40 protein-coding genes, 3 tRNA genes and 1 other annotated feature are annotated in these 42132 nt (G+C 38.3%); of the genes, 37 read left to right on the forward strand and 6 right to left on the reverse strand.

From position 1 onward, the window contains the following. The coding region (locus tag HMPREF3177_RS07530) for an LPXTG cell wall anchor domain-containing protein (RefSeq protein ID WP_168161326.1) at nucleotides 1-1208 on the forward strand (1208 nt) is incomplete at its 5' end. Between the two features lie 61 nt (nucleotides 1209-1269). On the opposite strand, the gene HMPREF3177_RS07535 is transcribed toward HMPREF3177_RS07530, so the two are convergent. Both HMPREF3177_RS07535 and HMPREF3177_RS07540 read right to left on the reverse strand, forming a co-directional pair. After that, complete coding sequence (locus tag HMPREF3177_RS07535) at nucleotides 1270-1962, reverse strand: YsnF/AvaK domain-containing protein (protein ID WP_070458356.1); 693 nt, start codon at nucleotides 1960-1962, stop codon at nucleotides 1270-1272. A gap of 45 nt (nucleotides 1963-2007) precedes the next feature. Beyond that, complete coding sequence (locus tag HMPREF3177_RS07540; protein WP_070458359.1) at nucleotides 2008-3021, reverse strand: zinc-binding alcohol dehydrogenase family protein; 1014 nt, start codon at nucleotides 3019-3021, stop codon at nucleotides 2008-2010. A 138-nt stretch (nucleotides 3022-3159) separates the two neighbouring features. Between HMPREF3177_RS07540 and folP the strand changes: the two genes are divergently transcribed. The 8 genes from folP (at nucleotide 3160) to HMPREF3177_RS07580 (ending at nucleotide 7658) form a co-directional block, all read left to right on the forward strand. Beyond that, on the forward strand, nucleotides 3160-3948 hold the full coding sequence (gene folP, locus HMPREF3177_RS07545) for a dihydropteroate synthase (RefSeq protein ID WP_070458362.1): 789 nt from the start codon (nucleotides 3160-3162) through the stop codon (nucleotides 3946-3948). Beyond that, on the forward strand, nucleotides 3949-4311 hold the full coding sequence (gene folB / locus HMPREF3177_RS07550) for a dihydroneopterin aldolase (RefSeq protein WP_070458365.1): 363 nt from the start codon (nucleotides 3949-3951) through the stop codon (nucleotides 4309-4311). After that, nucleotides 4311-4787: a 2-amino-4-hydroxy-6-hydroxymethyldihydropteridine diphosphokinase gene (gene folK, locus HMPREF3177_RS07555; RefSeq protein ID WP_070458368.1), complete on the forward strand. Its 477-nt coding sequence runs from the start codon at nucleotides 4311-4313 to the stop codon at nucleotides 4785-4787. The genes folB and folK overlap by 1 nt, the downstream gene beginning before the upstream one ends. Then, nucleotides 4780-5784 carry a tRNA dihydrouridine synthase DusB gene (gene dusB / locus HMPREF3177_RS07560; protein ID WP_040928203.1) on the forward strand — a complete coding sequence of 335 codons (1005 nt, stop codon included), beginning with the start codon at nucleotides 4780-4782 and terminating at the stop codon, nucleotides 5782-5784. Before folK ends, dusB begins: the two co-directional genes overlap by 8 nt. A 12-nt stretch (nucleotides 5785-5796) precedes the next feature. Continuing rightward, a complete protein-coding gene (gene lysS / locus HMPREF3177_RS07565; RefSeq protein ID WP_068128607.1) occupies nucleotides 5797-7290 on the forward strand; it encodes a lysine--tRNA ligase in 1494 nt (497 codons plus the stop codon). Between the two features lie 109 nt (nucleotides 7291-7399). Beyond that, nucleotides 7400-7472, forward strand: a tRNA-Val gene (locus tag HMPREF3177_RS07570). Between the two features lie 28 nt (nucleotides 7473-7500). Beyond that, nucleotides 7501-7572, forward strand: a tRNA-Gly gene (locus HMPREF3177_RS07575). A gap of 12 nt (nucleotides 7573-7584) precedes the next feature. Then, nucleotides 7585-7658 (forward strand) — tRNA-Ile (locus tag HMPREF3177_RS07580). A 68-nt stretch (nucleotides 7659-7726) separates the two neighbouring features. Here HMPREF3177_RS07580 and HMPREF3177_RS07585 read toward each other — a convergent pair. Beyond that, nucleotides 7727-9040 (reverse strand): MurT ligase domain-containing protein, encoded by a 1314-nt coding sequence (locus tag HMPREF3177_RS07585; RefSeq protein ID WP_070458371.1) that lies wholly within the window; start codon nucleotides 9038-9040, stop codon nucleotides 7727-7729. A 128-nt stretch (nucleotides 9041-9168) separates the two neighbouring features. Between HMPREF3177_RS07585 and rpsN the strand changes: the two genes are divergently transcribed. Continuing rightward, nucleotides 9169-9438, forward strand: a complete 270-nt coding sequence (rpsN, locus tag HMPREF3177_RS07590) for a 30S ribosomal protein S14 (protein ID WP_070458374.1) — start codon at nucleotides 9169-9171, stop codon at nucleotides 9436-9438. 39 nt (nucleotides 9439-9477) lie between these two features. Here the strand turns inward: rpsN and HMPREF3177_RS07595 are convergent, their stop codons facing one another. Further along, nucleotides 9478-9933: a hypothetical protein gene (locus HMPREF3177_RS07595; RefSeq protein ID WP_083286915.1), complete on the reverse strand. Its 456-nt coding sequence runs from the start codon at nucleotides 9931-9933 to the stop codon at nucleotides 9478-9480. Nucleotides 9934-9996: 63 nt separating this feature from the next. Beyond that, a complete protein-coding gene (locus HMPREF3177_RS07600) occupies nucleotides 9997-11211 on the reverse strand; it encodes a NupC/NupG family nucleoside CNT transporter (RefSeq protein WP_070458377.1) in 1215 nt (404 codons plus the stop codon). A 180-nt stretch (nucleotides 11212-11391) separates the two neighbouring features. Here HMPREF3177_RS07600 and HMPREF3177_RS07605 point away from each other — a divergent pair, with 180 nt between their 5' ends. The 26 genes from HMPREF3177_RS07605 (at nucleotide 11392) to rpoC (ending at nucleotide 38059) form a co-directional block, all read left to right on the forward strand. Continuing rightward, nucleotides 11392-11856, forward strand: a complete 465-nt coding sequence (locus tag HMPREF3177_RS07605; protein WP_068128600.1) for a CtsR family transcriptional regulator — start codon at nucleotides 11392-11394, stop codon at nucleotides 11854-11856. 4 nt (nucleotides 11857-11860) lie between these two features. Then, nucleotides 11861-12361, forward strand: coding sequence for a UvrB/UvrC motif-containing protein (locus HMPREF3177_RS07610; RefSeq protein WP_070458380.1), 501 nt, complete (start codon nucleotides 11861-11863; stop codon nucleotides 12359-12361). Beyond that, a complete protein-coding gene (locus HMPREF3177_RS07615) occupies nucleotides 12333-13349 on the forward strand; it encodes a hypothetical protein (RefSeq protein ID WP_070458383.1) in 1017 nt (338 codons plus the stop codon). The genes HMPREF3177_RS07610 and HMPREF3177_RS07615 overlap by 29 nt, the downstream gene beginning before the upstream one ends. Nucleotides 13350-13352: 3 nt before the next feature. Continuing rightward, nucleotides 13353-15797: an ATP-dependent Clp protease ATP-binding subunit gene (locus HMPREF3177_RS07620; protein WP_068128592.1), complete on the forward strand. Its 2445-nt coding sequence runs from the start codon at nucleotides 13353-13355 to the stop codon at nucleotides 15795-15797. A 130-nt stretch (nucleotides 15798-15927) separates the two neighbouring features. Then, the gene (gene radA, locus HMPREF3177_RS07625) at nucleotides 15928-17298 is read left to right on the forward strand and encodes a DNA repair protein RadA (RefSeq protein WP_070458386.1); all 1371 of its coding nucleotides are present in this window, start codon (nucleotides 15928-15930) and stop codon (nucleotides 17296-17298) included. Nucleotides 17299-17314: 16 nt separating this feature from the next. Continuing rightward, nucleotides 17315-18334, forward strand: coding sequence for a PIN/TRAM domain-containing protein (locus HMPREF3177_RS07630; RefSeq protein ID WP_070458390.1), 1020 nt, complete (start codon nucleotides 17315-17317; stop codon nucleotides 18332-18334). After that, nucleotides 18334-19008, forward strand: a complete 675-nt coding sequence (gene ispD, locus HMPREF3177_RS07635) for a 2-C-methyl-D-erythritol 4-phosphate cytidylyltransferase (RefSeq protein ID WP_070458393.1) — start codon at nucleotides 18334-18336, stop codon at nucleotides 19006-19008. The genes HMPREF3177_RS07630 and ispD overlap by 1 nt, the downstream gene beginning before the upstream one ends. After that, a complete protein-coding gene (ispF, locus tag HMPREF3177_RS07640) occupies nucleotides 19005-19490 on the forward strand; it encodes a 2-C-methyl-D-erythritol 2,4-cyclodiphosphate synthase (RefSeq protein WP_070458396.1) in 486 nt (161 codons plus the stop codon). Before ispD ends, ispF begins: the two co-directional genes overlap by 4 nt. Beyond that, entirely contained in the window at nucleotides 19487-20947 is a 1461-nt protein-coding gene (gene gltX, locus HMPREF3177_RS07645; RefSeq protein ID WP_070458399.1) for a glutamate--tRNA ligase, read from the forward strand. Before ispF ends, gltX begins: the two co-directional genes overlap by 4 nt. Before the next feature lie 839 nt (nucleotides 20948-21786). Continuing rightward, entirely contained in the window at nucleotides 21787-22440 is a 654-nt protein-coding gene (cysE, locus tag HMPREF3177_RS07650; RefSeq protein ID WP_070458402.1) for a serine O-acetyltransferase, read from the forward strand. Further along, a complete protein-coding gene (gene cysS / locus HMPREF3177_RS07655) occupies nucleotides 22424-23818 on the forward strand; it encodes a cysteine--tRNA ligase (protein WP_070458405.1) in 1395 nt (464 codons plus the stop codon). The genes cysE and cysS overlap by 17 nt, the downstream gene beginning before the upstream one ends. Continuing rightward, entirely contained in the window at nucleotides 23811-24194 is a 384-nt protein-coding gene (locus HMPREF3177_RS07660; RefSeq protein WP_068129494.1) for a Mini-ribonuclease 3, read from the forward strand. The genes cysS and HMPREF3177_RS07660 overlap by 8 nt, the downstream gene beginning before the upstream one ends. Then, on the forward strand, nucleotides 24191-24928 hold the full coding sequence (gene rlmB, locus HMPREF3177_RS07665) for a 23S rRNA (guanosine(2251)-2'-O)-methyltransferase RlmB (RefSeq protein WP_070458409.1): 738 nt from the start codon (nucleotides 24191-24193) through the stop codon (nucleotides 24926-24928). The genes HMPREF3177_RS07660 and rlmB overlap by 4 nt, the downstream gene beginning before the upstream one ends. 4 nt (nucleotides 24929-24932) lie before the next feature. Then, nucleotides 24933-25457, forward strand: a complete 525-nt coding sequence (locus HMPREF3177_RS07670) for an NYN domain-containing protein (protein WP_068129497.1) — start codon at nucleotides 24933-24935, stop codon at nucleotides 25455-25457. A gap of 58 nt (nucleotides 25458-25515) precedes the next feature. Then, on the forward strand, nucleotides 25516-26106 hold the full coding sequence (locus HMPREF3177_RS07675) for a sigma-70 RNA polymerase sigma factor region 4 domain-containing protein (RefSeq protein WP_068129498.1): 591 nt from the start codon (nucleotides 25516-25518) through the stop codon (nucleotides 26104-26106). Between the two features lie 53 nt (nucleotides 26107-26159). Continuing rightward, the gene (rpmG, locus tag HMPREF3177_RS08415; RefSeq protein ID WP_083286916.1) at nucleotides 26160-26303 is read left to right on the forward strand and encodes a 50S ribosomal protein L33; all 144 of its coding nucleotides are present in this window, start codon (nucleotides 26160-26162) and stop codon (nucleotides 26301-26303) included. Between the two features lie 16 nt (nucleotides 26304-26319). Next, nucleotides 26320-26496: a preprotein translocase subunit SecE gene (gene secE, locus HMPREF3177_RS07680; protein ID WP_040928223.1), complete on the forward strand. Its 177-nt coding sequence runs from the start codon at nucleotides 26320-26322 to the stop codon at nucleotides 26494-26496. A 14-nt stretch (nucleotides 26497-26510) separates the two neighbouring features. Beyond that, a complete protein-coding gene (nusG, locus tag HMPREF3177_RS07685; protein ID WP_040928224.1) occupies nucleotides 26511-27053 on the forward strand; it encodes a transcription termination/antitermination protein NusG in 543 nt (180 codons plus the stop codon). A gap of 144 nt (nucleotides 27054-27197) precedes the next feature. Further along, nucleotides 27198-27623 carry a 50S ribosomal protein L11 gene (gene rplK, locus HMPREF3177_RS07690; protein WP_040928225.1) on the forward strand — a complete coding sequence of 142 codons (426 nt, stop codon included), beginning with the start codon at nucleotides 27198-27200 and terminating at the stop codon, nucleotides 27621-27623. A gap of 71 nt (nucleotides 27624-27694) precedes the next feature. Continuing rightward, on the forward strand, nucleotides 27695-28396 hold the full coding sequence (gene rplA / locus HMPREF3177_RS07695) for a 50S ribosomal protein L1 (RefSeq protein ID WP_068129500.1): 702 nt from the start codon (nucleotides 27695-27697) through the stop codon (nucleotides 28394-28396). A gap of 53 nt (nucleotides 28397-28449) precedes the next feature. Continuing rightward, nucleotides 28450-28594: a sequence feature (ribosomal protein L10 leader region), on the forward strand. A 27-nt stretch (nucleotides 28595-28621) separates the two neighbouring features. Next, entirely contained in the window at nucleotides 28622-29146 is a 525-nt protein-coding gene (rplJ, locus tag HMPREF3177_RS07700; protein WP_070458413.1) for a 50S ribosomal protein L10, read from the forward strand. 39 nt (nucleotides 29147-29185) lie between these two features. Next, entirely contained in the window at nucleotides 29186-29551 is a 366-nt protein-coding gene (rplL, locus tag HMPREF3177_RS07705; protein ID WP_040928228.1) for a 50S ribosomal protein L7/L12, read from the forward strand. Between the two features lie 73 nt (nucleotides 29552-29624). After that, nucleotides 29625-30221 (forward strand): class I SAM-dependent methyltransferase, encoded by a 597-nt coding sequence (locus HMPREF3177_RS07710; protein ID WP_070458415.1) that lies wholly within the window; start codon nucleotides 29625-29627, stop codon nucleotides 30219-30221. A 77-nt stretch (nucleotides 30222-30298) separates the two neighbouring features. Further along, nucleotides 30299-30538, forward strand: coding sequence for an indolepyruvate ferredoxin oxidoreductase subunit alpha (locus HMPREF3177_RS07715; RefSeq protein ID WP_040928230.1), 240 nt, complete (start codon nucleotides 30299-30301; stop codon nucleotides 30536-30538). A 297-nt stretch (nucleotides 30539-30835) separates the two neighbouring features. Continuing rightward, complete coding sequence (gene rpoB, locus HMPREF3177_RS07720; protein ID WP_068129506.1) at nucleotides 30836-34378, forward strand: DNA-directed RNA polymerase subunit beta; 3543 nt, start codon at nucleotides 30836-30838, stop codon at nucleotides 34376-34378. Between the two features lie 39 nt (nucleotides 34379-34417). Further along, the gene (rpoC, locus tag HMPREF3177_RS07725) at nucleotides 34418-38059 is read left to right on the forward strand and encodes a DNA-directed RNA polymerase subunit beta' (protein ID WP_070458418.1); all 3642 of its coding nucleotides are present in this window, start codon (nucleotides 34418-34420) and stop codon (nucleotides 38057-38059) included. Nucleotides 38060-38150: 91 nt separating this feature from the next. Here the strand turns inward: rpoC and HMPREF3177_RS07730 are convergent, their stop codons facing one another. Next, a complete protein-coding gene (locus HMPREF3177_RS07730; protein WP_070458421.1) occupies nucleotides 38151-39647 on the reverse strand; it encodes an AcpB/EbpR/MafR family transcriptional regulator in 1497 nt (498 codons plus the stop codon). A 450-nt stretch (nucleotides 39648-40097) separates the two neighbouring features. Here HMPREF3177_RS07730 and HMPREF3177_RS07735 point away from each other — a divergent pair. After that, on the forward strand, nucleotides 40098-42132 hold a 2035-nt coding region (locus HMPREF3177_RS07735; RefSeq protein ID WP_148128616.1), incomplete at its 3' end, for a YSIRK-type signal peptide-containing protein.

Genomic DNA, 42132 nt, shown 5'->3' on the forward strand with positions numbered 1-42132 from the left:
CTGACGGTAAAGATGGAAAAGATGGTCAATCTGTTGATGTGGAAGTACGTCCGGTCTTAGATTCCAATGGTAAAGAAATTGGAAAAGAATTTATCTTCCGTGACAAAGAAACAAATGTAGAGTTAGATCGCGGAATTATTTATAACGGACAAGACGGCAAAGACGGTAAAGATAATGGAGTTACAAACTCAAATGTAAATGATATCTTTATTGATCAAAACAATAATATTATTATAGAACGTGAAGATGGTAGTAAAGAAAAATTAGGACAACTACCTTCAGAGTCAGTGATTAAAAATGTTATTGTTAATGTTAATAATGAAGTCGTACTAGTGTATAACGATGGTAAGACTATCAACATTGGAAAACTTCCAACAACTAATGGAAAAGACGGTAAATCTGCTTATGAATTATGGCTAGAACAAGGTCATACAGGAACAATTGATGATTTCTTTGATTGGTTAAAAGGAAAAGATGGTAAGACACCATCTATTGATTCAAATGAAATCAAAGATGAAAATGGCGATGTGATTGGTGTTCACATCATTATTAGAGATGGCGAAGGAAATATTGTAAATGAATACGATATATACAACGGTAAAGATGGAAAAGATGCTAGTAATCTGATCGTTGAAACTGAGTCAATCTACGACGAAAATAAAAATGAACTTGGTCATATCGTTATTATTAAAGATAGTGATGGTAATAAGTTGAGTGAATTTGAACTTCGTCATGGTAAAGATGGCAAGGATGGAAAAGATGGTCAGTCAATTACAATTGTAAGCCAAAGAACAGACAAGGACGGTAATATTACATTAGTATTCAGCGATGGATCAACTGTAGTTATACCAAAAGGTAAAGATGGCAAATCAATTTATATCACAAGTAACTATAGAGATGAAAATAACAATATAGTTCTTGAATTTAGTGATGGCACATCAGTTATTATTCCATGTAAATGTAGTACTGTGGAGACGCCAAAAGTACCAGGTGAAACAGAAGAGACGCCAAAAGTACCAGGTGAAACAGAAGAGACACCAAAAGTACCAGGTGAAACATCAAATAAAACTAATGATTCAAGCAATGTAAATCAATTTGTTTTACCTAACACTGGTGAGGCTAATGATAGTAATGCATTAAGTGCTACTGCACTTCTGTTAATTGGTACTTCAATGCTTGCAGGAACTAGAAGACGTAAAGAGGACTAAAGGTTAATCTTTAGATATAAAAATAACCCAGTAGCTCAAATTGCTACTGGGTTTTTTGTGCTTATTTTTCTCTCTCTGTTACATTTAAATTATCACCAGTCTTATCGACTTCAATGTCATCGTATTGGACGGTGTCTTTAATATGTTTTACTTCTTCTGTCACTTCTTTTCGAATAACAATTTCTTCAGAAACGACTTGCTCTTTAATAATACGAATACGCTCTCGAGTCACTGGTATACGCGTAACGTTGATGTCGTCAGTGTCTTCAGCGTTATTGTATTCTGATAATAACGGCTCTTCTTCAAACTTATGACGTTCGATAGTGACGGAATCTTTTTGAATCGGTACATCGACTTCTTCTTCACGTGTTTTTACACGTTTTCTAACATTTACTTCGCCTGCGTCAACAGTATGTTTATTCGCGACGAGTTGTTCTTCATGTAGTTCAAATTTTCCAGGTACTTCTTGTTTATTTTTATCATCTTCATTAAAGATGAATAACAAATACTCGCCTTGATCGAGTGAATTAGAAACCTCGATGAGTTCTTCATCGGTAAAATCTTTAAAAACAGAAGCATCTGTCGTCTCATCGGTGATAATCGCTTCGTTTAGTCCACTATATTTGTGTAAAAGTTCGGGAACTGGGTGAGCGGTAAATACAGTTAATTCATTCGGTTCATATCCACGCGTGACATAAGCGTTAATTTTTTTATCTAATTCAGTTATATTTTGTGCTTGAGTAAATTGTGACATAGTAATCACTCCAAATTTATAATTTTTTTAAACATACTTATACTCTTACTCTTCAACTTCTATAACGAGTTTTCCATGAACTTCGTGATTTTCTAATTTTTCGTGTGCTTTAAAGATATTGTCTATTGATAATCCCTTCATGACCTCTGTGACTGTTGGTTTATAAACACCTTCATTAATAAGATGACTAATTTCACTTAAGTATCTGTGGTACTGATATTGATCGTCTAAATCTTGTAGTGCTCTTGTAAACATAAATTCATGTGTAAATGTAATGCTCTTTGCTTTTAATAGATTTAAATCTTGTTTTTCAGTAAATGCGACAATTGTTGCGATGTGACCGCGTGGTTTTACGAGGTCAATCATCACTTCGTAATATAAATCCGTGTCGAATGTACAAAATACGTAGTCGACGTTTTCGAGATGATGTGCTTTAAATTCATCGCGTAAATCATTTTTATGGTTTAATACGACATCTGCTCCGAGTGATTTGGACCACTCTTTTGTTTCATCTTTTGAAGCAGTCGTAATGACAGTAAGGCCATAGTGTTTCGCAATTTGTGTCGCCATACTTCCAACGCCGCCTGCACCGTTAATAATAAGGATGGATTTACCTTTATTGTCTTCTTTTTTTGTACTGATGTTGAACACTTCAAAGAGAGTTTCTGACGCAGTAAGACTAGTGAGTGGAAAGCCTGCCGCTTCATTAAGCGATACGTTTTTAGGTGCATGCGAGATATACGCTTCATGCATCACTTGATGTGTTGCGTTCGAGCCGTCGACATCTGCGCGACCAGAGTAAAAAACGACGTCTCCTACTTTATAGGCTGTGACGTCACTCCCAGTGTCTTCTACGATACCGACTGCGTCGTATCCGAGTATTCTCGGTGGGTGTTTAATTTCAGTTTGACGTGTTTTTGTGTCGACCGGATTCATACCAATCGATTTTACTTTTATGAACACTTCTTTATCATTTAGCATTGGCTTTTCAAACTCTTTTCTATAAAACTTATTTCCTTCACTTAGTTTAAATGGTTCATCTGCAGCAATCCCATACATGTTTAACGCCTCCAATTTAATAGTTAATATATGAATACCCTTACTTCTAACATAAGAAACCGTCAAAGAATTTATAAGTTAAAAAGCCGATAAAAAATGGTATAATACTTATATTCTATGTAATTGAGGATGATTAGAGTGAAGCGACTACAAATTATGGGCATATTAAATGTCACACCGGACTCTTTCAGTGATGGTGGAGAATTTCATCAGCTTGACAATGCGGTCGAGCATGCAAAACAAATGGTAAAAGATGGTGCTGATATTATCGACGTCGGTGGCTATTCAACACGTCCTGGAGGATATACGCCGATTTCTATAGAAGAAGAAATACGTCGCGTCGTCCCAGTCGTTGAAGCGATTCACGAATTAAATTTAGGTGTCGATATTTCAGTCGACACGTTTCGTAGTGAAGTCGCAAAAGCGAGTATTGAAGCAGGGGCTACAATTATTAACGACCAGTGGCGTGGAACGTACGATGAAAAGATCTTAGAAGTCGTCAGCGAATATAACGTGCCGATTATTTTAATGCACAATAACGAGCATGCTAAATACGACGACGTCGTCGAAGCTATGGTTGCCGAGCTAAAAGAAAGTGTCGAACTTTGTAAGAAGTATAACATCAAAGATGAAAACATATGGTTAGATCCAGGCGTTGGATTTGCAAAATCACGAGACGAAGATATTAAAGTGATGAAAAACTTACACAAACTCGTCGATTTAGGCTATAAAGTTCTACTCGCAACGAGTCGTAAACGAATGATTAAAGAACTTATCGAAGACGATAGAGGACCAAAAGACCGCGATGCGGGTACTGCAGCAACAACTGTTATCGGTATAAATCACGGTGTAGACGCGGTACGCGTTCACAATGTAAAAATGAACCGCGATATTAGTGACGTTTATATGAAGTTAAGAGGGAATTAAATGGATATTATAAGAGTAAATGGCATTCGACTTTATGCTTATCACGGAGTGTTACAAGCTGAAAGAGATATCGGGCAGTACTTTATCGTCGATGTGTTGCTATATACAGACTTAACAGAAGCTTGCGTTTCTGATGACGTGAACGACACGATTAACTACGCAGAAGTGTACGAAACTGTTGAAGCAATCATTCAGGGCCCACCAGTGAACTTACTCGAGCATCTAGGACATAAAATAATAGAGAAACTAACAAATGACTATCCAGTTGTGAAGAAAATCGAGGTTACAATCACAAAACCGAGTCCACCAATCGATGGCAACTACAAAGATGTGAGTGTGACGTTAAATAGAGAGGTTAAATAATGAAAGCTAAAGCGTATCTCGGACTAGGCGCAAACATTGGAGAGCGCCTTGAAAACTTAAATCGAGCGATTCAATTACTAGATAGTGGAAAAGATTGTGAAGTAACGAAACAATCATCTATTTATGAAACTGCACCATACGGTAAAACAGATCAACCAGACTTTTTAAATATGGTTGTTGAAGTTAAAACAGACCTTGAACCGATCGAGCTACTAGAGTTTTGTTTATATGTAGAGAGTCAACTCGGTCGCGTACGTGAAGAAGTATGGGGACCTCGAGTGATTGATATCGATGTACTCATGTATGAAGATTTAGAAATCGACATCGATAATTTAATCGTCCCACACGAAGAAATGCATCTACGCAAGTTCGTGTTAGAACCGTTCAACGAAATCGCACCGAATGCAGTACATCCGACATTTAATAAAACTGTCAAAGAGCTGTTAGAAGAACTAAACGGTGACACGGATGTTTAAAATTGGGAATGTAGAAATCCCAAACCGCGTTGTACTTGCGCCAATGGCAGGGATTTCCAACGTCGCGTTTAGAAAGACAGTCAAAGAGTTTGGTGCTGGAATGGTATGTGCTGAAATGATCAGCGACAAAGCACTGATCACTAACAATAAACGCACGTTAAAAATGCTCGAGGTGGACGAGACCGAGCACCCAATGTCACTTCAAATATTCGGTGGTGAAAAAGACACTTTAGTTGAAGCGGCAAAATATGTCGACAAACATACGAACGCTGATATTATAGATATTAATATGGGATGCCCAGTGAATAAGGTCATCCGCTGTGAAGCAGGTGCGAGGTGGTTACTCGATCCAGATAAGATATACGAAATGGTAAGTGCTGTTGTAGAAGCGGTTGAAAAGCCTGTCACTTGTAAAATGCGTATCGGTTGGGATGAAGAACACATCTACGCAGTTGAAAATGCGAAAGCCGCTGAACGAGCGGGCGCTGCTGCAATCGCAATTCACGGACGTACACGCGTACAAATGTACGAAGGAAAAGCGAACTGGGACGTCATTCGACAAGTAAAAGAAGCGGTGAACATACCAGTAATTGGTAATGGAGACGTTACAACTCCAGAACTCGCTAAAAAGATGCTCGACGAAACAGGTGTTGATGCTGTGATGATTGGCCGTGCCGCACAAGGGAATCCTTGGATTATATACAGAACCGTTCATTATTTAGAAACTGGTGAATTACTCGATGAACCGAGTTTAGATGAGAAAATCGACGTACTCACACTACATATGGATCGTTTAATCGACTTAAAAGGTGAGAAAACTGCTATTATGGAAATGAGGAAACATGCGTCGTGGTATTTGCGAAACGTTAAAGGTGGCGGACAAGTTCGCAGGCAAATTAATACAGTGGAAACACGAAGAGATCTCATTCAACTTTTAACACAATTTAAACGAGACATGGAATTACGTGACAATAAACAAACAGAAATACTTGTATAAGGAGACATATCAATGAGTGAAGAAATTAACGACCAAATTGAAGTTCGTCTAAATAAAATGAACGAACTTCGTGAAAAAGGACTCGACCCATTTGGACAAAAATTTATTGTAGATGCTACGTCTAAAGAATTAGTCGAAAATTGGGACGAGTTTTCTAAAGAAGAATTAGCAGAAAAAGAAACAGAGTCTAAAGTGCGTATCGCAGGGCGAGTGATGACAAAACGTGGTAAAGGTAAAGCAGGATTTGCGCACATTCAAGATATCGATGGACAAATTCAAATTTACGTGCGTAAAGACCAAATTGGTGAAGACGCGTTCGACGTTTGGAATCAAACAGACTTAGGTGATATCGTCGGTGTTGAAGGTGTTATGTTTAAGACAAACACGGGTGAATTATCTGTAAAAGCGACGGAGTATGTACATTTATCTAAAGCATTACGTCCATTACCAGACAAACACCACGGACTGAAAGACGTTGAAGAGCGTTATAGAAAACGTTACTTAGATTTACTGACAAACGAAGAGTCTAAAGTGCGTTTCATTTTACGTAGTAAAATCATTACCGAGATCAGAAAATATTTAGACGGTGAAGGCTTCTTAGAAGTTGAAACACCGATGATGCATGCGATCGCTGGTGGTGCGCAGGCACGTCCGTTTATTACGCACCATAATGCATTAGACGTTGATTTATATATGCGTATTGCGTTAGAGCTTCACTTAAAACGTCTCGTCGTTGGAGGGCTCGACAAAGTGTACGAAATCGGTCGTGTATTCCGTAACGAAGGGGTATCAACGCGTCATAACCCTGAGTTTACGATGCTTGAATTATACGAAGCATACGCAGACTACGAAGATATTATGGACTTAACTGAAAACTTAGTCGCACACGTAGCGAAAGAAGTACTCGGTTCTTCAGTCGTAGAATACGAAGGAGAAGAAATCGATCTTTCACCAGGTTGGCGCAGAGTCCACATGGCTGAAATTGTTAAAGAGTATACAGGTGTAGACTTCTTTGAACAAATGTCAGACGAAGAAGCACTCGCGCTTGCAAAAGAACACGGTGTTGAAGTCGATAAATTCCATAGTACGTTTGGTCACGTATTAAACGAATTCTTTGAACAAAAAGTAGAAGAACACCTACATCAACCAACATTTGTTTACGGTCACCCAGTAGAAGTGTCACCGTTATCTAAGAAAAACCCAGAAGATGAAAGATTCACTGACCGCTTCGAGTTATTTATCGTCGGACGTGAACACGCGAACGCGTTCACAGAGTTAAACGATCCAATCGATCAAAGAGAAAGATTCCAAATGCAAGTCGACGAAGCGAAAAGCGGGAACGATGAAGCACATGAAATGGATGAAGACTTCATCGAAGCATTAGAATATGGACTCCCACCAACAGGTGGTTTAGGAATAGGAATCGATCGTCTCGTAATGCTGTTAACGAACGCATCATCGATTCGCGACGTTCTATTATTCCCTTATATGAGACAGAGTAAGTAATTAGGAAACATCCGCCGATAATTATCGGTGGATGTTCTCTTTATAGCTATTTATAAAAAACACTTGACGGTTATTAAAATTCATTGTAATATGTATAGTGTTGTGTCATGGAGGATTAGCTCAGTTGGGAGAGCACTTGCTCGACAAGCAAGGGGTCGGTGGTTCGAGCCCGCCATTCTCCATTTTTTTTATTTTAAAAGTAAATCATCTGCGGAAGTAGTTCAGTGGTAGAACACCACCTTGCCAAGGTGGGGGTCGCGGGTTCGAATCCCGTCTTCCGCTTTTTACTTTCTAGGGCCTATAGCTCAGTTGGTTAGAGCGCACGCCTGATAAGCGTGAGGTCGGTAGTTCGAATCTACCTAGGCCCATCGTTCTACAGTCGGTAACGGCTGTCTTTTTTTATGCAAAAAAACCGTTCGTAATGAACGGTTTTGTGCTAGATGATTTTTTTATCTTTTAATACTTTTCTAAACTCAAGCATTGCAGTATAACTCGCGATAATTTGAATGTTATCTGTACTCGCGTGCTTTAAATCTTCGACGATTTTTTCTAGATCGTCATATTCTTTAATTATGTGAGGGTTAAAACCTGCTTCAACTAAACGTTCCGTCATAACCTCTTTACTTATACCACCAGTTTTAATTGTCGTAATGTTTTGACTAAGTAATGATTCGAAGTTACCATCACGTAACCAACTCACATCTATCCCGTCTGCGGGGCGATTGTTTAAGAGCGCAACGAGTGTCATTGGCTCTTCAACTGCTTCGATTAGAGTTAGAACTTGGTTTAAACCGACAGGGTTTTTAACAACGTTTAAAGTTGCTGTATGACCGTATATATTAATGCGTTCTTGTCGGCCAAATACACGTTCTGTCTCAAGTAGTGCGGCTTTAATATCATCGTTATTAATATCATACTCTTTAGCGACACTATAGGCAGCAAGTGCGTTATAGACGTTGTATAAACCAGCGACAGGGATTTTAAACGTCGCATCGTCCATACGAAAAGTAGACGACTCTTCTGACAGTTTGATAATATCTGTGACTTTGTAGTCGAGTACTGGTCGCTTAAAATTACCTGATTTACAGTAATAGTTTCCTTGTCCAGAGTACGTATATGTTTTGTAAGATAGTGTGCCACCACATTTCGGGCAATAATGCTGAGATTTTGGTGGGTGAACAGGTGTGTCTACACCGAAAAATTTTCGTTCGTTCGGTAACTCTACCGTATTAAATAACGGTAAATCTCCGTTTTGTAACAGTATCGCATCCGGTACTTTTTTAGCAGCGTTTACGAGTAACTCATATGTTTTCGTAACGTCACCATAGCGATCTGCTTGGTCTAAAAATAGATTTGTATGGATTATGTACTTTGGGTTTAAGTCTTCAACGACTTTATTTAGAGTTCCTTCATCGACTTCTAAAATAGCAAATTTCTTTTCATCTGTACGATTTTTATGTTCGATGAAAGCACCAGCTATCCCTTGAACCATATTACTGCCTTGTATGTTAGACACGATCGTATTATATTTTTTCTTAAAAATGTTTGTGATTAAACGTGTCGTCAATGTCTTTCCATTCGTTCCAGTAATGATGATAACGTCATAATGTTGTGAGATATCTTTAATTATATTTGGAGAGATTTTAAGTGCTATTTTACCTGGGAGGCTAGAACCACCACCAGTAAATGTTGTAAGGAGTCGCTTCGTTATGCGACCTGTTAATAAAGCGAATGTTGTTCTAATAGACATTGAGATTTCCCCTTAAAATTAGTATGTATTATTATATCATTTTCAAATAAAATAAATAAATAAATTTGAATTTTTTAAAAGACGTGCTATAATTATAAAACGTAACAATTACGATATAGGAGGATTGTATGGCTAAAAAATCTAAAATAGCTAGAAACAAACAGCGCGAAGCAACTGTAGAAAAGTATCGCGCAATTCGAGAAGAAATGAAGAAAAATAAAGACTACGAAGGTCTTAAAAAATTACCGAGAGACGCATCACCAACACGACTCGTTAATCGTTGTGAAGTGACAGGGCGTCCGCGCGGTGTACTTAGAAAATTTGGAGTATCACGTATTAAATTCCGTGAACTTGCACATAAAGGCCAAATCCCTGGCGTTAAAAAATCAAGCTGGTAATCAAAAAGTCCTCTTCTTAAAGAAGAGGACTTTTTTGATTTAAAATGAGATCTCAACCGTTTTTAATCCATCGATGTTTTTAATTTTAGCAACTTCTTCATCAGAAGTTGGATATAAGTAAATTTCTTCTAGTTCAGAAGAGACACTTAAATATGCCTCATCGTCTTTAAAGAAACATAAGTCTTCAGGAGAGTCCGGTAAACTCCAGTCATATAAACTATTCGAGCGTTCGAGTAGCTTATCTTTTGCTTCAGATGTCGTCTTAAAGTAATACACTTTTGCGGTGTCATCGAAAAGGTTTGTCGATGGCCATTCATGTTGTTCCAGCACTTCTATAAATGAGTCCCCAAACCATTCGTTTAAATCTTGAAATGCATGTTCGTACTTTAAAATATCTGTACGCACGACGAGTTGAAACGTATCGCACGTCTCAAATAAAAAGTCGAGCAATGCTTCATACGTTTTTCCCACTGGGTTTTCTGTTACTGAAATCATTTTTTCACCTCGATTAAATTTTTATATAAGAAAAAGGTATGTCTAAAGACATACCTTATCGATTTATCTTACAAAGAATCCAACGATAACTGCACTTAATACAGATACGAGAGACGCACCGTATACAAGTTTTAAACCGAATTTCGCAATAAGGTCACCAGATTTTGCGTGGATACCTTTAACAGTACCTACGATAATTCCGATCGAACCGAAGTTAGCGAACGAAACTAAGAATACTGAAACCATTGCTTGAGTACGAGGTCCAAAAGTATCTTTAATTGCTTGTAAGTTTTCCATCGCAACGAATTCGTTTGTAACGAGTTTTGTTGCCATTAAAATACCAACTTCATGCGCTTCAGCAACTGGCACACCAATTAATACAGCAAGTGGCATTAAGATGTAACCGAGTATATCTTGGAACGTAAATACCGATCCAGGAATCGCTAAGAATAAGTTATTTAAGATTGCGATAAGCGCGTTAAATGCGATCAGCATCGCTGCTACGATAACCGCGATTAAAGCACCTTGTAAAATGTAGTCACTTAAAATTTGGAAGAATGACTTCCCTTGGTCAGGGTTAGACTCTGATGCAGTATAGTTTTCTTCCTCAGGTACATCATACGGGTTAATAATATGTATGATGATGTAAACGCTGAATAAGTTCAGCACAATTGCCGTGATGACGTACTCTGGTTGTAATAGTGTCATGTATGCTGCAACCATCGATAGAGAAATAGAACTCATCGCTTGCGCTGCGAGTGTATACAGACGTTGTTCGCCAAGTAAAGGTACTTGGTTTTTTAATGAAACGAATACTTCTGATTGTCCAAGGAACATCGAAGCTGCACCGTTATAAGACTCAATAAATGGCATACCAGTAATTTTTGATAAAATCCATCCTAAGCCGTGGATGATTGCTGGTAAGATTTTAAAGTATTGTAAAATACCGATTAATGCCGAAACTACGATGATAGGAATTAATACGTTAAAGAAGAATACAAATTGTCCTTCACCATTTGCGTCAACGAGTAACGGTCCGAATACGAAGCTCGTACCGACGCCTGCATATTCAAGTAATTTACCGAATCCAAACGCGAGCCCATCGACCACTTTACGTCCGCCACCTGTAGATAGAATTAAAAAGGCAAATGCGAATTGTAATGCGAGTAGTAACAGTATTTGTTTCCACTTTTTAAATGCGAGTTTTTTATCAGAACTTGCAATCCATGCTAAGAAGAATGTGACTGCGATACCGATAATACCCCATATAATATTCATAAACACACCTCAATAAAATTTTAAAGTTATTCCATTATTATAACTGTTGTGTATATTGTATGTAAAGAATGTTCAATGATTTGAAAGATGAATTAAAACATATGGATAAGCATCCAAATTGATTAAAATAGGTCAAATAGGTTATACTATAGTCAAAGAAGGTCAAAAAGAGGTGGTTCTATGCGAAATATGTCGGATATTATCGAGGCTTATCTGAAACAAAAAATTGAGGAGTCTCATAATGAGCGCGTTGAAATTAAACGTGCGCAAATCGCTGAGAAATTCGATTGTGTTCCGTCGCAACTAAACTATGTCATTAAAACACGTTTTACAAACGAACTTGGTTATATCGTTGAAAGTAAACGTGGTGGCGGTGGGTACATTAGAATTACTAAAATTGAAACTCACGCTAAAGCAGACTATTTAGAACATATACTTGGGTTAATTGGGGATAGACTCTCTCAAATCAATGCGCAACATTTAATACAGTCTATGTATGACCGAGAAGTGATTACATATAACGAAGCACGTATTATGGATCGCATTATTTTAAGAGAGACGCTATTAATCGATTTACCTGAACGAGATATATTACGCGCACATATTATGCGCAACATTATTGAAGCAATATTATACGAGGAGTGATTGAATGCGGTGTGAAAGATGTCTTAAACGTGAGGCGATGATTCATGTGGCGGTCAGTCAAAACGAACATAAAAACGAACTATTTTTATGCCAAGAGTGCGCGCATGAATTATTTAATCAAAGCGTTGAAGACCAAGACCACAATCACTTAAATAATTTTATGTTACACGCACAATCTGAAATGAGAACGTGTCATCATTGTGGATCTACATTAAAAACAATCGTCGACATGGGTCGATTCGGATGTGAACACTGTTATGAAACATTTGGAAGTGATATTCACCAGATGATTAACCGTGTACAACATTTAAAAGATCGTCACGTCGGTAAAGTGCCGAAATCGTACGAATTATATTTAAAACAAGAAGAAAAAATCGAAAGACTCGAAGAAAAGTTAAACGTATTGATTAAAACGCAAGCGTTTGAAGAAGCTGCAGTTGTGAGAGATGAAATCAAAGCGTTAAAGGAGGGTGGTAATGGTGAAGACGAGCCCCTGGCTGAATAACAGCACACATCCACCGATTGAAATGTCGTCTCGCATTCGCCTTGCGCGTAATGTCGAAGGCTTAAATTATCCGCATCTTATTAAGGATGACAAAGAGTACGCACCGATTATAGAGACGATTACAACAGACTATCCGGAGTTTAACGTCATACACATGAATGAGTTAACGGATATCGAAAAAGAACTAATGAACGAAAAGTTTTTAATCAGTAAACTGTTTAAAAATCGTGGTGTGACACTGATTGTCAGTGAAGATGAAACGACGTCGATTATGATCGGAGAAGAGGATCATATTCGTATTCAAGTTGTAAATGTCGGACGTTCGCTTGAAGAACTGTATGAGGTGGCATCTGACATTGATGATGCGCTAGAAAAAGATTTAACGTATCAATTCGATCGTCAGTACGGATATAAGACGGCGTGTCCGACGAATGTTGGAACGGGACTTCGTGCGTCTGTGATGCTTCACTTACCAGCCTTAACGAGAAATAAACGAATTAAACGTCTACGTGACGTCCTCACGCGTATGGGATACACGCTTCGTGGTATATACGGAGAAGGGACACATCCAGTTGGAGATGTTTATCAACTTTCGAACCAAGTGACGTTAGGTTTAATTGAGTTAGAGATTATCCATCATCTCGAGGAAATTAAAGAACAAATTATATTTGAAGAAACTCGAATGAGAGATTGGTTTTATCAAAATCGTGCGTTGACAGTGAGAGATACTGTATTTCGATCATATGGATTATTAAAGTATGCAGAGCAAATGTCATTAGAAGAAGCAGCAATGCACTTAAGTCATTTAAAATATGGCGTCGATATGGGAATTTTAGAAATCGAAAACTTTGAATTTCAAACGATATTAAATCAAATACAACGTGCATTTGTGCGTCAAAGTATAGAGTCGGTAGAACCCGCATATATCGATGCAGCAGAAAATAAAGCGCGTGCCACAATTTTAAAACGGCGCTTAGGAGGTATTTAATCTATGTTATTTGGTAAATTAACTGAACGTGCACAACGCGTATTAGCGTATGCACAAGAAGAAGCGATTCGCTTAAAACATTCAAATATAGGAACAGAGCACTTACTACTTGGTCTCGTGCGAGAACAAGAAGGTATCGCAGCAAAAGTTTTACAAGCTTTTGATATTACAGAACCATTAATAGAAAAAGAAATTAGTAAATTCGTGACAGAGGGTACAGAAACGCCAGTCAGCCTTCAATACACACCGCGTGCAAAACGCGTCATCGAATTATCTATGGATGAAGCACGAAAATTACACCATAATTTCGTTGGAACAGAGCATTTATTACTCGGGTTAATACGTGAAAGTGAAGGTATCGCAGCACGCGTTTTATCTTCTCTCGGTTTAAACATCACGCGCGCACGAGCGATGGTCATTCGAATGCTCGGGAACCCGCAGATGTATAAGTCACAAGAAGCAAAACCTGAAACAGATACGCCAACACTTGACGGTCTTGCGACAAACTTAACAAAAAAAGCAGAAGATGGGCGTTTAGATCCAGTCATCGGTCGATCAGATGAAATTACACGAGTCATCGAAGTGTTATCACGCCGTACAAAAAACAATCCGGTATTAATCGGTGAGCCAGGGGTCGGTAAAACGGCTGTCGCGGAAGGGCTTGCGCAAAAAATCGTTAAAAACGAAGTACCGTCAACGTTAAAAGATAAACGCGTCATGATGCTCGATATGGGTACAGTCGTTGCAGGTACTAAGTACCGCGGTGAATTCGAAGAACGCATGAAAAAAGTCGTCGATGAAATTAAAAAATCAGGAAACGTAATTTTATTTATCGATGAAATGCATACGTTAATCGGAGCAGGTGGTGCGGAAGGTTCAGTAGATGCATCTAACATTTTAAAACCGTCTCTATCTAGAGGAGAAGTTCAAGTTATCGGTGCGACAACGTTAGAAGAATATCGTAAATATATCGAAAAAGACGCAGCACTCGAACGTCGTTTCCAACCTGTAATGGTTGACGAACCGTCAGTTGAGGACACGATTTTAATTTTAAAAGGACTACGTGACCGTTACGAAGCACATCACAGTGTGACAATTACTGATGAAGCACTCGAAGCAGCAGCGGTTATGTCAAACCGCTACGTTCAAGATCGTTTCTTACCAGATAAAGCAATTGACTTAATCGATGAAGCATCTTCAAAAGTGCGTTTAAAATCACATATGTCACCACCAGATTTAAAAGATTTAGAAGATCAGCTAGAAAAAGTAAAACAAGAGAAAAACGCAGCTGTACAATCTCAAGAATTTGAAGTAGCAGCGAAATACCGCGATGACCAAACGAAAATCGAAGAGAAGCTTCAACAGTTAGAAAACGACTGGAAGAACGCGCAATCGTCAGACAAACAAAAAGTAACGCGCGAAGACATTGAACTTGTCATTTCAAAAATGACGGGCATTCCACTGCAAAAAATTGCAGAAGAAGAGTCAGAGCGACTGTTAAACTTAGAGAAAATTCTACACGACAGAGTCATCGGTCAAAATGAAGCGGTAGAATCAATTTCTAAAGCAGTACGCCGTGCACGTGCAGGGCTTAAAAATCCTGAACGCCCAATCGGTAGTTTCATCTTTTTAGGACCGACAGGTGTCGGTAAAACAGAGCTTGCAAAAGCACTGTCTGAAGCACTTTTCGGTGAAGATGACGCGATGATTCGTATCGATATGTCTGAATATATGGAAAAACATAGCGTTTCTAGACTCGTCGGTTCACCTCCAGGATATGTTGGATATGACGACGGTGGTCAATTAACAGAACGCGTGCGTAGAAAACCATATTCACTCATCTTATTCGATGAAATTGAAAAAGCACACCCAGACGTATTTAATATGTTACTTCAAGTGTTAGATGACGGACGTCTTACAGATTCAACAGGTCGTACAGTCGACTTTAGAAATACAGTCATCGTCATGACATCTAACGTCGGAGCGACTGAGTTACGAGACAACAAATTCGTAGGATTCGGCTCTCAAGAAGCTTCAGAAGACTACGAAACAATTCGCAATACGATGATGAAAGAACTTAAAAACACGTTTAGACCAGAATTCATAAACCGTGTCGACGATATCATCGTATTCCACAGCTTAGAAAAAGAACATCTAGAAGAAATCGTTTCTCTTATGATTAAAGACTTAAATGCGCGTCTAAAAGACCGTGACATTCAAGTTGAATTAACAGACAGCGCAGTAAAAGCACTCGTCGATGACGGGTACGACAAAGAATTTGGTGCGCGACCATTAAATAGAAGTATTCAAAAGAATATTGAAGACACGTTAAGTGAAGCGATATTAAGTGGACAAGACTTAGTAGGTAAAACGGTGTCTGTCGATTATAAAGACGACGCATTTAAAGTCGACACAGGATCGCTTGAAAAGACAACTGAAAATGCATAAATAGATGTCGAGGGTTTAGAGCTTGTTATAATGCTCTAAACCCTTTTATATCATATGTACGGTACTTTCATAATTGTTTAGAAAATTATATAATAGTGAGTAATTAAACCGAGGAGGTTAACGTTTACAAATGGCAAAAACAAAAACAGTATTTGAATGTTTAGCATGCGGATTCGAATCTCCAAAATGGTACGGTCGATGTCCAAACTGTGGGGCATGGAACCAAATGGAAGAGTCGCTTGTACATAAAGAAACGAAAGCATCTGGACGCGGCACACTCGGTAAAGTGACCGATGAAAAAACACGTGCGACCCAGTTATCACGTGTGACGAAAAAAGAGTCACCGCGTACAAAAACGAAAAGTGGCGAGTTTGACAGAGTACTTGGTGGTGGGATTGTTGATGGTTCTCTTATTTTAATCGGGGGAGATCCAGGGATTGGAAAATCGACGATTTTACTTCAAACGGCACTCACACTTGCGGAAGATTACGACGTATTATACGTCTCAGGTGAGGAATCTCTGGAACAAATTAAAATGCGTGCAGACCGAATTACGACAGATGCGTCGAATTTAAACGTCTACGCAGAGACGAATTTATTTTATATCCACGACGAGATCAATAAATTAAATCCAGACTTTTTAATTATTGACTCCATTCAAACAGTATTTCATCCAGATATTACAAGTGCACCAGGAAGTGTGTCTCAAGTACGTGAATGTACACAGTCAATTATGAATATCGCAAAAGGGCAAAACATCGCGACGTTTATCGTCGGACACGTTACTAAAGACGGGCAGATCGCAGGACCGCGTTTACTCGAACATATGGTAGATACCGTCTTATACTTTGAAGGTGACCAACATCACACGTTTAGAATTTTACGCGCAGTAAAAAACAGATTTGGATCGACAAACGAAATGGGTATTTTTGAGATGAAGTACGATGGTCTAAAAGAAGTCTTAAATCCATCTGAAATCTTCTTAGAAGAACGCTCTAAAAATACGCCAGGATCTGCGATTGTTGCGACGATGGAAGGGACACGCGCGATGCTCGTTGAAATACAAGCACTCGTCACGCCAACGCATTTCCATAATCCAAGACGTATGGCTACAGGAATCGACCATAATAGATTATCACTACTCATGGCAGTATTAGAAAAATCTGAAGGGCTACTCATGCAGCAACACGACGCGTATATAAAAGTCGCGGGTGGCGTTAAACTCGATGAGCCAGCGGTTGACCTTGCTGTGATTATGGCAATCGCTTCGAGCTTTAAAAATATAAGTGTACGAGGCGATACGTGTTTCATCGGAGAAGTCGGTTTAACAGGTGAAATTAGACGCGTTACTAAAATCGAACAACGCTTACAAGAAGCGGCGAAGCTAGGGTTTAACCGAGCGATTATCCCAGCGTCAAATTTAGCAGGACTAGCTCCTGTAGATATTGAAGTTGTCGGAGCAAGAACATTAAAAGATGCAATGAAAGAAATTTACAAATAGAAAGGAAGGAAGACGAATGTTAAGAGGATTATTAACACTCGTCTACTTTCTTACCGGAGTCACACTCGGAATATGGTGTTTCCATTCGACGGACTTTCCAGTACCAAGTGCAATCCACAACGTATTTTTCTATGGTGCGATTGGCGGGGTACTATTTTTAGCTTTAACATTTTGGACGATGCCATATTTTGTGCGCGGATTAAAGAAAGTAGAGCGAAAACTATTATCTAGAAACATTACGGAAATATTCTTTGCAACAATTGGTATGCTACTTGGATTATTGTTTACTGTTTTTATTACTTTATTAACGAACATGTTAGACATACCTGTTGTCCGTGAAGTCATTCCACTCATTTCAGCAGTTGTCCTCGGTTATTTAGGGTATCAACTCGGTTTAAAAAAGACGACAGAGATTCTCGAGTTATTTAACCGAGCACCTAAAAATTTAACAAAAAAACTACTCGATACGAGTGCAATTATCGATGGACGTGTGTTAGACGTTTTAAAAAGCGGATTTTTAGAAGGCGAAATTATTATTCCGCAATTCGTGCTAGACGAACTACAATTAATTGCAGATTCTACCGATCATTTAAAGCGAGATAAAGGACAACACGGTCTCGACATTTTAAACGCGCTTCAAAAACAATCGGACGCCGTTAAAGTAAAAACGGTCAAATACGATAAGTTAGATGTGGACCAGCAGCTCATTGAACTCGCTAAAGAAGAAAATGCCGCAATTATTACGACAGACTATAATTTAAATCGTGTAGCACAAGTCCATAAAGTGACAGTATTAAACGTGAACGAATTAACTGAGGCGGTGCAGTTAAACATCCATCAAGGTGACACGTTCGAGATTTTAATTACAAAATCAGGTAAAGAAGACAACCAAGGTGTTGGATACTTAACCGACGGCACGATGGTTGTTTTAGATTCAGGAGAATCTTTTATTAACGAAACGGTACTCGTTGAAGTAACATCGATACTTCAAACTCATTCTGGGAGAATAATATTTACAAAACTTGGAGAGAAATAATGCAGTATTCAGCAGTGATTCCAGCAGCAGGGATCGGAAAACGTATGGGACTTGGCTTTAATAAGATAAAATACGAAATTGACGGAGAGTCGATAATTCGTAGAACTGTCGACATATTCAACCAAGATCCAGACTGTAAAGAAATTATTATCGCAACTGGAAAAGAAGACATCGAAGAATTGAACGAAGAGTTAAAAGACGTCAAAAAAGTAAAACGCATCGTACTCGGGGGTAAAGAGCGTCAACACTCGATATATAACGCGCTTTTACACGTCGATGCGGATTACGTATTTGTACATGACGCTGCACGCCCATTTTTAGACATGGGTACTTTATCACGCTTAAAGACGGCGGTCGTGGAAAAGAACGCAGTCATTTGTGGTGTCAAAGCAAAAAACACGATGAAGACAGTCATCGACGGAAAGGTTAAGGCAACAATTAACCGAGAGACGACGTTCGAGGTGCACACGCCACAAGCTTTTTGTTATAATTTATTAATGGATGCACATGAGTACGCGATTAAAAACGACTTAGCAGTTACGGATGACGCGATGATGGTCGAGGCGTACGGACATGATGTTTTTATGGTAGATTCGTCGTATAATAACATTAAAATTACGACGGTAGAAGATTTAGTACTCGGAGAATCGATATTAAGGAGTCGAGAAAGATGAGAATCGGTCACGGTTATGATGTTCATCAGTTAAAAAAGGGGCGACCGTTAATTATCGGTGGTCTTGAAATCGAGCATGAAGAAGGATTAGATGGTCATAGTGACGCAGACGTACTTCTTCATACGATTGCAGACTCGATTTTAGGTGCACTCGCACTTGGTGATATTGGAAAATTTTTCCCGGACAATGATCCAAAATATAAAGACATAGATTCACAAGTATTATTAAGTGAAATCGTGTCAAAAATGACAGAAAAAGGTTACGAGGTCGGTAATGTTGACGCAGTGATTATCGCTGAGGCACCGAAGTTTCGTCCGTATATCGATGACATTCGACAAAACGTCGCGCGACTACTCGACACAACGATCGACAACGTAAACGTAAAAGCAACAACACATGAAAAACTCGGCGCATTAGGTCGAAAAGAAGGCATCGCGAGTGAAGCGGTGATTTTATTAAAAAAGAAAGAAGGCAAACAATGAGTAAAGTAAGAGTAAGATATGCCCCAAGTCCAACAGGTTACCTACATATCGGTAACGCAAGAAGTGCACTATTTAACTATCTATTCGCACGTCACTACGGTGGGGAGTTCATCATCCGTATTGAAGATACAGATAAAGCACGTCACGTCGACGAAGGTGAATCTTCACAGTTAAATTATTTAAAATGGCTCGGACTCGACTGGGATGAGTCAGTCGACGTCGGGGGTCAGTATGGGCCATACCGTCAATCTGAACGTAACCATATTTATAAACCTTATATCGAAAAGCTACTCGCTGAAGACAAAGCGTATCGTTGCTATATGACAGCAGAAGAGTTAGAAGAAGAACGCGAAACACAACTTAAAAACGGTCAGCAGCCGATGTATAGCGGTAAGCACGCGAACTTAACAAAAGAAGAAGAAGAAGCATTCATCGCTGAAGGTAGAGAACCGTCGATTCGTATTCGTGTGCCAAAAGATAAAACATACACGTTCAACGACATGGTAAAAGGTGAATTATCCTTTGACTCAAACGGTATTGGAGACTGGGTCATCGTTAAAAAAGACGGTACACCAACATACAACTTTGCCGTCGCAATTGATGACCATGAAATGGCAATCACACACGTATTACGTGGAGATGATCACATTTCAAACACACCACGCCAATTAATGGTTTACGAAGCGCTTGGATTAGAGCCACCACAATTTGGTCATATGACGTTAATCGTAAACGAAGAACGTAAAAAGTTATCAAAACGCGACAGCGGTATTTTACAATTCATCGAAGACTATGAAGCACTTGGCTATTTACCAGAAGCATTATTTAACTTCATCGCTTTACTCGGATGGACACCAGGTGGAGAAGAAGAGCTATTCACAAAAGAAGAGTTCATTGAATTATTTACAGAAGAACGTTTATCAAAATCACCAGCATTCTTTGACAAAGTAAAATTAGAATGGGTAAACAACCAGTACATGAAACAAAAAGATATCGACAAAGTATTTGAGCTTGCATTACCATTCTTAGTTGAAGCAGGTCGCGTAAAAGAAGACGCTTCAGAAGAAGAATTAGAATGGGCAAAATCACTCGTTCAGTTATATCAACCACAAATGAGTTACGCAGCTGAAATCGTCGAGTTATCTGAGCAATTCTTTAAAGAAGACGTTTCGTATGATGAAGCGGCAAAAGAAGTGTTAGCTGGTGAACAAGTCCCTGAATTAATGGATGCGTTAAAAGCAACATTCGCAAACTTAGAAGATTTCACAGCAGACAACATTAAAAAAGCGATCAAATCAGTGCAAAAAGAAACAGGCATCAAAGGTAAAAACTTATTCATGCCAATTCGCGTAGCGACAACAGGCGAAACGAGAGGACCAGAATTACCAAACGCATTAGAACTCCTCGGTAAAGAGACAGTACTCGCACGCATTGAAAACGTCATTCAAAGTCTTTAAGATTGAAAACAACTAAAAATCGTTATATAATTCACTTGTTGTTATCAGTATTTAAATAACGTGAAAACAGAGATTGCCTGGTCGGTGCGAAGGCAACACTATTATTTAAAGAAATGCATAAATTTTAAAGTGAATAAAAGATAAAAATCAGAGTGGAACCGTGCAACGCACCTCTGTCCGTATTAGGGCAGAGGTGTTTTTAATTGCGACAGGCGGTAAAGTTTAATGGGATTGTCAATCGCGAGGTAAAGCGCAGGTTTTTGTTCAGCAATTGGATTGTTGGCGGGGCGCTGGTGCGTAGCAGTGCCGTTTATTTAACAGATTTTTGCTGAATCTGTTAGATATCTCCGGATAATTAACAAAAACAAGATGAAATACCCGAAATATGTTAGATAAAAAATTATAATTAACAAAAATCGGGTCACGCGAACGAAATTTGTTAAATAAATCCAGATATCTAACAAAATCACGATATTTTTGTTAAATAAAATCGTGAGAAAGAGTTTTGTTACACCTTAAGCGCGAAAAGTGCCTTTCATCTCACTGGCTACGTAGTTATTTAACAGATTTTTGCTGAATCTGTTAGATATCTCCGGATAATTAACAAAAACAAGATGAAATACCCGAAATATGTTAGATAAAAAATTATAATTAACAAAAATCGGGTCACGCGAACGAAATTTGTTAAATAAATCCAGATATCTAACAAAATCACGATATTTTTGTTAAATAAAATCGTGAGAACGGGTATAACTATCTTATAAGAGTAAAAACTCAAAAAGACGCCAACTCTTACCTGATCGCACCCACGCCAAACCCCACTCACAAAAGGAGAGACAATGTTTAAAAGAATAAAAGAAGATATTGATATGGTGCTCGAACTTGATCCAGCAGCGACGAGTCGGACGATGGTTTTTCTGACGTACTCTGGAATGCACGCTGTCTGGGGTCACTTGATTGCTCATTGGTTTTATAAGCACCGGATGTTTTTAATCGCGCGTATCATTTCGCAAACGATTCGATTTTTCACAGGCATTGAGATTCACCCTGGCGCGACGATTGGTAGGAGGCTTTTCATCGACCATGGAATGGGGATTGTCATCGGTGAAACGACAACGATTGGAAACGATGTTACGTTATACCAAGGTGTCACGCTCGGTGGTACCGGTAAAGAAAAGGGTAAACGTCACCCGACTATTGAAGATAAAGTACTCGTCGCAACCGGCGCGCAGGTGCTTGGTAATATAACCATCGGCGAAGGCACGAATATTGGTGCGAACTCAGTCGTCTTAAAAAATGTGCCGTCGTACTCAACAGTCGTCGGGATTCCAGGACATATCGTTAGACGTCACGGCAAACGTGTACCAACAGACACGCTTAACCATAACAACTTACCAGATCCGATATTAAATAAAATTTTAGAATTAGAAAAAGAAATCACTCAATTTAAAGAAAAAGAGAGGAATGAGGTTAAAGATGGTTCACATATATAACACACTCACACGTCAAAAAGAAAAGTTTGTTCCAATTGAAGAAGGTAAAGTAAAAATGTACGTCTGCGGACCGACGGTGTATAACTATATCCACATCGGTAACGCACGTCCAGCAATCGTATTTGACACAGTACGTCGCTACTTAGAATACCGTGGGTACGATGTCACGTTCGTATCGAACTTCACTGACGTTGATGACAAACTCATTAATGCGTCAAAAGAAACAGGTCAAACAGTTCCAGAAATCGCAGACAAATTTATCGCAGCATACTTTGAAGATACAGGTGCATTAAACGTCAAAAAAGCAGACGTCCACCCGAGAGTTATGGATCATATGGACGACATCATCGCATTCATTGAAACGTTAATCGCTAAAGGACATGCCTACGAGCGAGACGGAGACGTATACTTTAAAACACGTTCATACGACGGTTACGGGCAGTTATCTAAACAGTCAATCGACGATTTAAAAGTCGGTGCGCGTATCCAGCAAGGTGAAAGTAAAGACGATCCACTTGATTTCGCGTTATGGAAACACGAAAAAGAAGATGAAATTAGCTGGGATAGTCCGTGGGGTAAAGGACGTCCAGGTTGGCATATCGAATGCTCGGTAATGGCGACAAAACATTTAGGCAAGACGATGGATATTCATGCGGGTGGACAAGACTTAACGTTCCCGCACCACGAAAACGAAATCGCTCAATCTGAATCTTGCACAGACGAAACGTTCGCAAATTACTGGATGCATAACGGCTACATCAATATCGACAACGAAAAGATGTCAAAATCACTCGGGAACTTTATCACTGTGCACGATATTTTAAAAGAACTCGATCCGAACATTTTACGATTTTTTATGCTAAGCGTGCATTACCGAGGGCCAATCAACTTTAACCGTGAACTCGTCGACTCAGCAGCTGCTGGCTTAGACAGAATTTTAACAGCATACAATACTGCAGTAGAACGTAGAGAACACGCAATTAGTACAGAATTAGACAATAAAGAACTAGACTTCGTCAAAGAAAATATAAATATGTTTGAAGAAACGATGGACGACGACTTCAACACAGCAAACGCAATTACAGCGTGGCACGAACTTGCGACGCGCCTAAATAAATATATGCGCCGTGACGCAACGAACAAAGACATCCTTGACGCGTATATCAACGCATACGACGCTTATAGTAACGTTCTTGGTATTACACTTGAACAAGAAGAATTACTATTAGACGAACGAATCGAAGCATTAATCGAAGAACGTGAAGCAGCACGTAAAGAGAAAGATTTTGCCCGTGCAGATGAAATTCGTGACACACTTCATGAAAAAGGCATTATTTTAGAAGATACAAAAGACGGAGTGAAATTCCGCCGTGGATAATTTATATGAAATTCACGACTTAACAAAAGCATACGTCGGTGACGCAGTTTACAGTATGTATGTCCGTAAACATATTGTGAAATCGTCACCTCGTATTCGAGCAAATGACGCGCATCAACTCGGCACGACGTTTGAAAAGGCGACGAGTCAGTCAAAAGCGTTACAGGCACTCGAAGATATATTAACGGATGAAGAAAAAGAAATCGTCAGACGTGCAAAAAATAAAAAGAGTAATACGAAAGCAAAGAGCGCAACGAGCAAAGAGTATCAAGAAGCAACAGGATTAGAAGCCCTCGTCGGGGTGTTATATTTAAACGAAAAGTACGATAGGCTCGATGCGCTTTTTGAAATTATAGTGCGAGGTGAGTATTTATGAGTGAATCCGTTCTTGCAGGACGTCATGCAGTTAAAGAGGCGTTACAAGGTAATCGTGATTTAAACAAGATTTTAATTCAAGATAGTATTGAAAAGCATCAAATTAACGATATTTTAAAGCTTGCAAAGAAAAACAAAGTCGTCGTTCAAACAGTTCCTAAAAGTAAATTAGAATCGTTTACGAATGAACGCCATCAAGGTATTATCGCGTTTATCAGTGCATATAAATATATGCCGTTAGACACTCTCATTCAAAACGTCGAAGGAAAGAAAGCCAATCTACTCTTACTCGACGGCTTAGAAGATCCACATAATTTAGGAAGTGTATTACGTACAGCGGACGCTACAGGATTTGATGCGGTAATTATTCCGAATAGACGTAGTGTACAAATTACAGATACAGTCGCACGCGTGTCAGTTGGTGCGGTCGAACACGTCCCAGTCGTACGCGTAACAAACGTCAACCAAGCGATCGACAAACTAAAAGACGCAGGTTTTTGGACGGTCGGTACAACGATGGATGCGCCGATGGACTATAGAGAATACCCGGCAGACATTAATACGGTACTTATTATCGGAAATGAAGGGGACGGTATTAGTAAAAAGACGTTAGAAAAATGTGATTTTACTGTGACGATTCCAATGGTCGGTAAAATATCAAGCTTAAACGCTTCGGTATCCGCAGGAATTTTAATGTACGAAGTGTACCGTAAACAATACCCGTTAAAAGAGTAGCGTCATGAAAAGAAGACAAAAGATTATGTTAGTCGACGGGTACAATTTGATTGGAGCAAACAAACGACTGACCGAAGAGGGCCGATTAAGTTTAGAATACGCACGCGAAGAATTACTCACGATATTAAGTGAATATCAAGCCGTATCCAAGTACGACGTCATTTGTGTATTCGATGCGTACGAGGTGAAATCAAAAGAGACGGTGTACGACTATCACGGTGTCCAAGTCGTTTTTACGAAAGAAAAAGAAACCGCCGATGAATATATCGAACGTTTCGTTTATAAGTATTTCCATCCACACTTAACGGAAATTACGGTCGTAACGAGTGATTTACCAGAGCAAAACGCGATATTTTCTTACGGAGCGTACAGAATTCCATCGAGAGAAATGTGGGAAGACTTAAAACATGCAGAAAAAAATATTAGTGTCGAAATTGAAGCAATAAATCAAAAAGTGCCTAAGACAAAATTAAATATTAGTGACGATATTTTAGCAGAACTTGAAAAACTGCGACGTGGCAAGCGTTAGGGCGACTTGTGAGTAGCGACTTTCGTATGTATGATATATACAAAAACGGGAGGTATTCATGTACAACATTCGTTCGTTTTTGATACTTATTTACGAAGATTCGAAACTCAATGAATATGTCGAACACGTAAAAAATGGGAAGCTCGATTACTTTGATAAGATCGACGAGGCTATTCGTTTAAAAGTACGTAAAATGACATATAAACATACGCGAGACCCTTATGAAAGAGAAGACTTAGAACAGATGATTATGGAGTATTTACTCCACGCGTGCTTTAGATACGACAAAAGACTTGGAGACTTTCATAATTACGCAATAAGATCTGCATATTTAGAACTAAAAAAGCGTAGTGTGTATTTTTATCGATTAAATAGTAAAGAAACGACAAGCAACGAGCTGTCAAACTACGTGTGTGACAAAGTAGAAACATACGACCGCATCGATCAAATCATAAACCGAGATCAGTACTCTTATATGCTCCAAGATAAAAAGACGTTTTCAGAATACGAGCGTGCTGTGTTAAAATATTTAGGAGAGCATTATACATTTGATGAAATTAGCGAAAAGTTAAAAACGAATCGTAAATCGATTCAAAATACATTGTACCGTGTCCTTCGTAAAAAAGAGAAACAGCACGGCGTTTATTGACAAACGTAGACTTTAATCGGTATAGTATATAAGAATTGAAATGAGGTAATGAGATGAAAGTTGCATTACTATGTAGCGAGTGTGGCAGTCGTAATTATCACGTTAAACAAGCTGCCGATAAGGATGGAACAAGACTCACGATGAAAAAGTTCTGTAAACAATGCAACCGACATACGATTCATAAAAGTTCCATATAAGATGAGGAGGCGTCGCATGAATAACGATAGAAATTTCCTTGCAAACGTCGTCAGTGAAATGAAAAAAGTAAGTTGGCCAACTGGTAAAGAAGTAGTGAATTATACGTCAATCGTTGTTTTCACTGTTATCTTCTTCTTATTCTTTTTCTACGCGATTGATATAGGTATTACGTATTTAATTGATGCAATGTAATGAGGGAGGATATTATGTCCGAAGAAAAACAATGGTATGCCATTCATACTTACTCAGGCTATGAAAACAAAGTACATCAAAACTTACTTGCACGTTTAGAGTCGATGAACATGCAAGACCAAATTTTCCGTGTCGTTGTACCAGAAGAAGAGGAAACGACTATTAAAGATGGTAAAAAGAAAACACAAATGAAAAAGACATTCCCAGGTTACGTCTTAGTTGAGATGATCATGACAGATGAGTCTTGGTACGTCGTACGTAACACACCTGGAGTAACTGGATTTGTCGGTTCTCAAGGTGCTGGAATTAAACCGAACCCATTATTAAAAGAAGAAGCACGCTTCATCTTAAGACAAATGGGTATGTCAGAGCGCATCGTAGATTTCGACGTAGAAATCGGAGAATCAGTTAAAATTATTGACGGTCCGTTTAATAATCAATTCGGTACGATCGAGGAAATCGACGAGCAACACTTTAAACTGACTGTATTAGTTGAATTATTTGGACGTGAAACGCCAGTTGAAGTCGAATACGACCAAATCGAAAAAATCGACTAAATAAAGATTGAAAATACAAGTGAAGTATGTTAATATGAGATGGTTGCAAAAATGCGACCATCTTTTTTATGTAAAAAGATATGAGTGGGAGGATGAAATCTTAGCATCCTGTGACCACATCACGAGAATGAGGAGGTTGACATCGTGGCTAAAAAAGTTATCAACGTTGTTAAATTACAAATCCCTGCAGGTAAAGCAACTCCTGCACCACCAGTTGGACCAGCATTAGGTCAAGCAGGTATTAACATTATGGGATTCACAAAAGAGTTTAACGCACAAACTCAAGACCAAGCAGGTCTTTTAATTCCAGTGGAGATTTCAGTATATGAAGACCGTTCATTTACTTTCATTACAAAAACTCCACCAGCAGCAGTTCTTCTTAAAAAAGCAGCTAAAGTTGAAAAAGGTTCTGGTGAACCTAACAAAAACAAAGTTGCTGAAGTAACTGAAGCACAAGTTCGCGAAATCGCTGAACTTAAAATGGAAGACTTAAACGCAGCAGACGTTGAAGCAGCAATGCGCATGGTAGAAGGTACTGCACGCAGCATGGGCTTCACTGTTAAAAAGTAATAATTATTTATAAGAAAAAGTATTGGTACATGTGGGAGGTTCACCCGCTATAACCACAAGGAGGAATATAAATGGCTAAGAGAAGTAAAAAGTATCTTGAAGCTTCAAAGAAAGTAGACTCTGAAGCAGTATACTCAATCGAAGATGCTATTAAGCTTGCACAAGAAACAAGCACAACAAACTTTGATGCGTCAGTAGACGTAGCTTTCCGCCTAGGTATTGATACACGTAAAAACGACCAACAAATCCGTGGTGCGATCGTATTACCAAACGGAACTGGTAAATCACAACGTGTATTAGTGTTCGCAAAAGGTGAAAAAGCGAAAGAGGCAGAAGCAGCTGGAGCTGACTACGTAGGAGAAGCAGATCTTGCTGAAAAAATCAACGGTGGTTGGTTTGACTTTGACGTAATCGTTGCAACACCAGACATGATGGGGGAAGTTGGTAAACTTGGTCGTGTATTAGGACCTAAAGGTTTAATGCCAAACCCTAAAACTGGTACAGTAACGATGGACGTTACAAAAGCAGTTGAAGAAATCAAAGCTGGTAAAGTAGAATACCGTGCTGAAAAATCTGGTATCGTTCACTCTACAATTGGTAAAGTATCATTCGGTACTGATAAATTAGTTGAAAACTTCAACGCTTTACACGAAGCTTTAGTAAAAGCTAAACCAGCAACTGCAAAAGGTGTTTACTTCCGTTCAGTTGCAGTTTCTAGCACGATGGGTCCTGGTATCAAATTAGATCCATCACAAGTTAGAACAGACGTTTAAAAAATAAATTGACAAGAGTAAATGTACGTGGTATATTTACTCTTGTATTAAATTTAAATTTAGATGTTTTACCTAAGACAGTAGGAGTCTAAGACTTAAAACACAATCCTACCGAGGCAAACAAAAATGACTTGTATATTATTTATAAATATATGAGCACTTTTTGCCCTGGGTAAAAGGTGCTTTTTTTATTGCACCGATAATTTTCAAAACGGAGGTGTAACTATGACAAATGTTATCGAAAGAAAGAAACAACACGTTTCTGAAATCGCGGAACAATTCAAAAACTCAGTTTCAACAATCGTAGTTGATTACCAAGGTCTTTCAGTTGCTGAAGCAACAGCACTTCGTAAACAACTTAGAGAAGCTGGTGTTGAGTTCCACGTTTACAAAAACACGATGGTACGTCGTGCGTTACAAGAAGCTGGAATCGAAGGATTAGAAGAACACTTAACTGGTCCAAACGCGATTGCGTTCTCAAACGAAGACGTAATTGCTCCAGCAAAAGTACTTCACAGCTTCTCAAAAGAGCATGAAGCACTTGAAATTAAAGCGGGTGTCATCGAAGGTGAAATTGCAGACGTAGAAAGCGTTAAAGCAATCGCAACTTTACCATCAAAAGACGGACTTGTATCTATGTTACTTTCTGTTCTCCAAGCGCCAATGCGCAACTTCGCTTATGCGGTTAAAGCAGTGGGAGAGCAAAAAGAAGAAGGTACAGACGCAGTAGAAGAAACTGAAGAAGCATAATTAAAAATTAAAAAAAGTTAAAAATTGGAGGATTTAATAATGGCTAATAAAGATCAAATCATTGAAGCAATTAAAGAAATGTCAGTATTAGAATTAAACGAATTAGTTGAAGCTATTGAAGAAGAGTTTGGTGTAACAGCAGCAGCTCCAGTAGCAGTAGCAGGTGGCGCAGCTGAAGGTGGCGCTGAAGAAAAATCTGAGTTCGACGTTGAACTTACAGATGCAGGTTCATCTAAAATTAAAGTTATCAAAGCAGTTCGTGAAGCAACTGGTCTTGGACTTAAAGATGCAAAAGAGCTTGTTGACAACGCTCCTAAAGTTATCAAAGAAGCATTACCTAAAGAAGAAGCAGAAGCACTTAAAGCACAACTTGAAGAAGTTGGAGCTAGCGTAGAGCTTAAATAATTAAAATGTGATATTTTAGACTTATAAACATTATGTTTATAAGTCTTTTTTTCTACATAAAAGGAGGGTGTTTATGTCACATTACTATACGACAGATGATACACCGCATGATTTTAAAGAAATTAAATATAATATAAAAGGTAAAACATATACGTTCACAACAGATCGTGGTGTGTTTTCAAAAGATCGTGTTGATTTTGGTACAGACGTATTATTAAATGCAGTGTTAGAAGATTATGATGGTCCGGGGTACTTTATCGATATGGGGGCTGGGTACGGACCAGTGAGTATCGTACTTGCCGACCATTATGGTGGAGACGGTGTTGCGGTCGAAGTAAATGAAGATGCAATCAGTGTTTTAGATACGAACATGCATAACAATAACGTAAGTTTTGATATCGTTAAGAGAGAATTGTATGACGATATGGAGTTAAAAGCTGATCTATATGTAACGAATCCGCCGTTTAGAGCAGGAAAAGATACAGTGCTTGAAATTATTAATGATAGTTATGAACGATTAGTCGATCACGGTGCGTTTTACATGGTCGTTCAAAAGAAGCAAGGTATGCCGTCATATTTAAAACATTTAGAAACGTTATATGGAAATGTAGAAAAACTCAAAAAGAGTAAAGGTTACTACATCTTAAAGAGTATTAAACACGTAAGTTAGAATTATTGTTTAATATTAAAGAAAATAGGTGTACAATGAAAAATATAGAAAAGAGAAGTCAGTGAGGAGGCCGAACTATGGCATATGTAATTTTACAACCGTGTGCAGCAGAAAAGTCTGGTGACTGCGTAGACGTATGTCCTGTAGATTGTATCGAGGAAGGCGAAGATCAGTTCTACATCGATCCGGATATTTGTATCGACTGTGGTGCGTGCGTAGCAGTTTGTCCAGTAGATGCGATTGTCGAAGAATCAGAAATGCTACCAGAAGAAGAAATTTACCTCAAAAAAGCAGAAGAGTTTTATGCGAATAGATAAGTACATATACTCCATTAACATTTTGTTAGTGGAGTATTTTTGTTATTCAAAGCTATGTGAAATCAGTCAGATTTACAAGAGATAATAATTTGACTTGACAAATTAGCTGTGATATAGTTGTTAAATGAATATTATTATCAAGAAGTATGTATATTTTTCGAAAGCACGTATTGGTAGAAGCTTTTGAATAAGTCAATGTTTATAGGAAATGGAGTTGTTTAATTCCGTTTTCTTTTTTGTCTTATGAGGTCTATCTGTTGATAATAGTGGGAAATATTTTTAGGGGTGAATCTGTCGATGAGTCAAGTGATTCAGTATGGAAAACATGCAAAACGTAGAAGCTATTCACGTATCGAAGAGAAGTTGGAGTTACCGAACTTAATTGAAATTCAAACGAATTCTTATGAATGGTTTCTGAAATCTGGCTTAATCGAAATGTTTAAGGATATCTCACCTGTTGAGGATTTCACAGGAAACATTTCGCTTGAGTTTGTCGACTATAAACTCGGAGAGCCTAAATACAACGTCGATGAGGCTAAAAACCACGACGCTACGTATTCGGCGCCTTTAAGAGTTAAAGTTAGACTCATTATTAAAGAAACTGGTGAAGTAAAAGAACAAGAAGTGTTTATGGGAGATTTCCCTCTCATGACAGATACAGGTACATTCATTATTAACGGTGCAGAACGTGTTATCGTTTCTCAGTTAGTCCGTAGTCCTTCTGTGTATTACTCGGATAAGCTCGATAAAAACGGTAGAACGAGCTACACAGCGACAGTTATTCCTAACCGTGGTGCATGGTTAGAGTATGAAATGGACGCAAGAGATACGGTTTACGTAAAAATTGACCGTACGCGTAAAATGCCAATTACGGTATTACTACGTGCGCTAGGTTTCGCTACAGATCAACAAATCGTTGACTTATTAGGAGACAGCGAATATTTAAGAAACACATTAGACAAAGACACAACAGAAACAGTCGATCAAGCATTACTTGAAATATATGAAAGATTACGTCCAGGCGAACCGCCAACAGTTGAAAACGCAAGAAACTTACTATATACACGTTTCTTTGATCCAAAGCGTTATGACTTAGCGGCAGTTGGTCGTTATAAGATGAACAAAAAACTTCACTTACAAAACCGTCTATTCAACCAAGTCGTTGCAGAGCCACTTGTAGATACGGAAACTGGTGAAGTAATCGTTGAAGCAGGAACGACAATTGACCGTCGTACGCTCGACAACATTATGGAACAACTTGAAACGACAGTGAACTTAAAAACGTTTGAATTCGAAAACGGGATTTTAGAAGAGCCTGTAGAAATTCAATCAATTAAAGTTAAATCTAACGTCGATGGTGATGAAGATACAACGACAAACATCATCGGTAACGCGTTCCCTGACAAAGAAGTGAAATCTATCACTCCGTCAGACATTATCGCGTCAATCAGTTATTACTTTAACTTATTAAATGGTGTTGGACATACAGACGACATCGACCATTTAGGTAACCGCCGTTTACGTAGTGTCGGTGAGTTATTACAAAACCAATTCCGTATTGGTGTTGCACGTATGGAACGTGTCATTCGTGAAAGAATGTCAATTCAAGACAAAAACACAATTACACCGCAACAACTTATTAACATTCGTCCGGTAATTGCATCGATTAAAGAGTTCTTTGGTAGCTCTCAATTATCTCAGTTCATGGACCAAACGAACCCACTTGCTGAGTTAACGCATAAGAGACGTTTATCAGCACTTGGACCAGGTGGTTTAACGAGAGAACGAGCAGGGATGGAAGTACGTGACGTACACTATTCTCACTACGGACGTATGTGTCCAATTGAAACACCAGAGGGACCAAACATCGGTCTAATCAACTCGTTATCAAGTTTTGCACGTGTAAACGAATTTGGGTTTATCGAAACACCATATCGTCGTGTAGATCCTGAAACAAATGCGGTCACTAGCAGAATCGACTACTTAACTGCAGACGAAGAAGAGCAGTTTGTCGTCGCACAAGCGAACGCAGAGTTAAACGAAGACGGTACGTTTAAAAATGAAGAAGTTATCTGTCGTTTCCGTGGAAACAACACAGCAATGCATAGAGATAAAATGGACTACATGGACGTATCACCAAAACAAGTTGTATCAGCAGCAACAGCATGTATTCCGTTCTTAGAAAACGACGACGCGAACCGTGCATTAATGGGTGCGAACATGCAACGTCAAGCAGTGCCGTTACTTATTCCGGATTCACCGTACGTCGGTACTGGTATGGAACACGTCACAGCAAAAGACTCAGGTGCAGCAGTTGTTTCACGTTATAAAGGTGTTGTAGAACACGTAGAAGCGCGTGAAATTCATGTGCGTCGTTACGTCGATAAAAATGGCGACGGAAACTATACGAAAACTGAAGAAATCGATAAATATAAACTTGTGAAATTTGAACGTTCAAACGCAGGTACTTGTTATACTCAGCGTCCAATCGTATCACTTGGCGATGAAGTTGAAAAAGGAGAAATTTTAGCGGATGGTCCTTCTATGGACAACGGTGAAATGGCACTTGGACAAAACGTCGTCGTCGGATTTATGATGTGGGACGGTTATAACTATGAGGACGCAGTTATCATGTCTGAGCGTTTAGTAAAAGACGACGTCTATACGTCGATTCACATTGAAGAGTATGAATCAGAATCAAGAGATACAAAACTTGGTCCTGAAGAGATCACAAGAGACATTCCAAACGTTTCTGAATCTGCAATGAAAAAGTTAGACGAGCGTGGTATCGTGTACGTCGGTGCAGAAGTTAAAGACGGAGATATTTTAGTTGGTAAAGTAACACCTAAAGGTGTCACAGAACAAACGCCAGAAGACCGTTTATTACACGCAATCTTCGGTGAAAAAGCACGTGAAGTTAGAGATACGTCACTTCGTGTACCACACGGTGCAGGCGGTATCGTCTTAGACGTTAAAGTATTTAACCGTGAAGATGGTCACGAATTATCACCAGGAGTGAACCAACTCGTGCGCGTATATATCGTTCAAAAGAGAAAAATCTCAGTCGGAGATAAAATGGCAGGACGTCACGGTAACAAAGGGGTTATCTCGACAATTCTTCCAGAAGAAGATATGCCATTCTTACCAGACGGCACACCGATCGATATTATGTTAAACCCACTCGGGGTACCTTCACGTATGAACATCGGACAGGTGTTAGAGCTTCATTTAGGTATGGCGGCGCGTGAAATGGGACTTAAGATGGCAACGCCAGTATTTGACGGTGCGAACGAAGAAGACGTTTGGAGCACGATGGAAGAAGCAGGGCTCGCAAGAGACGGTAAAACAGTACTATACGACGGACGTACAGGTGAACCATTTGAAAACCGTGTATCTGTCGGTGTTATGTACATGCTGAAATTATCACACATGGTTGATGATAAACTTCACGCAAGAAGTACTGGACCATACTCACTCGTTACACAGCAACCACTTGGTGGTAAAGCACAGTTTGGTGGACAAAGATTTGGTGAGATGGAAGTATGGGCGCTTGAAGCATACGGTGCAGCATACACGTTACAAGAAATTCTAACGGTGAAATCAGACGACACAATCGGTCGTGTGAACACGTATGAAGCAATTGTAAAAGGTGAAAACTTACCGAACCCAAGTATTCCAGAATCATTCCGAGTACTCATGAAAGAGTTACAATCACTCGGTCTTGAAGTGTCGATTATGGATGATGAAGACAACGAAGTGAACATGAACACAGTCGTTGAAGAAGACGTCCAAAGAGAATCAGAACGTGATAATGACAAAGACGAAGTTGTATCGAAATAAAAGTTGAGCTTACAGCAGACTTTTAGGGAGGAACGCTCAATGATAGATGTAAATAGATTTCAATATATGAAAATTGGGCTGGCGTCACCTGAAAAAATTCGCTCATGGTCGAGCGGTGAGGTTAAAAAGCCAGAAACAATTAACTATAGAACTTTAAAACCAGAAAAAGATGGACTGTTCTGTGAGAAGATTTTCGGTCCAACAAAAGACTGGGAATGTGCGTGTGGTAAATATAAACGTATTCGCCATAAAGGACATGTTTGTGAAAACTGTGGTGTAGAAGTCACACGTGCGAAAGTACGCCGTGAGAGAATGGGGCACATTGAACTTGCTGCCCCTGTCTCACACATTTGGTACTTTAAAGGAATCCCTTCACGTATGGGATTACTTTTAGATATGTCACCACGTTCATTAGAAGAAGTAATTTACTTTGCGTCATACGTCGTCATCGAACCGGGTCCAACAGGGCTTGAAAAGCGTGACTTATTAAGTGAACGTGAATATCGTGATTACTACATGGAATACGGTGACAGATTTAACGCTAAAATGGGTGCAGAAGCAATTAAAGAATTGCTTGAAAACATCGATTTAGATAAAGAACTCGATCAATTAAAAGAAGAGTTAGAAACAGCGACAGGACAACGTTTAACACGTGCAATTCGTCGTTTAGAAGTCGTTGAAGCATTTAGAAACTCAGGAAACAAGCCTGAGTGGATGGTACTAGACGCTCTACCAGTCATTCCACCAGACATTCGTCCAATGGTGCAGTTAGACGGTGGACGTTTTGCAACGAGTGACTTAAACGATTTATATCGCCGTGTAATTAACCGTAACAACCGCTTAAAACGTTTATTAGATCTCGGTGCACCTGGGATCATCGTCCAAAACGAAAAACGTATGTTACAAGAAGCAGTCGATGCTTTAATAGATAACGGTCGTCGTGGACGTCCAGTTACAGGACCAGGAAACCGTCCGTTAAAATCACTTTCACACATGTTAAAAGGTAAGCAAGGACGTTTCCGTCAAAACTTACTCGGTAAACGTGTAGACTACTCAGGCCGTTCAGTAATCGTCGTTGGTCCAAACTTAAAAATGTACCAATGTGGATTACCACGTGAAATGGCATTAGAGCTATTTAAACCATTCGTTATGAGAGAACTCGTGAAAAGAGACCTCGCTACGAACATTAAAAACGCGAAAAATAAAATCGAACGTTTAGATGAGTCAATTTGGGACGTTTTAGAATACGTTATCCGTGAACACCCAGTGTTACTTAACCGTGCACCAACACTTCACAGACTTGGTATCCAAGCGTTTGAAGCTGTACTCGTTGAGGGACGTGCAATTAAATTACACCCACTCGTAACGACAGCATATAACGCGGACTTTGACGGTGACCAAATGGCGGTACACGTACCACTTTCAAAAGAAGCACAAGCAGAAGCTCGTATGTTAATGCTTGCAGCATCAAACATTCTAAACCCGAAAGATGGTAAACCAGTTGTAACACCGTCACAAGACATGGTACTTGGTAACTACTACTTAACGTTAGAAAAGCCAGGTGCAAAACGTGAAGGTCGTATCTTTAAGGACTTTGAAGAAGTTGTTATGGCATATCGCTCTGGATATGCATCACTGCATACGAGAATTGGTGTGCATACAGGTGCAATGTCTGAAGAAAAAATCGCTGAAGAAAACCGCGGTAAGATTTTAATGACGACAGTTGGTAAAGTAATCTTTAACGAGATTATGCCTCCGTCATTCCCTTACTTAAACGAACCAACGCGTGAAAACTTAGAGCGTAAAACGCCAGACCGTTTCTTCATCAAAGCAGAAGACCTTGGTGAAGCGGGATTAGTTGGTAAGTTTAAAGAGCAAGAACCTGTAAAATCATTCGATAAGAAATTCTTAGGTCAAATCATCGCTGAAGTATTCAATAAGTTCCACATTACTGAAACGTCAGTCATGTTAGACCGAATGAAAGATTTAGGTTTCAAATACTCAACGCGTGCAGGTATTACAGTTGGGGTATCAGATATCGTTGTCTTACCGAACAAGCAGAAACTTATTGAAGCGACAGAAGAAAAAGTTGAAACAGTTCAAAGACAATATGACCGTGGTTTAATTACAGAAGAAGAGCGTTACAACACAGTTATTAAGCTATGGACAGATATTAAAGACGAAATCCAAGATAAACTGATGGATTCGTTAGATAAATTTAACCCGATCTTCATGATGGCAGACTCTGGTGCCCGTGGTAACGCGTCTAACTTTACTCAGCTTGCAGGTATGCGTGGACTTATGGCGAACCCGTCAGGTCAAATCATTGAGTTACCGATCAAGTCAAGCTTCCGTGAAGGGTTAACAGTACTCGAGTACTTCATCTCAACACACGGTGCGCGTAAAGGATTAGCCGATACAGCACTTAAGACTGCAGACTCAGGTTACTTAACGAGAAGACTTGTAGACGTGGCTCAAGACGTAATCGTCCGCGAGCAAGATTGTGGAACAGACAAAGGGCTTAAAGTATCAGAAATTCGTGAAGGCGGAGAAGTAATCGAGCCGTTATTTGACCGTCTAGAAGGACGTTACGCAAAAGAAACGGTTAGACACCCAAATACGAACGAAGTCATCGTTGGTTCAAATGAACTGATCACAACAGATATCGCAAAAGAAATCGTTAATGCAGGTATTGAATCAGTAGTCATTCGTTCAGCATTCACATGTAACACACGTTACGGTGTATGTGAGAAATGTTACGGTAAAAACCTTGCGACTGGTGAAAAAGTTGAAGTCGGTGAAGCGATTGGTACAATCGCGGCGCAATCAATCGGTGAGCCGGGTACACAGTTAACGATGCGTACATTCCACACAGGTGGGGTTGCAGGATCAGACATTACGATGGGTCTTCCACGTATCCAAGAATTATTCGAAGCGCGTAACCCGAAAGGGGAAGCAGTCATTTCAGAAATTGAAGGAACAATCGCTTCAATCGAAATGATTAAAGACCGTCAACAAGAAATTAAAGTTAAAGGTGACGAAGAAACACGTACGTACACAGCACCAGCCAATGCGAGAGTAATCGTAGAAGAAGGAGACAAAGTATCTCCAGGTGAAATGCTAACAGACGGTTCAATCGAGCCTAAGAACTTATTAAAAGTTGCAGGTTTAAACAAGACGCAAGAATATCTATTAAAAGAAGTACAAAAAGTATATCGTTCACAAGGGGTAGAAATCGACGACAAACACGTCGAAGTAATGGTGCGTCAAATGTTACGTAAAGTACGTATCATCGACGCAGGAGAAACATCACTTATCCCAGGTGCGTTAGTAGATATCCACACGTTCCAAGAAGCAAACAAAGTCGTATTCAAAGAAAGAAAACGACCAGCGACAGCAAAACCTGTATTACTAGGAATTACAAAAGCATCACTTGAAACAGAAAGTTTCTTATCCGCAGCGTCATTCCAAGAAACGACACGTGTCTTAACAGATGCGGCAATCAAAGGAAAACGCGACGACTTACTCGGACTGAAAGAAAACGTCATAATCGGTAAACTGATCCCAGCAGGAACAGGAATGAAGCGATACCGCGACATCGACATCGAAGTCGAAGGACAAGACGAAAGATTACAATTAGAAAGAGAAGAAAGAGAAGCGGAACTAGTAGAAGAAAATTAAAAAATAAAACGATAATCCCCCTTCAAGTATGTACTAATACTTGAAGGGGGATTTTAATATTTAAAGATGCTTTATATCTATATTTAATTGTTTAAAAATCAACACTTTTTGATTTATAGCTTAGACATTCAACCAACTTGTTTATATTAGAAATATCTTCTATAGAAGGTACATTATTAATTAGTACAGTTTGTTTTCCTTCAATAGGGTCTATAGGGAAATTTGTAACAATTATATCTGAAGATAGACTTTCCAGATTATTGATATCAAATGAATTAAATGGATATCTATATATATTCGCTTGTTCTATTAGATTTTTTTCTAATATTTCAACAAGCCATTGGTCGTGATTATAGTCAGTGTCGGAAATGACAGTTACTTTTACATTTTCTCTTTTGGAATAAAGATCCTTAAAAAGATATTTCCAATTAATAATGAATGAATATATCATATGGAGAACTAGTCCAGAATCATTTCTTTTAAAAGTATCTATGACAAGCGTTTTAAACTCTAATTCTAAATATTGATATATTTGAGGAAACTCTGTTTTGAAAAGCGTTAAGGCACTATGATATTTGTTGTATAAAATATATTCGCTATAATTTTTGACATTACTAAATATTAAAGAGTTATACAGCTCTAAGATAATATGTTCATAATCGTGAATTGTTAAGTCGAATTCATTAGAGAACCTATTAACTAAACGAACTATATTTGAATAATTATATTCTACATCGTCTTTTATAAGACGTTGGTCTTTAAGTTCTGAGTATGAAGAATAATATGGATTAACTAAATAAGGAGTAAGTATATCTAATAGTTCATTAACACTCAAAAATAATTCACTTTCATTTGCGATAGAATTTAAATGATGTGTTAATTCGTCAATTTCATTTTGCGGAATACAATAAAATTCCTTAATATCATTACTAATAAAAAACCCTTGTTTAACTCGAGTGTAATTTATTGCAAAGAGTATAGTTAAAAACTGTTCTCTAGATAAATCAACATCTAAATTAAAAAGTGAAGATGCTGTTTTAATAAATAACTTTAGAGTATTTTTAGGAATTTTTATAAAGCTCCAGGTCTCATTAAGATCTTGTTCACTAAAAAAAACAATAAAAAACCGTCTAATATCTATTTCTTTTCCTACAAAAGAATGAGGGCTACTAGAAATTTTTATATTGAAATCTAACAGAAGAGTGTCGTTTAAGTCTTGAATTTTCCTTTTCAATGTTGAAGTACTTACATAAAGAGCTTTTGAAAGAACTTCTGAAGTAATTTGACCATTTAAAAAAATCGTTTTAAGAATATGAGCACTCAAACTTTGCTTAAAAATATCTCTGTAAAATGTAATCATATTAGCGTCTAAATCGAATTTTATATTAATGGTATTCTGTGAGTAAATTAATTTTATATAAGGATATTTTTCTTCAATGCTTTTAAGTGTGTTATTTGAAGTAATCAAAGAGCAATTTAGCACTTCTGAAATTTCTTGAATACTTACTGACTGTGAATCGTTTAAACAGTTCAAAAATTCAACAGCCTTTAATTCACGAAGTAAGAAAGAAGGCAAAGAACGTTTCATGTAAATCTCCTCTCTTATTTAATAATATTATAGTAAATTTTACTTGATTGTCATAGGAAGTACAAATAAAGTTTAGGTTAAATCATTTTTTTAATATTTTTTAAAAAAATGAATTCTAGTGAAAGATTAATTTGATTTAAAATATGTTAGTATGATATTATGTATGTCAATTATTATGAGTTAATACACTTTCGTCAAATCTATCTCTAACAAACAGAAATCTTTAGAGAGGAGTAACTATATTGTGAAATAAAAAAGATACTATTAAAAGCACAGTTAAACATGTCAAATCTCAACATGAAAAAAACAACAAAGGTACTATTAGCGGTAGAGTTACTGTTAAAAAAACATACTAATTAAAGAATTACATTATTTAATTAGTGTTGAAAAGCGTCTACAATAAAAAACGCTACAAAAGTCATATCATAATAACAGGAAAGAAGGGGTAAAATGAAAAAATTAGATTTTCTACCTAACAAATTAAATAAGTATTCAATTCGTAAATTCACAGTAGGTACTGCGTCTATCCTTATCGGATCATTAATCTTTTTAGGTAATGATGCTTCTGCTGCTGAAGCGGATGACAATTCATCAAATGAATCACTCAATGCAATTACAGAAACTAGTGCTGATGAAGTAAATAACGATGTTTCAATTGAAGTAAGTGACGAAAAAAATGAAATCAACAAAGACGAACAAACAGCTGAATCACTTAATACAAATACAGAAACTAGTGCTGATGAAGTAAATAATGATATTCAAACTGCTGATAATTCTTTAGAAGAAAACTCAACTGAAGAATTAGAAAAAGTCACAAATGAAGAAAACTCTTTAGAGGAAACGGAACAGACTGAACTTGGGGTTAACCAAAGGCATGATGCACAAGCAGCAGAGACGGAAAAAACAACAGAGACAGAAGAGACAACAGAGGCAGAAAAGACTACGCAACAGGAAGAAAACGCATCACAAGCAGGAATCAGAACAGTTGCAGATAATACGGCACAAGAAGATATCGTATACAGTTTTCAAGTTGAAGATGATTCCTTAGAAGAACAACAAGATGAAAGTGAAGAATTAGGAGAGATAGTTGATGATTTAGATAATGAAAATCCAGAATTCACAGCAACTCTACAAAATTCACCAGAAAATGAAGAAAACTCAGTGAAAGCAGCAGGAAAAGATATCAGTGATCAACTTAATATTACTGCTACTCTAGATGTAGAAGATAGAGTCCATGCGGTAGGTGGAAAACATGGTGATTTAGGCTATACTAATTTCGATTTTACAGCAGAAATCCCGTCAACAGCAAAAGAGGGGGACTACTTTGACGTCTATTATGAGCCTGCATTGTCAGTGTCTCCAGTTAACCCTAATGATGTAACAAATGGGCGAGATCCAATCACCGGAATTCAACGTGGTGTTCGAGATAGAAATACTGGGGAATTGATTGCTGAGATAGAAGATTACAGAGACCAAAGCTTTATTCGCTATATTCTAACAAACTATGTTGAAAGAAAATCGAATGTTAAGATAAATCAACGTTATACTCATGCTTATGACTATGAGAATGCACCTAATAGTGGAAACTACACTGTTGGATATACAATTGGTGATAAAGAATATAAGAAAAATGTTTATATTGATTATGCGAACAATCAACCTAGTATGAAAAATGGTTATGGTGTAAGTAATGTATTGTATGAAGTGATTGATAGTCGAGATTATACGAATATTTCTTATTTTAACCCAACGTTTAATCAGTTACAATCAGGCACATACGGACTGATTTATCCTTTCAAAACTTCTGATTCAGCGATTAATCCTATGGAATTTGAAAAAGCAAAAGTAACAATTTATGAAGTGAGTGAAGGTAATAAGCTAAACGAAAGTCACTACTTTGTACCTGAAGAAGTTAATGCTGTAGATGTGACAAATGATGTTAACCTTACGTTTGATCAATCAAGCAATGGATGGCGATTTGATCTTATAAATCCTAATAAATCATACGTAGCTGTAACTAAAGGAAAAGCTAGACAACTGCTGCCAGGCGAACAAGGAGAGTTCGTAGTTGGTTCTGAAATTGGTAATGTTCATGATTACAACACAACAGCAAGAATGATAACTGGACTTGTTGTCATTGGACAGGGAGCATCAGGAGAAGGTACAGATAAACCAGGTGCATTCTTTGAAAATCATATTTATTATGATAAAGTTCTGACTTTTGAAGGAGAACTTATTCCTGAAAAGACAGAAGTAAAAGAAGTATTGAAGCAAAATGAATCTAAAGGTACTGAAGATGAAAAATTTAATACATCTCCAATTCCTGATGGATATAAATGGGTTCAAACAACACCTTCTTCAAATATGCTGAATCAAAATGTAAATGATGATGGCAGTATCGAAAACCAAAACTACATTCCAGGTGAAACTCAATATGTAACGTATTCATATGAGAAAGTGAAGCAACCAGGCCGATTCAAGGAAG

It is taken from the genome of Nosocomiicoccus sp. HMSC09A07 (genome assembly GCF_001808485.1).
Taxonomy (GTDB): Bacteria; Bacillota; Bacilli; order Staphylococcales; family Salinicoccaceae; genus Nosocomiicoccus; species Nosocomiicoccus ampullae_A.

Coding starts and splice junctions, on each gene's coding strand:
- HMPREF3177_RS07610 (WP_070458380.1), top strand. CDS start 11,861: ATGCGGTGTGAAAGATGTCTTAAACGTGAGGCGATGATTCATGTGGCG.
- HMPREF3177_RS07595 (WP_083286915.1), bottom strand. CDS start 9,933: ATGATTTCAGTAACAGAAAACCCAGTGGGAAAAACGTATGAAGCATTG.
- radA (WP_070458386.1), top strand. CDS start 15,928: ATGGCAAAAACAAAAACAGTATTTGAATGTTTAGCATGCGGATTCGAA.
- ispF (WP_070458396.1), top strand. CDS start 19,005: ATGAGAATCGGTCACGGTTATGATGTTCATCAGTTAAAAAAGGGGCGA.
- rplL (WP_040928228.1), top strand. CDS start 29,186: ATGGCTAATAAAGATCAAATCATTGAAGCAATTAAAGAAATGTCAGTA.
- HMPREF3177_RS07585 (WP_070458371.1), bottom strand. CDS start 9,040: ATGTCTATTAGAACAACATTCGCTTTATTAACAGGTCGCATAACGAAG.
- HMPREF3177_RS07670 (WP_068129497.1), top strand. CDS start 24,933: ATGAAAAGAAGACAAAAGATTATGTTAGTCGACGGGTACAATTTGATT.
- rpoC (WP_070458418.1), top strand. CDS start 34,418: ATGATAGATGTAAATAGATTTCAATATATGAAAATTGGGCTGGCGTCA.
- secE (WP_040928223.1), top strand. CDS start 26,320: ATGAATAACGATAGAAATTTCCTTGCAAACGTCGTCAGTGAAATGAAA.
- nusG (WP_040928224.1), top strand. CDS start 26,511: ATGTCCGAAGAAAAACAATGGTATGCCATTCATACTTACTCAGGCTAT.
- HMPREF3177_RS07535 (WP_070458356.1), bottom strand. CDS start 1,962: ATGTCACAATTTACTCAAGCACAAAATATAACTGAATTAGATAAAAAA.
- HMPREF3177_RS07715 (WP_040928230.1), top strand. CDS start 30,299: ATGGCATATGTAATTTTACAACCGTGTGCAGCAGAAAAGTCTGGTGAC.
- cysE (WP_070458402.1), top strand. CDS start 21,787: ATGTTTAAAAGAATAAAAGAAGATATTGATATGGTGCTCGAACTTGAT.
- cysS (WP_070458405.1), top strand. CDS start 22,424: ATGGTTCACATATATAACACACTCACACGTCAAAAAGAAAAGTTTGTT.
- rpmG (WP_083286916.1), top strand. CDS start 26,160: ATGAAAGTTGCATTACTATGTAGCGAGTGTGGCAGTCGTAATTATCAC.
- HMPREF3177_RS07710 (WP_070458415.1), top strand. CDS start 29,625: ATGTCACATTACTATACGACAGATGATACACCGCATGATTTTAAAGAA.
- HMPREF3177_RS07675 (WP_068129498.1), top strand. CDS start 25,516: ATGTACAACATTCGTTCGTTTTTGATACTTATTTACGAAGATTCGAAA.
- HMPREF3177_RS07630 (WP_070458390.1), top strand. CDS start 17,315: ATGTTAAGAGGATTATTAACACTCGTCTACTTTCTTACCGGAGTCACA.
- rpsN (WP_070458374.1), top strand. CDS start 9,169: ATGGCTAAAAAATCTAAAATAGCTAGAAACAAACAGCGCGAAGCAACT.
- rplJ (WP_070458413.1), top strand. CDS start 28,622: ATGACAAATGTTATCGAAAGAAAGAAACAACACGTTTCTGAAATCGCG.
- rplA (WP_068129500.1), top strand. CDS start 27,695: ATGGCTAAGAGAAGTAAAAAGTATCTTGAAGCTTCAAAGAAAGTAGAC.
- gltX (WP_070458399.1), top strand. CDS start 19,487: ATGAGTAAAGTAAGAGTAAGATATGCCCCAAGTCCAACAGGTTACCTA.
- rpoB (WP_068129506.1), top strand. CDS start 30,836: ATGAGTCAAGTGATTCAGTATGGAAAACATGCAAAACGTAGAAGCTAT.
- HMPREF3177_RS07540 (WP_070458359.1), bottom strand. CDS start 3,021: ATGTATGGGATTGCTGCAGATGAACCATTTAAACTAAGTGAAGGAAAT.
- ispD (WP_070458393.1), top strand. CDS start 18,334: ATGCAGTATTCAGCAGTGATTCCAGCAGCAGGGATCGGAAAACGTATG.
- HMPREF3177_RS07730 (WP_070458421.1), bottom strand. CDS start 39,647: ATGAAACGTTCTTTGCCTTCTTTCTTACTTCGTGAATTAAAGGCTGTT.
- HMPREF3177_RS07600 (WP_070458377.1), bottom strand. CDS start 11,211: ATGAATATTATATGGGGTATTATCGGTATCGCAGTCACATTCTTCTTA.
- HMPREF3177_RS07615 (WP_070458383.1), top strand. CDS start 12,333: ATGGTGAAGACGAGCCCCTGGCTGAATAACAGCACACATCCACCGATT.
- folB (WP_070458365.1), top strand. CDS start 3,949: ATGGATATTATAAGAGTAAATGGCATTCGACTTTATGCTTATCACGGA.
- folK (WP_070458368.1), top strand. CDS start 4,311: ATGAAAGCTAAAGCGTATCTCGGACTAGGCGCAAACATTGGAGAGCGC.
- HMPREF3177_RS07620 (WP_068128592.1), top strand. CDS start 13,353: ATGTTATTTGGTAAATTAACTGAACGTGCACAACGCGTATTAGCGTAT.
- rlmB (WP_070458409.1), top strand. CDS start 24,191: ATGAGTGAATCCGTTCTTGCAGGACGTCATGCAGTTAAAGAGGCGTTA.
- dusB (WP_040928203.1), top strand. CDS start 4,780: ATGTTTAAAATTGGGAATGTAGAAATCCCAAACCGCGTTGTACTTGCG.
- lysS (WP_068128607.1), top strand. CDS start 5,797: ATGAGTGAAGAAATTAACGACCAAATTGAAGTTCGTCTAAATAAAATG.
- HMPREF3177_RS07605 (WP_068128600.1), top strand. CDS start 11,392: ATGCGAAATATGTCGGATATTATCGAGGCTTATCTGAAACAAAAAATT.